This is a genomic window from Microbacterium sp. PF5, from assembly GCF_004794315.1.
Taxonomy (GTDB): Bacteria; Actinomycetota; Actinomycetes; order Actinomycetales; family Microbacteriaceae; genus Microbacterium; species Microbacterium sufflavum.
On the sequence record NZ_SSDQ01000110.1, the window covers coordinates 1 to 45,310 of the forward strand.

Genomic DNA, 45,310 nt, shown 5'->3' on the forward strand with positions numbered 1-45,310 from the left:
CGGGCGCGCGAAGGGCGTCGGCTCGTCGACACTGCGCAGCCGCTTCATCCTGCGCAACGCCATGCTGCCGGTGATCACCACGATCGGTCTGCAGACGGGACTGCTGATCTCGGGGGCGGTGCTCACCGAGACGGTGTTCGCGTTCCCCGGCATCGGCTCGTTCCTGGCGCGGGCCATCTTCACGCGGGACTTCCCGGTGCTCCAGGGCTTCATCATCTTCATCGCGATCGCGTACGCGCTGATCAACCTGGCGGTGGACGTCTCCTACAGCTTCATCGACCCGAGAGTGAGGGTGCAGTGATGTCTCTCCTCATCGTCCGAAAGGAGGCGGTCGCATGAGCATCGCCCTCCCACCCGCACAGGGACCCTCCGCCGAGAGCGGGGGAAGCATCGACACCGTCGCGATCGCGCAGGCCGATCTGAAGAACGGCGGCGGCTTCTGGAGCGACGTGTTCCGTCGACTCCGCCGCAACCCGACCGCATGGATCGGCGCGGTCATCGTGCTCGTCTTCCTGGCAATCGCCCTGCTGGCACCGGTGATCGCCCCGTATCCGGAGACCGCGCTCCCCGGCGCGAAGTTCATCACCCCGACGCACATCCCCGGACCGGGCGAGCTGCCGGAGTTCCCGCTCGGGCTCGACCGCTTCGGCGGCGACGTGCTCTCGAAGCTGATCTGGGGCGCGCAGGCGTCGCTGCTCATCGGTGTCGTCTCGACCGCGATGGGGCTCGTCGGCGGCATGCTGCTCGGGCTCATCGCCGGCACGTTCGGCGGCTGGGTCGACACGGTCATCATGCGCGTGGTCGACATCATCCTGTCCGTGCCGAACCTGCTGCTGGCGGTGTCGATCGCGGCGATCCTCGGCCAGACGCCGTTCGCGGTCATGATCGCGATCGGTGCCTCGCAGGTGCCGATCTTCGCGCGGCTGCTGCGGGCGTCGATGCTGCAGCAGCGCTCCAGCGACTACGTGCTCTCGGCGCAGACGCTGGGCCTCGGCCGCGGCCGGATCACGATGTCGCACGTGCTCCCCAACGCGATCGGCCCCGTGATCGTGCAGGGCACGCTGACGCTGGCGACCGCGGTGATCGACGCGGCGGCGCTGTCGTTCCTCGGGCTCGGCGGCGGCCGCCCCGAGACCGCCGAGTGGGGGCGCATGCTCACCTACGCCCAGGCGGAGCTGGCGATCGCGCCGTGGCTGGCGTTCCTGCCCGGCATCTGCATCGCGGTCACCGCGCTCGGCTTCACCCTGCTGGGCGAGGCGCTGCGCGAGGCCATGGACCCGAGGACGAGGGCACGATGAACACGCGAGACGAGGGCGCCGCGCGCGCCGCGAGGGAGAACCGCATGTCGGACGAGCCGCTGCTGTCGGTCGAGGGACTGGCGGTCGACTTCGCCACCATGGACGGCGTCGTGCACGCGGTCGAGGGCGTCGACCTGGAGATCCGACCGGGCGAGACGGTCGCGATCGTGGGTGAGTCCGGGTCGGGCAAGTCCACCACCGCGATGGCCATCATCGGGCTGCTCGCCGGGGGCGGGAAGGTCGCGGCGGGCAGTATCCGCCTGGACGGCCGCGAGATCGCGCACGCCTCGGAGAACGAGCTGCGCACGATCCGGGGGCGCGACATCGGCCTGGTCCCGCAGGACCCCATGTCGAACCTCAACCCGGTCGCCAAGATCGGCACGCAGGTCGCAGAGACGCTGCTCGCGCACGGCCTGGCCACGCGGCAGAACGTGCAGGGGAAGGTCGTCGAGGCGCTCACGGCCGCGGGCCTGCCCGACCCGGAGCGCCGCGCCAAGCAGTATCCGCACGAGTTCTCCGGCGGTATGCGCCAGCGCGCGCTGATCGCGATCGGGCTGGCGTGCAAGCCGCGGCTGCTGATCGCCGACGAGCCCACCAGCGCGCTCGACGTCACGGTGCAGCAGACCATCCTCGACCAGATCGGCGAGATGACGCGCGAGCTCGGCACGGCGGTGCTGCTCATCACGCACGACCTCGGTCTCGCGGCCGAGCGGGCGGAGCGGGTCGTGGTGATGCACCGCGGCAAGGTGGTCGAGCAGGGGCCGGCGCGGCAGATCCTGGAGGACCCGCAGCACCCGTACACGCAGTCGCTCGTGAAGGCGGCGCCCTCGGTCGCGGTCGCCCGGCTGCGGCCGGAGGCGTTCGTGCGCGACACGTCCGCCGCCGAGCAGCCCGCGGAGGAGAAGCCGCGCGACCACATCGTCGAGATCGAGAACCTCACGAAGGTGTATCCGGTGCGGGGCAAGCACGAGGACTTCGTGGCCGTCGATGACGTGTCGCTGGCGATCCCGCGCGGCGAGACGGTCGCGATCGTCGGGGAGTCCGGCTCGGGCAAGACGACGACCGCCCGCATGCTGCTCAAGCTGATCGAGCCCACCAGCGGACTCATCCGCTACGAGGGCAAGGACGTCGCATCGCTGAATCGTGCGGAGACGAAGGAGTTCCGGCAGCGCGTGCAGCCGATCTTCCAGGACCCGTACTCGAGCCTGAACCCGATGTTCACGATCGAGCGTTTGATCGCCGAGCCCCTGGAGTTCTATCGGCGGGGGAGTGGCGCCGACCGTCGCAAGCGCGTGCGGCAGCTGCTCGACGACGTGGCGCTGCCGCAGTCGATGCTGCGCCGCTACCCGTCGGAGCTGTCGGGCGGTCAGCGGCAGCGCGTCGCGATCGCCCGGGCGCTCGCGCTCTCGCCCGACCTCATCGTGTGCGACGAGCCGGTGTCGGCGCTCGACGTGCTGGTGCAGGACCAGATCCTGCGGCTGCTCGGCGACCTGCAGCGGGAGTACGGCCTGAGCTACCTGTTCATCTCGCACGACCTCGCGGTGGTGCGGCTCATCAGCGATTACGTGTGCGTGATGAAGGACGGGAAGCTGGTCGAGGCGGCGACGTCGGAGGAGATCTTCACGAATCCGCGCGACCCCTACACGCGGCGCCTGCTCGCCTCGATCCCGGGCAACGAGCTCGGCATCGCGTCCTGAGGCGGGGGAGCGAGCGCCAATACCGCAGGTTCTGAGATTGGTCAAGGACTGTGCTTGCCATGTCGCGGAATCGTGGGTATAGTTGGTAGTTGCGCTCGCTCCTCCCTGCCCTCATATGGTGGTCGGCATCCGTTGAGCTCTCGAGCGCGAACTCCACCTGACGACAAAGGAATCGAGAAGCCCTGCGGGGCTCACGGAGGTTATTCCCTTGGCTGCTGCTCCCAACGCATCCACATCCACCACCACCAAGAACGGACGCGGAGCTTCCCGTCTTTCGTTCGCCAAGATCTCCGACACGCTGACGGTCCCCGACCTTCTCGCTCTGCAGACCGAGTCCTTCGGTTGGCTCGTCGGCAACGACGCCTGGAAGGCGCGCGTGGCCGAGGCGAAGGCCGCCGGTCGCACCGACGTGAACGAGAACAGCGGTCTGGGCGAGATCTTCGAGGAGATCTCCCCGATCGAGGACCTCGGCGAGACGATGCAGCTGTCGTTCACGAACCCGTACCTGGAGCCGGAGAAGTACTCCATCGAGGAGTGCAAGGAGCGTGGCAAGACCTACGCCGCGCCGCTGTACGTCGAGGCCGAGTTCATGAACCACCTCACGGGTGAGATCAAGACGCAGACGGTCTTCATGGGCGACTTCCCCCTGCAGACCGACAAGGGCACGTTCATCATCAACGGCTCCGAGCGCGTCGTCGTTTCGCAGCTCGTCCGCTCGCCCGGTGTCTACTTCGACAAGACGCCCGACAAGACCTCCGACAAGGACATCGTCTCGGCGCGCGTCATCCCGAGCCGCGGTGCCTGGCTCGAGTTCGAGATCGACAAGCGCGACCAGGTGGGCGTGCGCGTCGACCGCAAGCGCAAGCAGTCCGTCACGGTCTTCCTCAAGGCGCTGGGCATGACCAGCGAGGAGATCCTGGCCGAGTTCGCCGGCTACACCTCCATCGAGGAGACGCTCGCGAAGGACACGATCGTCACCAAGGAAGACGCGCTGCGCGACATCTACCGCAAGCTGCGTCCGGGCGAGCAGGTGGCCGCCGAGGCTGCCCGCGCGCTGCTCGACAACTTCTACTTCAACCCGAAGCGCTACGACCTCGCCAAGGTCGGCCGGTACAAGATCAACCACAAGCTGGGTCTCGACACCCCGCTGACGGAGTCGGTGCTGACGGTGCAGGACATCGTCGCGACCATCAAGTACCTGGTGCGTCTGCACGCCGGCACCGAGGAGACCTTCGAGGGCATCCGCGGCGGCAAGAAGACGGAGATCCGTCTCGCGACCGACGACATCGACAACTTCGGCAACCGTCGCATCCGCGCGGTCGGCGAGCTGATCCAGAACCAGGTCCGCACGGGTCTGTCCCGCATGGAGCGCGTCGTCCGCGAGCGCATGACCACGCAGGACATCGAGGCCATCACGCCGCAGACGCTGATCAACGTGCGCCCCGTCGTCGCCGCGATCAAGGAGTTCTTCGGAACCTCGCAGCTGTCGCAGTTCATGGACCAGAACAACCCGCTCGCGGGTCTGACCAACAAGCGCCGCCTCTCGGCCCTCGGCCCCGGTGGTCTGAGCCGCGACCGCGCCGGCGTCGAGGTCCGTGACGTCCACCCCTCGCACTACGGCCGCATGTGCCCGATCGAGACCCCGGAAGGCCCGAACATCGGCCTGATCGGTGCGCTCGCGACCTTCGCGCGCATCAACTCGTTCGGCTTCATCGAGACCCCGTACCGCAAGGTCGTCGACGGTGTCGTGACCGAGCAGATCGACTACCTCACGGCGTCCGAGGAGGTCGACTTCAACATCGCGCAGGCCAACGCGCCGCTCGATGCGAAGGGTCGCTTCCGCGAGAGCCACGTGCTCGCGCGCCCCAAGGGCGGTAGCGGTGAGGTCGACCTGTTCCTGCCGGAGGAGATCGGCTACATCGACGTCTCGCCGCGCCAGATGGTGTCGGTCGCGACCTCGCTCGTGCCCTTCCTCGAGCACGACGACGCGCAGCGCGCGCTCATGGGCGCCAACATGCAGCGCCAGGCCGTGCCGCTGCTGCGCAGCGACTCGCCGCTCGTCGGCACCGGTATGGAGGGTTACACCGCCATCGACGCGGGTGACGTGATCACCGCCGAGAAGGCCGGTGTCGTCTCCGAGGTCTCCGCCGACCGCGTCGTGGTCATGCTCGACGAGGGCGGCACGCAGGAGTACCACCTGCGCAAGTTCGACCGCTCGAACCAGGGCACCTCCTACAACCAGAAGGTCGTCGTGTCGGCCGGTGAGCGCGTCGAGGTCGGCGAGGTCATCGCCGACGGCCCCGCCACCGAGAACGGCGAGCTGGCCCTCGGCAAGAACCTCCTCGTCGCGTTCATGACGTGGGAGGGCTACAACTTCGAGGACGCCATCATCCTGAGCCAGGACCTGGTGAAGGACGACACCCTCTCGTCGATCCACATCGAGGAGTACGAGGTCGACGCCCGCGACACCAAGCTCGGCAAGGAGGAGATCACCCGTGACCTCCCCAACGTCAGCCCCGAGCTGCTGAAGGATCTCGACGAGCGCGGCATCATCCGCATCGGTGCCGAGGTCCGCCCCGGCGACATCCTCGTCGGCAAGGTCACGCCGAAGGGTGAGACCGAGCTGTCGGCCGAGGAGCGCCTGCTCCGCGCGATCTTCAACGAGAAGAGCCGCGAGGTCCGCGACACGTCGCTGAAGGTGCCGCACGGTGAGCAGGGCACGATCATCGCCGTCAAGGAGTTCAACGCCGAGGACGGCGACGACGAGCTCGGCTCCGGCGTGAACCGCCGCGTCGTGGTCTACATCGCCCAGAAGCGCAAGATCACCGAGGGTGACAAGCTCGCCGGCCGTCACGGCAACAAGGGTGTCATCGCGAAGATCCTGCCCGTCGAGGACATGCCGTTCCTCTCGGACGGCACGCCGGTCGACATCGTCCTCAACCCGCTGGGCATCCCGGGTCGAATGAACTTCGGCCAGGTGCTCGAGACCCACCTCGGGTGGATCGCGAAGCAGGGCTGGAAGGTCGAGGGCACCCCGGAGTGGGCCGCCAAGCTGCCGGAGCAGGCCTTCGAGGCCGCCCCCGGCACCAAGGTCGCGACCCCGGTGTTCGACGGCGCCAGCGAGGAGGAGATCGCCGGTCTGCTCGACTCGACGCTCCCGACGCGTGACGGCCTGCGCCTGATCGACTCGAGCGGCAAGACGCAGCTGTTCGACGGCCGCTCCGGCGAGCCGTTCCCGGCGCCGATCTCCGTGGGCTACATGTACATCCTGAAGCTCCACCACCTGGTGGACGACAAGATCCACGCCCGCTCCACCGGTCCGTACTCGATGATCACCCAGCAGCCGCTCGGTGGTAAGGCGCAGTTCGGTGGACAGCGCTTCGGTGAGATGGAGGTGTGGGCCCTCGAGGCCTACGGCGCCGCGTACGCCCTCCAGGAGCTCCTCACGATCAAGTCCGACGACATCCTCGGCCGCGTCAAGGTGTACGAGGCGATCGTCAAGGGCGAGAACATCCAGGAGCCCGGCATCCCGGAGTCGTTCAAGGTGCTCATGAAGGAGATGCAGTCGCTCTGCCTGAACGTCGAGGTCCTCTCGGCCGACGGCACGCTGGTCAACCTCCGTGACACCGACGACGAGGCGTTCCGCGCCGCAGAGGAACTCGGTATCAACATCTCCAGCCGCTTCGAGGCCGCCTCGATCGACGAGATCTAATCCTTCGGGAGCCGGGGACCGCCGTGTCCCCGGCTCACCGAAGCAGACTTCTCAAACAGAATTTCCGACACAGGAGAACTAGTGCTCGAGTCCACAACCTTCGATGAGCTTCGCATCGGCCTGGCGACCGCAGACCACATCCGCGCGTGGTCCTACGGCGAGGTCAAGAAGCCCGAAACCATCAACTACCGCACCCTCAAGCCGGAGAAGGACGGTCTCTTCGGAGAGCAGATCTTCGGCCCGTCCCGTGACTGGGAGTGCGCCTGCGGCAAGTACAAGCGCGTCCGCTTCAAGGGCATCGTCTGTGAGCGCTGTGGCGTGGAGGTCACCAAGAGCTCCGTCCGCCGTGAGCGCATGGGTCACATCGAGCTCGCCGCTCCCGTCACCCACATCTGGTACTTCAAGGGCGTGCCCTCGCGCCTCGGCTACCTGCTCGACATGGCGCCGAAGGACCTCGAGAAGGTCATCTACTTCGCCGCCTACATGGTCATCTCGGTCGACGAGGATGCTCGTCACCGCGACCTGGGCACGCAGGAGAACAACATCCGCCTCGAGCTGAAGACGCTCGGCGACCGCCGCGACGCCAAGATCGCGGAGCGCCTGGCCAAGCTGGAGGAGGAGCTCGCGGCTCTCGAGGCCGAGGGTGCCAAGGCCGACGCCAAGAAGAAGGTCAAGGACGCCGCCGAGAAGGAGATGTCGCTCATCCGCAAGGGTGCCGACGAGGCGATCCTGAAGCTGGAGCGCGTGTGGGAGGACTTCCGCACGCTCGAGGTCGGTGCCCTGCGCCCGGAGGACGACGTCTTCCACGAGCTGCAGGACCGCTTCGGCCAGTACTTCGAGGCCTACATGGGTGCCGAGGCGATCCAGCGTCGCCTGGCCGCGTTCGACCTGACCGCCGAGGCCGAGAGCCTGCACCTGCAGATCTCGGAGGGCAAGGGCCAGCGCAAGATCCGTGCGATCAAGCGCCTCAAGGTCGTCAACTCGTTCCTCGAGACCGGCATGAGCCCGGCCGCGATGGTGCTCGACGTCGTTCCGGTGATCCCGCCGGAGCTGCGTCCGATGGTGCAGCTCGACGGTGGCCGCTTCGCGACCTCCGACCTGAACGACCTGTACCGCCGCGTGATCAACCGCAACAACCGTCTCCGTCGCCTGATCGACCTCGGCGCCCCCGAGATCATCGTCAACAACGAGAAGCGGATGCTGCAGGAGGCCGTCGACGCGCTGTTCGACAACGGCCGCCGTGGTCGCCCCGTCACCGGTACCGGCAACCGTGCCCTCAAGTCCCTGAGCGACATGCTCAAGGGAAAGCAGGGTCGTTTCCGTCAGAACCTGCTCGGCAAGCGTGTCGACTACTCGGGCCGTTCGGTCATCGTGGTCGGCCCGCAGCTCAAGCTGCACCAGTGCGGTCTGCCCAAGCAGATGGCGCTCGAGCTCTTCAAGCCGTTCGTCATCAAGCGCCTGATCGACCTGGGTCACTCGCAGAACATCAAGGCCGCGAAGCGCGCCGTCGAGCGCACCCGTCCCGAGGTCTGGGACGTGCTCGAGGAGATCATCCGCGAGCGTCCGGTGCTGCTCAACCGTGCACCCACCCTGCACCGTCTGGGCATCCAGGCGTTCGAGCCGCAGCTCGTGGAGGGCAAGGCCATCCAGCTGCACCCGCTCGTCTGCGCGGCGTTCAACGCCGACTTCGACGGTGACCAGATGGCCGTGCACCTGCCGCTGTCGGTCGAGGCTCAGGCCGAGGCCCGCGTGCTGATGCTCGCGTCGAACAACATCCTCAAGCCGTCCGACGGCCGTCCGGTGACCCTGCCCTCGCAGGACATGATCATCGGTCTGCACCACCTGACCACGGTCAAGGCCGGTGCCAAGGGCGAGGGCCGTGCGTTCGGCTCCGTCGGTGAGGCGCAGCTCGCGTACGACGAGGGCACGCTCGACCTGCAGGCGAAGGTCCGCATCCGCATCCCGGGTCTGGCCTTCCTGGAGGGCGAGGCTCCCGAGGGCTACGAGAAGCACGGTCTGGTCGACGCGTCGCTCGGTCAGGCGATCTTCAACGACGCGCTGCCGAAGGGCTACCCCTTCGTCCGCGAGCAGGCCGACAAGGGCAAGCTGTCGCAGATCGTCAACAAGCTGGCCGAGGAGTACCCCAAGGTCGAGACGGCCGCCACGCTGGACCGCATCAAGGATGCCGGTTTCTACTGGGCGACCCGTTCGGGTGTCACCGTCGCGCTGAGCGACATCCTGACCCCGCCGAACAAGGCGGAGATCGTCGCGGGCTACGAGAAGCAGGCCGCGAAGGTCCAGTCCCAGTACGAGAAGGGCCTCACGACCGACGCCGAGCGTCGTCAGGAGCTCATCAAGATCTGGACCGAGGCGACCGACGAGGTGCAGGCCGCGATGAAGGCGCACTTCCCGGAGGACAACACCATCAACCGCATGGTGTCCTCGGGCGCCCGTGGTAACTGGCTGCAGATCCGGAACATCGCCGGTATGCGTGGTCTGGTGAACAACCCCAAGGGTGAGATCATCCCGCGTCCGATCATCTCCTCGTACCGCGAGGGTCTGTCGGTGGCGGAGTACTTCATCGCGACGCACGGTACCCGTAAGGGTCTGGCCGACACCGCTCTGCGTACCGCCGACTCGGGTTACCTGACCCGTCGTCTGGTGGACGTCTCGCAGGACGTCATCATCCGCGAAGAGGACTGTGGCACGTCGAAGGGCCTCGAGCTCCCGATCGCCGCGCCGAACTCGCAGGATGAGCTGGTGCGCGACGCGAACGTCGAGAACTCGGTGTTCGCCCGGACGCTGGCCTCCGACGTCGTGAACGCGGCGGGCGAGGTCCTCGCCTCGGCCGGCGACGACGTGGGCGACGTGCTCATCGACAAGCTGGTCGCTGCGGGTGTCGAGACCATCAAGGTCCGCTCGGTCCTGACCTGCGACTCCGCCGTCGGCGTCTGCGCGCAGTGCTACGGCCGTTCGCTCGCGACCGGCAAGACGGTCGACATCGGTGAGGCCGTCGGCATCATCGCGGCCCAGTCGATCGGTGAGCCCGGTACCCAGCTGACGATGCGTACCTTCCACACCGGTGGTTCCGCGTCGGCCGACGACATCACGCAGGGTCTGCCCCGTGTGCAGGAGCTGTTCGAGGCCCGTACCCCCAAGGGTGCGTCGCCGATCGCCGAGGCCGACGGCCGCATCACGATCGACGAGACCGACAAGGCCAAGAAGGTCATCCTGACGCCCGACAACGGCGACGAGCCCGTCGTCTACCCGGTGCTGAAGCGTGCGACGCTCCTCGTCGAGGACGGCCAGCACGTCTCGGTCGGTCAGCCCCTGCAGGTCGGCACGCTCGACCCCAAGGAGGTCATGCGCGTCATGGGTGCCCGCGAGGTGCAGAAGTACCTCGTCGGCGGCGTGCAGGGCGTGTACCGCTCGCAGGGTGTGCCGATCCACGACAAGCACATCGAGGTCATCGTCCGCCAGATGCTCCGCAAGGTCACCGTCGTCGACCACGCCGACACGACCCTGCTGCCGGGTGAGATGGTCGACCTGAAGCGCTACCAGCAGATCAACCGCGAGGCCGTGGCCGAGGGCAAGCGCCCCGCGTCGGGTCGCCCGGAGCTGATGGGTATCACGAAGGCGTCGCTCGCGACCGAGTCGTGGCTGTCCGCCGCGTCCTTCCAGGAGACGACCCGCGTGCTCACGCAGGCCGCCATGGAGGGCAAGCGCGACCCGCTGGTCGGTCTCAAGGAGAACGTCATCATCGGTAAGCTCATCCCCGCCGGAACCGGTCTCTCGAAGTACCGCGACGTCACGGTCGAGGCCACCGAGGAAGCCAAGAGCGAGCGCTACCCGAACCGGATCTTCGCATCCGACGGCGCGTACGCGGACGGCGACTTCGGCTACGTCGACTTCGACGCGTTCTCGACGGACGACATCACCCCCGGTACCTACAACTGAGGTGTGACTGAGTGAACGAAGGCCCCGGGCATCGCCCGGGGCCTTCGTCGTCCCTCGCCGCGTTCGGGCGCGCAGTTCGGCAGCGCTCCGGAGCGCGGGCGGGCGCGGTAGGGTCGGCGAGTGAGCACTGAGACTTCCCCCGGCGGCTCGGCCGTCGTCATCGGAGACGCCCTGATCGACGAGATCCGGGATGACAGCGGCGTCCGCGAGTTCGTCGGCGGAGCCGCCCTGAACGTGGCGGTGGGTCTGCGGCGGCTCGGAATCCCCACGACGCTCATCGCGATGGTGGGAGAAGACGTCGCAGGCGCGCACATCCGCGAGTATGTGGCGGACCACGGCGTGCGCCTGATCGCGAGCGCGGCGCCGCACGGGTCGTCGCGCGCCGTCGTGACCCGGGCCGCGAACGGCGAGCCGAGCTACGTCTTCAACCGTGCCGCCCAGGAGCGCACGATCCGCTACTCGGACGAGGCGGTGGCCGCGATCGCGGACGCCGACCTCGCGGTCGTCAGCTGCTTCCCGTTCGACGCTCCCGCCGAGGTCGACGCGCTCGTAGCCGCCCTGGATGGTGCGCGCCTCGCGATCGATCCGAACCCGCGCACGGGCATGCTGAGCGACCGCGACGAGTTCGTGCGCGGGTTCGAGCGTCTGGCCGCGCAGGCCGAGGTCGTGAAGGTCGGCGCCGACGACGCGGCGGTGCTCTACGACGGCGACCTCGACGCGCTGCGCTCCCGTCTCCGGGGGCTCGGCGTGCGCGCGGTGCTGGCCACCGCGGGGGCGGACGGCGCGGTGCTCGAGTCCGACGCCGGCATCTCGACGGCCCCGATCTCCGCGCTGCCCGGGCGCCTCGTCGACACCGTGGGGGCGGGCGATGCGACGCTCGCCGCCGTCGCCGCCGGTCTGGTCGCCGCTGCTCCGCAGGCCGCAGGGGAGTGGGATGCCCTGCTGCGACGGGCCATGGACATCGCGGCCGCGACGTGCAGGGCCGAGGGCGGCTTGCTGCGCACGCCCGAGTCGCTCGCCGAGTCCGACCGCGGGGTGCACGGCAGCTGACGCCTCGATTTCTCGACCCCGCATCGTGCGGGTATGATGGATCTTCGTGCCCCCGGTTGGCTGTTGAAGTCGGACGGGTGCGCTCTGGCGAGTTACCCAAGTGGCCAAAGGGATCTGACTGTAAATCAGCCGTCTTCGACTTCGGGGGTTCGAATCCCTCACTCGCCACCACGGGGTGTTCTCGGTTCTAGAGCTCTTATGTTCTCGGATCTAAACACCTACGAAGAAGGCCTGCCGGACGACTGGCAGGCCTTCTTCGTTCTCCCACTACGCGTGTCGCCACACTCACGTCGGGTGGATAGTCGCCTTCGCCGCGACCAGCACACCTTCCTTCGGCACCGCCGCCAACACATCATCCTCCTCGCACCCGTACATGTCTGCGTCGAGGAAGTCGAGCGGCAGGACTGCGGGCGTCAGACTTTGCCGAGAACGGTGTTCGGCCTGTTCTGGCGGGAGAGCCGCGCGAAGGCGTGACGGCGCGTTGCCTGGCGAGCAGCGGTGAGGGTGCGAACGCGCGATGACGATAGGTTGTCGGCATGAGTGATGACCCCACGGACGGCGGCGACACGGAACCGGACGGCGACGCGGGCGAGGAGGTCGCAGCCGAAGAAACAGTCGCGCCGGCGGACGATGAGACCGTGGCGCCAGTCGAGCGCGATTCCGAACGACGGTACACGCTCGGGAGCAGCGTGGGGCAGGACCTTGCTCGCTCCTACGCGCGGTTCGGCGCGAACGAAGCCATCGCCAACAACGCCGATCTGTCCCGCATCATCGCCTCCCTGAACGAGAACATTCGCGCGAGTGTCTTGAAGCAAGCCAACATCGGCGCGATGATCTCGTCGGTGGTGAATGCGAACAACATCCAACTGGAGCAGATCGCGCGCACCGCTGCACTGTTCACCAGTCAGGTGATGGGTGATGCCCGTTCCGTCGCCTCTCTCTACCCGGCACTGCAGTTGCATCGAGGCTCGCGCCCCTCCACGGCTCCGCGCGAATCCCGTTCCGCATTCGCGTTCTTCGACACGCACGCGGTTGTCATCGACAGCGTGAGCACGCTACTCAAAGCCCTCTACAAAGTGCAGCAGAAGCAGCACGAGCACCGGCTGGTGTGGCGAGGGCAGCAGGATGCATCCTGGGAGGTGCACTCGTCTTTGTACCGTCAGCTCGCTGAGAAAGGCGCTGTCGACGAGGACCGTATCGTCGCAGCGGAGATCGAGGAACTCCGGCAGGCTGAACGTTGGGGCCAGGACCTCACACGCCCTCTCAACTTTTTCGCTGAATTGCAACACCACGGCGCTCCCACTCGCCTTATCGACGTATCAACGGATCCGGAGATGGCGTGCTGGTTCGCTGTGGAGGAGCACCCGGAGCACGATGGCGCTGATGGGCTCGTTCTGGCGTGGGGTCGTTCGCCTCGGGTGGGCAGGCATGTCGCCGCCCCGAACGAGAACCTGCCCGCGTTGTTCGGTGACACACCTTTCTGGCATGCGTGGGAGGACAACGAGCATCGCCGCCCTGCGGACTGGGGGACGGGCACGCGTACGTGGACATGGTTCCCGCCCGCGCTCAGCGACCGGATGCGCGCCCAGCGGGCGGGGTTCCTTCTGGAAGCAGGTCCCATCCTCACCAGTGACGTCGTGGAGGTGTTCACTGACGTGCTCGAGAAGGATTGGCGGGCGTCGGAGATCGCCCGTGCGACGTCCATCGTCGGTCTGCCGTCACGTCACGATGTGCTGACGAAACCGAACAAGGCGAACCTCGTGCCGGTGTTCGCATTCCGGATTCTCGCGGACGCGAAAGAACCGATCCGCACGTACCTGGAAGGCAAAGGGCTTCATTACTCCAGCGTCTACCCCGATTTCGGCGGCCTCGTCCAGCATCTGCGCGGCCCGTACGGGCCCCGCTAACGGTTTATCGAGGAGCGCGTCGGCTGCACGCATCCCGATGATTCGCGCTCACCGGATAGTGATGCCGAGCTCAAGCAAGTACGGCAGCGCCACGAAGGCGTAGAGGTCGCGGACGATGTCGGCGGCAGCGGATCCATCCCCGTCGCTGACGTGGCCCGCGATCTCCCGCAGTGCGTCAGCAATCATCGCGGGATTCCGATGCCGACCCACGTGACGGCGGCCGAACGCCAGAATCGCTGTCGCCCGCTGATGCTCCTGTGTGATGTGGCGGTTCTGGGAGAACCCCACGAGCATGTTGAGGAGTTTCCAACTTTCGACCACCGTATCGAACTGGTCGGTGTCGTCATGCTCCCAGCGAGTGCTGATGGCGCTCGTCGCGTTTAAGAACTGCGCCCGCTGGACCGCCGTCGCACGCATCACACCGAGTTCCGTCCCCGTGATGCTTGTGCCCGATGCGCGGGCGAGTGCTGCGATGGTTGCCACGTGTGGAGGTTCGGCGTGTACCTATATGAGTTTCAGGTCCACCAGGAACGTGGCTGGTGGATCGTTGAAGCGTGCGATGTGGCCGCACGCACACGTGTAGGGACCCTCGCAGACGTGGAGCCGGCAGCACGTGCCCTCATCGCGGCGGCGTTGAGGCGCGCGCCCGATGAGTTCCGCGTCGACATCCAAGTGCATCGATCCGGCGCTCGTGGGCCTGTGCGTGCCCGGTGGTCTGGAACCAGAAGCCTCGTGGCGGGTCGCTGACGCGACCCGCGATCCAGCCTGTCGCGGCGGCGGCACTGCGTACGCCACCCCGGCTGAGTGCACGTATCGGCAAGCCATGTACTGCGGGCGTCTCGCGCAATCGCGTAGAGCTGAGGGCATGAGAATGGGCAGCGACTCGAAGTATGGGGATTTCACTGGTCTGGGGAGTTTGTGAAGGACAAGTCGCTGCCCAGAAGAGAGAGTATGGAACTTTCGACTCGTGTACTGATGTATCAGTCGCTGCGCCGCGCGCGATGACGACGGCTGGGCGGTTGAATAGAACGGGCGTGGCGCCACGGAGGTGCCGCCGACCGGAGAGCTGGGGGATATGACTGAAGTGCGCAACGTCGCGGTGCTGGTGGGTAATGGGCTGTCCATCGCGTTCAACCCCGCTTTGAACCTCCGCGCAATCACCACAGAGATGGTCGAACGGATGAAGGCCGCCTCGGATGAGGGTGACGACGTGGTGACCGCGATGAAAGAGATCGCAGAACGAGCGCTTCCCGCCGGTGTCACCAGCGAGGACGACTTCGAGGTCCTCGTCGGAGCCTTCGGCGCCGAGAACCGCACGATGGGGTACCTTGAGCGACTCGCTGCTCTCACGCAGCCACAAGACGACGAGCTCCAGGCCGCGATCCAGCTCGTGGCGAACTTCGCGGCTCGAGTGCGCGACACGGGCCTGTCGCACGTGCTCCAGGTCATCTTCGAGAACTCGCATGCGTACGCCGACGACGCGGAACATCTGCATTCTTTCGTGACTGCCGTCACATCGAGCTTCGATGGCCGGGTGTCATTGTCGAATCTGAACTACGACACGTTGCTGCTGTCGGCGGTGCTCACGGTCTGCAACATGGCGGAAGTCGCAGACCTTGCTGACGGTCGCACGAAGGTGAGCATCGTGGACGGAGATGGCGACACTGTTGCCCGCGTTCCTCTTCTGCGGGAAACGCGACACGACTTTTCACCCAAGCACAGGGTTCTCCTGCTGCACCTCCATGGCTCCATCACCTATTGGGCGGGTCAGGAAGGCACGGTCTACGCGAAGCTCAGCCGTGACCACTTGGAGGACCTGGAGCAGTGGCAGGCTGTGCGGGATGGGACCACCGGCCTCCGCCCTGTCGTGGTGCTGGCAAACCAGCGAGACAAGTCCGCGCACGTGCAGGAGTTCCCGTTCAGTCTTGCGTACGAGATGTTCGTGGACTCGCTCGCCACCTCCAACCACTGGCTGATTGTCGGCTATTCGTTCCGCGATGAACCCGTCAACGCCAAGCTCCAAGCGGAGTTCAATGACCGTGCCCGCGAAGAGAAGCCGCGCGTCCTTGTGGTGACGCACGGCGACGACCTGGCCGTCCACGTCGTTGAGCGTGCTTTCGGGTGGGGAAAAGAAGACGGATCGTCAGTGGACTGGCTGACGGTCGTGCGCACGGGCGCGAACGGAGTGGAGAACACGGCGGAGTGGGCTGAGTTCATCGCCTGACGCCGTCGCTGGACGCTTATCGCGGGCATGGCGGCCCAAGACCAGATCGCTTACTCGTAGCTGCGGTGCACATGCCACCCGCTCGTTGTGTGGAAGACGTCGAAGACGACGGCGCGACCGTCATCATCGGTCCCTTGAAATCTCCACCCCTCCGCCTCACCGTGTTCGCGCGGTCCTGTCCATGCGAGCCGGGTGGGAGTGTCGGTGACCGTCCATCGGCGGCCCGCGAAGACCATTCGCACGGGCGTCTCGTTGACCATCCATACGGTTGCAGATACGTGCGGGGCCTCGGTTCTCATGTCAAGAAGAATAGAACATATCTTCGAACCTTGCTAGCCTTGCTGCGCGGGCCAAGAAGGAGAGCCGGTATGGGCACAAGCAAACGCCTGGCGCAGCACTACGATATGCGCGCGCAGCACCAGGCAATCCTCGCTGCCGCCCGAGCCGGCCCTCTACAGCCTTTAACCGAGCGTGAGCTTGCTCTCCGCGAGCATCCCCTCACGATCTATCCGCAGCCGTATCGGATGGCGCAGGTCTGGGTGCGGTTCGGCCCCGAAGCGGTCCGGGTCGACGCAAAGCTCCTTCGCTCCACCCCGCTTGCCGCTGGCGTGGAGTTTCGGACCGGCGAACGCACATTTCGTTGCTGGGTATGGGGAAACGCTGTCTCCATCGAAGACTGACCTATGTCCGGGCTCTCCCGCCCACGCCCCCGCACCATGGCGTGGGCAATTGCGCCACCGCCGATGTCGACGATGCGGTGGATCAACTGATGCGCTGTACTCCGTCAATGCGATACCCATCGCCGTCCCGGGTAACGTCGTTCGCGGATGCGGAGAACCCCAGGTCCCTCAACCGACTGATGACCTGCGTCGTGAACGGAAGATGCTCGGTGATTGTGTGGTCATACGTGAGGTTGTCGCGGAGCACGGTATCGCCCTCGAATACCGTCAGCTTCCAGGCGAGCTCGTTCCCTCCTGTTCCGTGCATGTTGCGCGTGAACGTTGCGTGAAGATCCATCGTGGCCCTGCTCTCTCGCCCGGGTGGGCGTCCTTCTCTACTATCGCGCGCTCGGGATGGCAGCGACGATGGACTTTCTCGGCCACTGTTCTCGACAGCAGGAGAGCGTGCTCGTGACGCCGTTTCCTGACACAGTGGGGGCATGACGAAGGATGGCGAGTTCTCCCGGACCACCCGCAAGGTTATGGCGAGGCAGGCAGGAGAGAGATGTAGCGCGCCGTGGTGTGACCGCAGCACTGCGGGAGCATCGAAAAGTCGAAAGAGTGGCGTGTCCGACAAAGGTGAGGCGGCTCACATCTATGGGCGTACCTCTCGTGCTGCGCGCTGGAACAGCAACATGAGTCCCAAGGAGCTGTCGGACATCGACAACGGCATCTGGCTGTGTCGCTCCGACGCAAAGCTCGTCGACGACGATGACATCGTCTACACCGTTGAGCTGCTCCGCGGCTGGCGTGAAGCCCATCTCGCCGACAACGTCCGAAAGCAAGACCTCGATCCCCGAATCTCCCGACGGCTGTTCCCGACAACGACCACGGTGAACCTGCTCGACATCCCCGAGGAGGGGATCGCGTCAGTCGCGTCTCGCTTCATTCAGGGGGTGGCCGCCGCCGAGGCGTGGGGTGATGATGTGGCGGCACCCACCGCATCACTCATTGCCGAGCTGGTGAAAAACGCCGGCGACCATGCGGGCGCCCCGGACGCCACGCTGACAGCGACCAGGCACGCCATCGTCGTGACGTACACCGAGCCGGCAGCAGCACCATTTGGCAGAGACGACCTGGAACAGTCCGACCACGGTCGCGGCGGTCAAGGGCGACTGGCGCTATGGACGAAACGCTTTGGTACCCGCTTCAGGTTGAGTTCGCGCCACGCAGAGGGTCGGCGGACATGGACCGTCCGAAACCTGTCCGTCGCGCCGGACGTCTTCGCGGCCTGCACAATATCCACGAACGACAGACAGCTTTCGGCACCGCGACTGCAGGGGTGCGCTGAGATCCACCTCGTTGTCGAACGCGTGATGTCGATGAGCGATGCCCCTGGCGTGCTTGCTGCAGTGGACCAATGGGCGTCGCGTCTGCCTGTGCTCGTCACCAGCGAACGCGAGTATGACATCCAGGAGATAGAGGACTGGATCACGCACCGACGGCTCACGCAGTACGAGTACGAGCGGTGGCCCCACGCCATCTACCTCCGTCATGCGAACGTCGGTGAGCTACCGCAGCCACTCGAACCTGCGGGGCAGTGAACACGCGGTCGACCGAACCGTTCGCTGTGCTGACTGCCCTGCCGGTCGTCACTCCTGTGACAGTGAACGTCGGGGATGTGCAAACGCGTGTCTGACGAGATGGTCGTACCCACGCCCGGGCAGCCGGTGCGACGGAGAGCCACATTGACCGGCGTCGTGGGGAGGGCCGACGGGCGTGGTGTTCCTGAACTGACCAGCGCGACCCTCCAATTCGAGGACGGCACAACGATTGACACGGTCCCCCCGCCTATCGAGGGCGTCACTCGCGGCGCGGAACACGTCCCGGTCGCGTTCGAGTACGCGGAGTTCGACCGGTGCCCGATCTGCTTGACCCCCGACCCGGATAGCAGAGAGCACGTCCCTCCTCACTCCCTCGGCGGGTCCGTCCTCACGGCCACCTGCGAACGCTGCAACAACGAATTCGGTAGCCGCTACGAACCCCACGCCCTGGCCTGGTATGAGAACGCTCTCGGCAACGCGCGGGTGTCCGGCAGCACCGTCCCCGGGAAAAGGCACGCGGGAACTTACCTCTTCAGGCTCGGTTCGGATGGGAGTATCGTGCTGTTCCAACAGGGGAAGTACGACAAGGCCGTCCTCGATATCCTCAGCAACGGCGATGCCGAGATCACATATGACCCGGTGGATGTGGAACGCGCGAAGCTCGCGTTCGTGAAGTCCGCCTACCTCGCCGCGTGTGTTCTCGTGCAACGCATCCCTGATGGCCCGAAAGCCACCACGGTTCGAGAAGAACTTCTCGCTGCCCGCGAGCACCCCCGGGATGCCCCGTTCATATCGGGGCCCGCGGTTCGGGCACTGAAGATCGGCCGGAACAACGGCGACGCTCATCCGGGAGAGATACGGCTGATGGTCATCCACGCCGACGAAGGTCGTGAACTCGGCGTCTCCTTCAATCGCAGGATCATCGTCGATTGGCCACTCGATCCGCTGTACTTTCAGGTGAGCGCGCCGAGGCTGCCCGTTATCACGTAGGCATCCGTCGCGGTCCTCATGGTTGAAGTTCGGACTCAAGGCATCCAAGTTCGACCATCGTCGACGACAACAGGCGAAACGGTTTCGCGCGAGCCACCTGATTCTGCAGATGAGCGACATCGGTGGTGTTCCATTCCTCCTGCGACGTCGCGAGGACGATCTTGTCTGCGCGGAGAACTCGGGCTATGCGGAGGAGCTTGTCGGTCTGTCGTCCGCGACTGCCCTGTGGGAACTGCCCGGACACCTTCGCTTCTACGAGCACAACAGCATCGTCCACGCTGGCAATCACGTCGACCTCCGCCACGCGGGTTCCGGAGTCGAGCTCGTAGAACTCCAGCTCGGGGGCATCAGCGTAGGACCTGCTCTCGTGGCGCAACTGCGAGGCCGCGAGCAGAGGGATGTCGCCATGGTCGCGCAGGAGATCTCGGAACGGAGCGTAAAGGTCGTAGAACCAGCCGGGTTCTCGTCCTTCCCGCCACCGTGCCGAGGTGAGAGTGTTCGATGCGGCACACTGCGGGCACTCAAACTGTTGAGCGACGCGGTCCGCATCGACGAACGACGGCCTCCCGCACTCCTCGCACCCGAGAACTAGCCCGCGCCGGAGGAGGCGTGCTCTCGAGAGGTCGTCTACGATCTCGACGGTTGCCTCGTCGGAGCCCAGTAGAGCGCTCATCTTGTCAAAAGACAGGTACGGGTCTAAGCCAATCACAGCGCGTCCGCCCTCGCGCTCTTTAGGCACCGTCTCATCTGGGATGAAGGCGCGAAGAAGAGGAAGGGTAGCCGCTCTCACAAGCGTGAGGAGTTGATCCCGCGAGCCGAGGCGGCGGCTGACCAGTTCGGCTTGACGGCCAGCAGCGGAGAGCCGAACGCCCAGCCCTTCCGCGCGAGCCATTCCTTCGACCCAGGCTCGCATGGAGAGTGCGCGAAGGCGCGGCCGTCCGAGCCGGCCCGGGAGCACTGTCCCGCTTGACACGAACCCCAGGGAAGCAGGGTCGAATGAGTAGCCGTTCCGACTCGCTCGCACTGTCACTTCGGGAAAGGCGGTGTTGCGCAGGGCGAGGATCGCAGACGCGGGAATGTCTCGACCATGGGGAACGCGGGTCCCGCCTATCGACACATCCACGTACCAGTACGGCACTCTTCCCGCATCGGGGGCATGCATGAGAACGCTGGGGATCGGCGTTTCGACACCGCTCATCGCCTCGCGCGTGCCATCGTCCATGACTTCCATGGGGAGGACGATGGAAGCGCCCGCATGCTCCTCGAGAAGTTGCTCCATGGAGCCGCGCTCAACTTCTGGCGGCCGGATCTGTACTGTCTCGGACTCGGCGACCATTTGGCGATGACTACCAAATCGCTCGTATTCGTATTCGGGCGCCTGCAGGGCAGTGGCAGCAGCGGCGACCGCCTCTTCGTCGAGCGACGCGCTCGAGATCGTGAGAAACTCGGAGTCGCGTTCCACCTGTGTCGTCAGCAACCACATCGATGAGCGGAAGGTCCGCAGCAGCTCCGGGTCGTCCAGCACCGCCGAGGTGACCCAGAAGCCACGACCTAGGATCCGGTCGTACGCGAGAGCGAGAGAGAAATCTGAGCCTGTGTCTCCGACGACCACTGCCGCGCCGTCGCGGAGGTAGTTGCGGGACGCCCGCATCAACCCGGGGAAAGATGTGAACATAGTTCTTGGGTGGTGACCGGGACGCGTCGCACTCCCGCTCGGGACGTGGAGGAGCGAAGTTGGGGCATCTCTTTCCCGTGCGAGGATCCATTTCATGACGTCCGGGCCAGGTTCGGGGCGAGCGCCGTCGTCCTCACGCACCACGCCGGTGGCCGTTGCAGCGAAGAGAGCGAGATCGCTCCTCCATGACGAGGATGCGGCAAGGACCGGGGCCTCGAGGGGTGGGGTGGGTGAAATGGCTGGCGGGAAACGAGCGTTCCGGTTCACCGCTCCGAGTGACCAGAGGGATTCGTGCTGACGACCGGGCCTATCGCGCCGAGAAAGGCTGCGTCGCATCGGCGAGCACCACGAAGCGGCGACCTTGCGGGCGTAACGGCTCATGGGGTGCGAGGTCTTGTCATGCAGGTTTCGGATGCGTTCGGCCCGTTCCTCGTCCGAATGGTCGGCGCCGACATCCACCGTCCCGGGGTACCACGACTCGAAGATGGTGAGTGGGACGTCCAGCGTTACCACGTGGTCGGGGTCGTGAGCGCGGATGATATCGGCGAACTGAGGTGAGGGCTCTCCGCTGTCGGGGTCGTGGGGGACGAGGATGAATCCGCCGCCGCCCCAGTACTCCGAGAAAACCTCCAGCGCGTACATGACCCAGTCGCGCCAGCGGTCATCTTCGGGGAAGACCACTGCAACGCGGGGCGGGCGAAGTGCCAGCACTGCAGGGGCGAAGGTGACTTCGGATGTCGTCATGTCTGTATTCAAACGCATCGTCCAGCCGGAGGAGTAGCCATAACGTCGACGGACGACCAGTGTCGAAGCGCTGAGGTTGCTATGAACGGAGCGCTGTACTCCGCGTGAACTCTAGATCTTCTCGGTCGTCTCGATTGAACTCGCGCGAGCCTCGGTTCCAGTCGACCTGGTTGCCCCCGCAGGGAGACCGAACACCTGCCGCGAGCTTGTGCTGACACCAGCAGATCACGCTGGCTCTTCGTCGTCTCCCTGAATTCCCGGCGCGAGCCCTGCCATCCTCGTTGCTTCGTCAAGCGCAGGATCGAACTCCCATTCGGAGTCGAGGGTCAAGAACATGTCGAACACGGCATCACTCCCCGCGATGGCTCCGAAGCAGTAGACGGCGTCGGCTCGGGATGCATAGCGTCGCAGAGTCGCGTATCCGGTGAAGCGGGCTTTGATGGCGTTTGTCTTTGCTCCAGGCGGGAAACTCATCACGATGAAGATGAGTGGCTTGCCAGCGATGCCAGCAGTTTCGAAGAACATCGAGTGAGGCTCGCTATCGGAGGCAGAGAGATCGCGAAGCCGGCGTGTTTCGTGAGAGATCCGTTTTCGCTCCGCCGGAGCTAGTTCTAGGAGGCCCAGCGAGGCTCCCATCCATCCAAACGGTCGATACTCATCAAGGCGAGACAAGATCTCGTCGGTCTCGACATCGATCTCTTGCTGGGGTCTCGGAGCGGGTGTCTCGCGGAAACCGTCCTCATAGAACACCCACGCGTCGAGGTCGTCGGTGAGGCTCTGCACGAGGGTCATGGTGTCCAGCGATCCCTCGGGGAATAGCCCGAACGTGAGGTAGTGCATCACGTAGTCCAGCTCATCGATGGCCTGGATGTTGTTGAAGGTGCTTGCACGTCTCCTACGCGAGAGGAACTGAGCGAACTCTGCCGGCCTGGTGAGAAGTCGTGTCGTGACCTCCAGGTCATGAACGTTCACAACCCAAGGGGAAGGCGCCTCTGCGGGTATCAGGCCGCTCTCTACGAGCTCTGACGTGATGGTGGCGATGTAATTCAGATCTTCGAGCGTGAGGGCGATGGTGAAGATCTGTCGGACGTTGCCGAGATCCAGATCCCAGTTCTTTCTAACGACACTGCTCGGCTGGTCGGCGTTCATTGAGGACACAACATGGATCTTGGTGTTGCCGGCATCGATGAACTCGCGAAGTCGCTCGGCTTGTTGGGCCGCCTTCGAGATGATGGGCCCAAGCTCTTTCCACAGCCTGGCGGGTGCCCCACCGCGAGCATAGGGAGTTAGCCGATTGCTCTTTGCCTCAACGATGATCGCCACCTCGCCGAGGATGAGTAGCCCGTCGGTCTCGAATCGTTGCCTGTCGGCGCCGACGTACGTGACGTTGACCAGCGCAGTCTCCGGCCGGAGCGCGCGCACCAGTGCACTCATGCCGCGCTCTTCAAGCAGCTGGCCGCGATGTTTGATGTAGGCCTGGTCGGTTGGTTCGGACGTCAGAGCTGCCTCGAAGAGTTCGCGCATATTGAAGATGAGGGACGTGGGCTGGATGAGCATATAGATTCGGTCGCCACTCTCGTTGGCGCGGGCGAGAAATGGTCGGGTGCGCATGGGGTTATTGCCGTTGAGGAAGTCAGCGACGGCCCCTGAATTGTCCGCGTCCAAGTCGATGCTCATCAGAGAGAGCATCGCGTCGAGCTCTTCTTCCGGCACACCGGTTGCGGTCCTCATCTCATCCGGGGAGAGGGCTACCAGATCGGACAGCTCGTCGAAGGTGCGACGTCCGACCGCCTGTAGAAGCGCATCATCGAATCCTCCAGCGTGACTGTGAAAGACACTCGCAAGCTCCGCGGAGGATGCGAGGGCCTCGGCAAGCTCTTCCCTTGCGGTCTCGGCACGCTCGGCAAGTCGTTGTGGAATGTACGAATGGAACGCGTCATAGACCGCGAACATTGTCTCGGGGCCAAAGCCGACGCGCGCCATGAGCGAATCGTGGAGATCGGGGGTGAATAGCTCATTGAGTAGCTCACGCTCCTTCTGATGGAAACGCGGAAGGCGCAGGTAGATCTCACGAGTGACGGCGGCCAGGGTGAGGCGAGGAACTACCGTCGAGTCCTGTCGTTTCACCTGAGCCTGTTCGAAAAGCACACGAAGCGTGGCTGTGTGAAGTACCCGCGGCACGAGCTTGTCGACGAGGCCGAGCAGGCGAGCAGGCGACGGATGAACCGCGGAGCGGTTTTTTCGCTCCGCGAACAGCAGTGCGGTGAGCTCCGGCTTCGACAAGAGTCGAGTGCCATCGGAGCCGTCGCCCGGCTCATTACTTATAGGGGCTTCTGACAAGAACATGTTCCCCACGACGTCGAAAGCGTCGGCGTCTCGAATTGCTCGGCGTAGTCGCCATAACAGGTATGCCTGTCGTCTACGCAAAAGCCAGGCCGCCGGCCGCTTTGAGTAGCGGGCGAGCCGGGCCAGTCCGAGCAGTGCGGGGTTCAACGAGCGTTCCGGTAGCTCTCGGGCAACGGTGGCGTCGCGTCGGCCGATGCGAACTCATGGTCAGTGCGCGAGCATGTAGATGCCGGATCGATGGAGCAAGAGGTCATGGGTGTACTTCACCACACGCCGCGGACAGCGTGCGCCGGCCGACTTCCTGGGGTGTCGGGCTGATGCACGCGCGCTTCACGATTCCTCTGGGCGCCAATAGAAGAAACGTCCAGATCAGGATCACAAAAAAGTGATTGCATGCAAGATGCGGGAGGAATAGCGATCTCGCGCCAGAGGATTCGGCCGCGTACATGGGGAGTATGACCCCTGAAGACTCAAGGCATCTGAGAGATCCGAGAACACCCCACCACGGAAGCCCCCGCTCGTCGGGGGCTTCTTCCGTTTCGGCGCGCGTCTCACGAACCCGTGACACCGAGGCCCTCCGTCCGCCACACTGAGTGCCATGGGATCAGCGTTGACCACCATCGGACTGCCCGTCGCGCTCGGCATCATCATGCTGGGTCTGGGCCTCAGCCTCACCCTCGGCGACTTCGCCCGGGTGCTCAAGCAGCCGAGGGCGGTGATCGTCGCGCTGCTGTGTCAGCTGGTGCTCCTGCCGGCCGTCTGCTTCGGGCTCGTGCTGCTGTTCCAGCTGCCGCCGGTGCTGGCGGTGGGCATGATGATGCTCGCCGCGTCGCCGGGCGGCACCACGGCGAACCTGTACAGCCACCTGTTCCGCGGCGACATCGCCCTCAACATCTCGCTCACGGCGGTGAACTCGGTGATCGCGGTGATCACGCTGCCGATCATCACGAACCTCGCGATCGCCTACTTCCGCCCGTTCGATGACACGCTGGGGCTGCAGTGGTCGAAGGCCCTCGAGGTGTTCGCGATCGTGCTGCTGCCCGTCGCGCTCGGCATGCTGATCCGGCGGTTCTGGCCACGGTTCGCCGCGAGCATGGACAAGCCGGTGCGCATCGCCTCGGTCGTCATCCTGATCGTCGTGATCGCGGGCGCCGTGGCCTCGAACTGGACGCTCCTGGTCGACAACGTGGCGCGTCTGGCTCTCATCACCGTGCTGTTCTGCCTGGTCAGCCTCGCGGTCGGATTCCTCATCCCGCGGATGCTGCGGGTGGGCAAGCGTCAGGCGATCGCGACGTCGTTCGAGATCGGCATCCACAACGCGACCCTGGCGATCGTGATCGCGCAGTCCGTGCTCGGCTCGGTGGAGCTGAGCCTCCCCGCAGCCGTCTACGGGGTGCTGATGTTCTTCATCGCGTTCGGCTTCGGGTTCCTCATCCGCGAGCGCAGCGGTGCCTCCGCCGCACGCACCGCGCCCGCCGTCGAGGGCGTTTCCTAGACTGGAGTGATGCGAGCCCTCACCGAAGCCGACGTCCGGGCCTCGTTCGTGAACGCGGACGCGGACGAGCTGCGCGTCATGGAGATGCCGCACGACTTCCTCCTGGTCGACTGGGACTACCTCGACTTCTTCGCCTGGCGCGACCCGAGCGCGGGCAAGCGCGGCTACGTCCTGATCCAGCGCGAGGGACGCGTGGTCGGTGTCGTGCTGCGGGCGTCGGAGCCCGGTCGAGGGCGCTCCGGCATGTGCAACATCTGCCACACGATGCAGCCGGGCAACCAGGTCGCGCTGTTCTCCGCGCGACGGGCGGGCGAGGCCGGCGCTCGCGGCGACTCCTTCGGTACGTACATCTGCGCGGACCTCTCCTGTCACGAGAACGTGCGACTCGCGCATCCGCTCGCGCCGAACGAGATCCGCGCGGCGGGTCAGGCCGACTTCCGCCTCGATGGTACGCGCCGCCGGATGGAGGGGTTCGTCTCCCGCGTGTGGGAGCAGGGCTGAGTCCGGCTAGCCTGGATCCACACGTCCTGTGCTCGAGGGAGACGCCATGAGTGAAGCCATCCTGTTCGCGGTCGACGAGGGGATGGCGCGGCTGACGCTGAACCGTCCGGCTCGCCTCAACGCCTTCAACGCCGATCTGGCCCACGCCTGGCGTGACGCGACGGCCGAGGCCACCTCGCGGAGCGACGTGAAGGCGATCCTCCTCGACGCGGCGGGGCCGGCGTTCTGCGCGGGCGGCGACGTGATCGACATGGCGACCACGATGGGCGCCTCCGGTGCCGAGATCACGGCGCTCGCCGAGGTGATCAACGCGGGCATCCGCTCGCTGACCGAGTCGAGCATCCCGGTGGTCGCCGCCGCCCACGGCACGACGGCGGGTGGCGGGCTCGGCATCCTGCTCGCGACCGACTACGCCGTGGTCGGGGCACGATCGAAGCTCGGGAGCCTGTACGCCAACATCGGTCTCACGCCCGACCTGTCGGTGTCGGCGCAGCTGGCCCGTGCGATCGGTCAGCGCAGAGCGCTGCAGCTCGTGCTGCAGGATCGGTTGCTGACGGCGGCCGAGGCGCTGGAGTGGGGACTGGTGGCCGAGGTCGTGGAGGGCGAGGACGCGGCTGCGGAGGCGGAGGCCGTGCGCTCGCGCGCCGAGGAGGTCGCGCGCTTCTGGCTGGCCGGGGCCGCGGATGCCTATGGCCAGGCCAAGCGGCTGGTGCGGTCGCAGCCCGAGCGCACCTTCGTCGAGCAGCTGTCGGAGGAGGCGCGCTCGATCGGTGCCGCGCTCGAGACTCCCGATGCGCAGGCGCGGGTCGCCGCGTTCGCTGCGGCATCGGCGCGCAAGACGGCCTGACTCTTCCTCCCCAACCACCGGTTTTCGTCGCGTCCGTCCGCACGGCGCGAAGATCCCCGAACCGGGACCGGCGCGCGTGGGAGGATGTGGACATCGATCGCCACTCGACGAGAGGACCCCCATGTCCCATCCGGACATCAGCACGCCGCCGCAGGCTGAGAAGAAGAACATGTCGCTACTCATCCGAGGCTCGATCTGGGTGGCGATCGGCGCGCTGATCGCGGCCGCGCTCGTGTGCGTGGTGTGGGTGCTGATCGGCGACCAGAACGGCCTGATCGGTCGTGCCTTCCTCACGATCCTGCTCCTGGCCGCGTTCGCCGGCATCGCGATCCTGGAGGCCGGGCTCGCCCCCAACCGCCCGGACTGGCTCCAGCTCGCGAGCATGGTCAGCTGGGTCGTGGCGCTCCTGGTGGGGCTCGTGAAGATCTGGCTCCCGGAAGACGGCATCTACTTCGGGGCGGAGCGCTTCTTCCAACTCCTGCTCGTGATCGGAGTGCTCCAGCTCGCCCTGCTGCACGTGCGTCTGTTCACGAAGGCGGCGCAGCGCCACGTCACCACCTTCACGCGCGTCATCTTCATCGTGACGGTCGTGTTCCTCGGTGCGCTCGTGGCGATGCTCGTGTTCTTCCTCGCGTTCCCGAACACGTTCGACTATAGCGAGCTGTACTGGCGCATCGTGGTCGCCCTCACGATCCTGGTCGCGGTGGGCACCACGCTCATCCCCCTGCTGAACGCGCTCTTCGCGCCGAGGAAGGCCGCCACGCCGACGCCGCAGAACCCGGCTCCCGCGTGGCCCACGTTCGCCGACGGCCGCACCCCGCTCCCCGCCCTGCCCGACGGCTCGCCCGACTGGAACGCGTACTACACCGGCTACCCGACGGCTCCGCAGCAGGCTCTCCCGCAGCCGCAGACCACGGCGTTCCCCGTGGTTCCCGAGGCCGCGGTCGCGCAGCCCGCGGCTCCGGCTGCGCCCTCCGCACCCCCGGCGGCCCAGCCCGGCCCTCCGGTACCGGACGCACCGGTGCCGCCCCGACCCGCCGCGCCGGAGCCCCCCGCGCCGCATCAGGGCGAACCTCCCGCGTTCCCGCCGCCCCCTCCCGCGCCGGGGAACCGGGCGTCGTGACAGTGTCACAGGAGCAGGAGCTCGGCGCGCTCGCCGCGCAGGTCGCTCGGGAGGCGGGGGAGCTCGCCAGGACACGCCGACAGCAGGGGGTCACCCTGGCCGCGACCAAGTCGACACTGGCCGACATCGTGACCGAGGCCGACCGCGAGGTCGAGGCGCTCATCCGCGACCGTCTGCTGACGGCGCGGCCGCACGACGGCTTCCTCGGCGAGGAGTCCGGTACGGCGGCGGGCGACAGCGGGATCACCTGGGTGGTCGACCCCATCGACGGCACCGTCAACTACGCCTACGGCATCCCGGCCTACAACGTCAGCATCGCGGCCGTCCAGGGAGAGCCCGACCCGAGCCGGTGGGAGGCGCTCGCCGCTGCCGTGCACGCACCGGCCGTGGGGGAGACCTTCACCGCCGCTCGAGGTCACGGAGCCTGGCTCGACGGCAGGCGCCTCGAGGTCACGCAGGAGACACCGGCCGGCGCGCTCCTCGCCACCGGGTTCGGCTACGACCCCGCGACCCACGACGGCGACCTCGCGACCGTGCGCCGGGTGATGCCCATCGCGCGGGACCTCCGGCGGATGGGGTCGGCCGCACTCGACCTCGCGTACGTCGCCGCTGGTCGACTCGACGGCTACTTCGAGCGCGGACTGGCCCCCTGGGACCTCGCGGCGGGCGCGCTCCTGGTGAGCGAGGCGGGGGGCATCGTGACGCGCGTCGACACCGACTCCCCTCGGCCGCTGCTGATCGCCGGAGGACCAGCCGTGCACGCGCGGCTCACCGAGATCCTGTGCTGAGAAACCTGAACTGATACATGGCATTCCCAGGGTGATCGGGGTAGTGTTTACCCGATCGTTACTTTCACCACCCGAAGGTGAAAGCTGTCATTGCGCCCCCGAGCAACACGAACGACCGAGAGACTAGTTTTGCCCTTCGAGAATCCCCAGGCTGCCGCTGCGCCCACGCGTCGCTCCAGCCGTCATCGCACTGCGGCCACCGAGGCCCCGGCGACCGGGACGACGGCACCCCTCGCTCACGCGGAGACCGTGGTCGCGCTCGCCGCCGTCGCGCCCCTCTCCCGTCGCGCCGCACGTCAGCGGCCGAACGACGTCCCGCCGGTGCCTCAGGCTCCCGCCGAACCGTTCATCGCCGCGACGCCCGCGCCCGCCGTGGCCGACGTCCCCGCCGTGCCCCTCGCGGCGACGCACGAGGCACCCGCCGAGGCCGCAGGCGCCGAGGTCATCCCGCCGGCCTCCGAGCCGTTCGTGGCCGAAGCCGACGCCGAGGGAGACGCGTTCGAGCGTGCCTCGCGCGCCTTCCGCAGCACCGGCATCGTGCGCACCGTCCCTGCTGCGGCCGCGAGTGCCCGGTCGTTCGCCAGCGCCGCCGACGCGCAGGGTGCGGCGGCCGAACACGTCGCATCGCGTCCCCGCCGTCTCCGGCGCTTCGTGACGGTCGGCGCGACCGTCGGTGTCATGGGTCTGGCCGGACTGCTCGCGGTCTCCATGACGCTGCCCGCCGAGGCCGTCGCCGCCGCGCGCGGAGGGTCGATGGCCTCGGCCTCCCTCGTCACCGCTGCCGCCGCCGACGCCGCGGGGTCGGCGAAGGACGAGATCCAGGCCTTCGTCGCGCCCTCCGACGTGCAGAACGCACCGCTCACCCGCAACGACGACTACAGCACGGTCTCCCTCGTCGAGGTCGCGGCCGAGCAGGGCATCAACTACTCGGGCGAGGTCTTCACGAACGACCCCGACGCCGCGATCCAGTGGCCGTTCATGGTCGGCGTCGGCATGTCGTACGGCTATGGCATGCGCAGCGGACGCCTGCACGAGGGCATCGACTTCACCCCCGGCAACGGCGCGCCCATCCAGGCGATCGCCGACGGCGTGGTGCGCACCGCCACGGAGCAGGGCGGCGCCTACGGGGTCACGGTCTACATCGACCACGTGATCGACGGCCAGACCATCACCAGCCACTATGCGCACATGCAGTACGGCTCGCTCCAGGTGAAGGCGGGCGACCGGGTCACCGTCGGCACCGTCATCGGCAAGACCGGGAACACGGGCCGCTCCTACGGCGCGCACCTCCACTTCGAGCTCATCGTCAACGGCACGACGATCGACCCGATGCCGTGGCTCCGTGCCAACGCCGGACGCACGTCGTACTGACCGGCCTGATTTCATGAGGACGCCACAGTGATGGTATTCTCGTGTGGTTGCCCCGCGAGGGGCAGCACGCCCCGATAGCTCAGTGGCAGAGCACTTCCATGGTAAGGAAGGGGTCGTCAGTTCAATCCTGACTCGGGGCTCGGAGTTCGCATCTGCGATGCGGATGCCGTGCGGCAGGGTAGCTCAGTTGGTGAGAGCGCACGACTCATAATCGTGAGGTCGCGGGTTCAAGCCCCGCTCCTGCTACAGCTCGAAACCCCCGGATACGTCCGGGGGTTTCGTCGTATCCGCGGACTAGAGTGAGAGCCGTTCCGCGCGCTCGCGCGGACGAGCGAGGCGGGCTCCCCGGAAAGAGGACCGCCGTGCCGACCCCCGCTCCCTCCGCGACCGCTGTCTACTGCCATGCGCATCGGGCGGTGATGGTCGCCGTGACGGACAGGGCGGGCGTCTCGCTCGGACTGGAGGACATCGCGGGCCCCGTCTCCTGGGACGAGCTCATCGCCGCGGGCTACGGCCTCGCGGTCGCGGCGGGCGCACTGTCCGGTGCGGTGGCCGGGCTCCGCTGCCGGGGAGTCTCCGTCGCCGACGTGCTCGGCGCGTCGATCGAGGACCCCCACCACACGATCGCTCGCGCCGACCTGCGCCGCGCGGCCGCCTGGCTCGCCGACGGGCTTGCCCGCGACGAGGAGCAGCCGCTCGACGACATGACCGCCGAGGTGATCGGCACCGACGTGCTGTGGGACCCCCACGCCCACGCGGACGACGACCGCATCGCCGCGGTCGTGTTCGCGATCGTCACCGTCAGTGCACAGGCCGTCGGGGAGCGGAGCTGAGCCTGCGGCGCGTTCTGCCCGCGCTGGCTCGGCTGATCCCGCACAGGCCGCCGGGGGAGCGGAGCTGAGCCTGCGGCGCGTTCTGCCCCCGCTGGCTCGTCTAATCCCGCACAGGCCGTCGGGGAGCAGAGCTGACCGTGACACCCGGCCCCGCGCGCGCCGGGCCGCCCGACGATGGCCAGCGCCTCTCGGCCGCACGGGCCATCCGGAACCCGGAGGTCATGTCAAGCCCCTGCGCTCGGGCCCGCCGGCACGGGAGACTGGCGCTCCACGAGGCCGAGGAACGGAGATCCCCATGTCAGACCCGAACAGCAACGCCGCCGACGATGGCCCCGAGGTGGACGCCGTCGGTGTGGACGCCGACATCGTCACCAACGATCACGACCCCGAGCCCGACGACCTTCCGGCCAGCGAAGACGACGACGACCTCGACGTCGCCGACCTCCCCTGACCGGTCACCGGTCCGCGGTCGACGGGTCGGACCCCTCCGGCCCGTCGACCGCGGTGGTCGTCCGTCCGCCGGCGCGCTGAGCGGCCTCCAGCCGCTCCGCCTCCTCGCCACTGATGGCTTCGCCGCGTGCCACGAGTCCCGCCTGGTCGGACAGGGGGATCTGCTTGAGGAACAGCGACAGCAGCAGCGCGAGCGCCACGAACGGCACCAGGTACCAGAACACCGGGGCGAGCGCATCGGCGTACGCGGTCACGATCCCGTCGCGCACCTCGTCGGGCAGCGCGCTGAGCGTTGCGGGGTCGATGGTCGACGCGGCCTGCGACGCCTGATCCGGCGAGGCACCGGCTCCGGCGAACACGCCGAGCAGGTTCTCCGTCAGCCGCGTCGTGAAGATCGTGCCGAAGACGGCCACTCCGAGGGATGCCCCCACCTCCCGGAAGTAGTTGTTGGTGCTCGTCGCGGTGCCGATCTCGCCCGCGGGCACGGCGTTCTGGACCACCAGCACCACGACCTGCATGATGAGCCCGAGGCCCGCGCCGAACACGAACAGGAAGACGCAGATCAGCCAGATGGGCGTCTCGGCCGACAGCGTGGTCATCGCGACCATCGAGAGGCCCGTCACGATCGTGCCGACGATCGGGTAGACCTTGTACTTCCCGGTCTTCGAGATCGCGATGCCCGAGAAGATGGACGTGCCCATCAGGCCCACCATCATCGGGATCATCAGCAGCCCGGAGGCCGCGGCCGACGTGCCGGACGACATCTGCAGGAACGTGGGCACGAAGCCGATCGCCGCGAACATGCCGATCCCGAGCACCAGTCCGATGGCCGTCGCGTTCACGAAGATCGGGTTGCGGAACAGGCTCAGCGGGATGATCGGGTCCTGCGCCCTGGACTCGGTGATGACGAACGCGGTCGCGGCGACCACGAGGCCGGCGCCCCACGCCCAGGTCGCCAGCGAATCCCACCCGAACTCCTTGTCGCCGCCGAAGTCGGTGAAGAAGATCAGGCACGTCGTCGCGAGGGAGAGGAAGATCACGCCGAGCACGTCGATGCGCTTCTCGGCCTTCTTGCTGGGCAGCTGCAGCGCGACCAGCGCGATCACGAACGCCGCGATCCCGACCGGGATGTTGATGTAGAACGCCCACTGCCACGTCATGTGGTCGACGAAGAACCCGCCGAGCAGCGGACCGGCCACGGCGGAGAGCCCGAACACGGCACCGAGCGGACCCATGTACTTGCCGCGCTCGTTGGCGGGCACGATGTCGGCGATGATCGCCTGCGACAGGATCATCAGTCCGCCGCCGCCGAGGCCCTGCAGCGCCCGGAACACGACGAACATCCAGAAGTCGGTCGCCAGGGCGCAGCCCACCGACGCGAGCGTGAAGAGCGCGATCGCGACGAGGAACAGGCTGCGACGACCGAGCACGTCGCCGAACTTGCCGTAGATCGGCATCACGATGGTGGTGGCCAGCAGGTACGCGGTCGTGATCCACACCTGGTGGTCGACGCCGCCGAGCTGGCCCACGATGGTCGGCATCGCGGTCGACACGATGGTCTGATCGAGGCTCGCGAGCAGCATGCCGGCGATCAGGGCGCTGAAGATGATCCAGATGCGACGCTTCGTGAGCAGGAAGGGCGCGTCGGCGGTGGCGGTGGCGGACATTCAGTGGGCTTTCTGTGCGGGGGAGTACAGGTCGCGCGCGAGCCGGAGACGGCGTCGGATCAGCTCGGCGAACGGCTCGGTGGAGTGGTGGTGCAGGAGCTGTTCCATGCACAGGCGCACGAGGGCACCGACGGACTGCACGAGCACCTGCGCGCGCAGCTCGGCGTCCTCGACGCCCTCGAGCCGGCGGGTGATCAGGGCGACGTCGCGCCGCTCGTGCTTCTCCTGCTGCTCGAACGCGGCCTTGAGCAGTCGCGGTTCGTGCTCGATCACGGCGAACAGCTCGGCGGCATGCTCGACGGGGTCGAACAGGGAGAAGCGGGCGACGGTGAGCTCGACGAAGTCGTCGAGCAGGTCGCCGTCGGCGTTCGCGAAAGCGTCCTCCAGCTCCTCCTGGCGGGAGTCGATTACGGTGATGCCGAAGACCGCGTTCTCCTTGCTCTCGAAGTAGTTGAAGAACGTGCGGCGAGACACCCCGGCCTCGGTGCACAGCTCCTCGATCGTGAAGCCGGCGAAGCCCCGTTCGACCGTCCAGCGCCGCGCCACCGAGGTGAGCGCGAGAGACGTCTCGCGCTTGCGCTGCTCCCTCGTCGATTCTGCACTTGCATCCATAGAGTGCAACTTTGCACTTTCAACCTTGGAGTGCACTGTGAGAGTGCGTTTCTCTGCCCGCCCGGAAAAACCCTCGACGAATTCGTGACATCCGAGGTGCCTCATGCGTCTTAGTGGTGTCGTAAGAACACGGCCCGCGCCTGACGGTGCGGACACACGGATGAAGGAGCTCGAGATGGCGAACGTGACGGGGGGCAGCCAGCCCAAGGCTCAGGTCGTACCGACGGCGCAGGCCGCAGCGGTGGGGAAGACCACGATCGAGGACGCGGTCGTCGCGAAGATCGCGGGTATCGCGGCCCGTGAGGTCAGCGGCGTCTATGCGCTCGGCGGCGGGGCGGCCCGCATGATGGGCGCGATCCGAGACGTGCTGAACACGACCGACCTCTCGCAGGGCGTGAGCGTGGAGGTCGGCGAGACGCAGGTGGCCGTCGACGTCACGATCGTCGCGGAGTACCCGGTGTCGCTGCAGAAGGTGGCCGACGACGTGCGCACGGCCATCCACCGGGCCATGGTCGACCTGGTCGGCATGGACGTCGCCGAGATCAACGTGAGCGTCAACGACGTGCACATCCCCTCGGACGACGACGCCGACGCCGAGGAGGCGCGAGTCCAGTGAACGCCTCGGTGATCGGCGGAGCTGCGGCCGCGGTCCTCGCACTGACCTGGATCGTGCTGGGCTTCTGGGCGTTCCTGCTCGTGCTCCTCGCGATGCTCGTCGGCGCGGCGGCCGGGCGCATCGCCGACGGTCGCCTGGACGTGCGGGCGCTCGCCGAGGTGGTCCGCGGACGGCGGTCGTCCTCGTGAGCGTCGAGCGGGCAGGGGCGTCGTCGGGTGTGGCGGGGGCCACGTCCGTCGAGGCCCGCGCCCTGCACCGGATCGCCCTCGGCATCGCCAGGGATGCCGCGGGCGTGGGGCTCGACGACATCGCGGTGGAGCTGGGCGACCAGCGCGGCGACCTGCGCGTCACGGTGGTCGTGCCCGTCGTGCTGGCGCGCTCCGACGGCACGACCCTCGCCGACCACGGCGAGGTGCTGCGCGAGACCCTCGTGCGTCGGCTCGGGGAGCTGGCGTCGCGACGGGTGGGCGCGGTCGACGTGCGGTTCACCGGCGTGCGGCGTGCGCTCGAGCGGAGGGTCGCATGAGCGCGCCCGCCGCCACGCGCCGACTGCTGCGCCGGGAGACACGGGCGTCGCGGACCGCTCCGGCGACCGTGCTCGCCGCTCTCCTGGCGATCGTGCTGCTCGGGCTCCTGGGGTGCGGGGTCGCCGCGGCCCTCGACCCCGGGTTCCGCGCGGATGCGGCGGGGCTGCTGGCGGGCGTCGCCCAGGCGCTGTCCGCCCCTGGTGTCGCGATCGGTGCGGGCATCGCGCTGGTCGCGCTCGCCGCGGTGCTGCTGGCGCTGGCGGTCGTCCCGGGGCGTCGCGCCCGACGCGCCCGTCTGACCGGCCGCACCGCGCTCGTGGTGGACGACGGCGTGCTCGCGGACGCGATCGCCGACGGGGTGGCCAGGCGCACGGGCGTTCCGCGACCGCGCGTCGCGGTCACGGTGGGGCGCAGAGCCGCCACGGTCCGCCTGACCCCGACCAGCGGGGTGCCCGTGGACCGTGACGCGGCGCGGACCGCTGTGGTGCGCGTGCTGGACGAGGTGGGCTTCGCCCTGACGCCGCGTGTGCTCGTGGCGACGGAAGGAGTGGTCGGATGAGGCTCTCGGGATCCGTGGGGAACCGGGTGGTGCTGCTCGGCGGCGGCCTCGTGCTGCTCGCGGCGGGCGCGGCACTCGTGGCGACCGGGCTGGAGTCGGCGCGGCTGCTGCCCGCGGGGGCGGCGGGGGCCGTCTCGGCGGTCGAGCGGGCGTCCGCCGATGCATCGGCCGCGACGGTCGACCTCGGGAGCATCGGGGAGTTCCCGCTCGCGGCCGTGTCAGCCGCGGCCGCGGCCCTGGTCGTGGTCGTCCTGCTGATCGCGTTCCTGCTCACGCGGGGCCGCGGTCGCGTGCGCGAGGTGCTCGCGGTGCCGGGTCCTCGGGGGACGACCCGGGTGGACCGCGGTGTGGCCGACGGCGTGCTGGCGGAGACGCTCGCGGCTCGGGCCGACGTGGTGTCGGCGCGGACGGTCGCGCGTCGGGCGGGCCGTCGCACCGCCCTCGGGCTCGTCGTGACGCCGCGGAAGGGGGCGGCTCTGGGGGCCGTCGTCGCCGCGGCCGAGGCGGCCGTCGCGGAGTGGGACCGGTTGCTGGGCGTGGAGGTGCCGGTGGTCGTGCACGTCGCGGACCGCGGGTGGCGCGAGCTGTTCCGGTCGAGGCAGAGGATGCGCCGGTCGCTGGCCGGCGCGGGCGAGGCGGGGCACCGGTCCCGCACCGCCCGGACGTCGTCGACCCCGAGAGCCGGGGTCGCGTGAGGAAAGGAGCCGCCATGAGCGGAGAGAACAAGATCAAGGCCGCCGCCGAGAAGATCGCCGGCAAGGCGAAGGAGGTCGTCGGCGAGGTCACCGACAACGACCGGCTCGTCGCCGAGGGCAAGGCCGAGCAGGCGAAGGGCGATGTGCGGAACGCCGCCGAGGATGTCAAGGACGCGTTCAAGAAGTGATCCCGCTCGCGCAGGGGGCGCCCCCGGTCGGGGCGCTCCCTGCGGCCGAGCCGTGCGCACGGATCCGATCCGTCGCCGCACGCGCTCCGAACCTGCAGGGGAAGCGGAACGAAGGGTGGGGGAATGGCAGCGGATGGCTCTCGCGGCCCGCTGGAACAGGCCGGGGATCACATCGTCGCGGGTCGCGCCATGGACGGCGATGTCGAGGCGTTCGCGGTGCTGGTGCGGAGGTACACGCCGATGATGCGCGCGTACACGCAGCGCATGCTGAACGGCTCGGCCGAAGTGGACGACACCGTGCAGGAGGCGTTCGTGACCGCGTGGCAGCGGTTCGGCGAGCTCGACGACCCCGGCAAGGTCAAGAGCTGGCTGATGCGCATCGTGAGTCGCAAGGCCGTGGACCGGCTCCGGCGCCACCGCCCGGTGGTCGATGTGACCGAGATCGACCGGCCGGCACCCCTGCATGCCTCGCCGTCGGCGGTGGTGGAGGTGCGCGAGGGCGTCGCGGCACTGGGAGCCGCGCTGCGGGAGCTCCCGGAGGCGCAGCGCGAATGCTGGGTGCTGCGCGAGATGGGCGGGTACAGCTACGACGAGATCGCCGCGGAGCTCGGCGTCCCCGTCAGCACGGTGCGCGGGCTGCTGGCCCGTGCGCGCGGATTCCTGATCACCCGGATGGAGGCGTGGCGATGAACGACGACCACGAGAACCCGGACCTGCGCGGTCTCGGATTGGAGCCCGACGACCTCGACGGGCACACGATCGAGGAGCTCGCCGACTACCTCGAGGCGGGGCGTCAGCCGCGCGTGGCCTCGATCGAGGAATCGCCGGGGTGCCAGCTCGCCCTCGACGCGCTCGAGCGGCTGCACGGACTGGGCGACGCGCTGATGGCGGCCGACACCGCGGCGGAGCCCGCGGTGGAGGAGGGGTGGATCGACCGGATCCTGAGCGGGATCGCGATGGACGCCAGGGCGGGACGCCGCATCCCGTTCGCCTCCGACGACCCTGCGGTGGAGCTGGCGATCACCGAGGGTGCGGTGCGCGGTCTCGTGCGGGCGGCCGAGGAGGCGGTCCCCGGCGTGCTCGTCGGGCGATGCCGCCTGGAGGGCGACGTCACGACGCCGGGTGCTCCCGTGCGCGTGGCGATCGACGCGAGCGTGTTGCACGGCGAGCCGATCCGCGGGCTGGCCGACCGGCTCCGTACCGAGGTGGACGCGCGGCTGCGTCGGCACACCGAGCTCACCATCGCCGCGATCGACGTGACCGTCAAGGACATCAGGGAGGTGTCGTGATGACGCAGGATCCGACGATCGACGGCGAGGGCCGTCGCGAGCTGGCCGCCCGGATCGAACAGGTCCTGCGCGCGCAGGACGGGGTCCGCGGCGTCTACCGCTCCGGCTCGCTCATCTCGAACCTGCTGAGGGCGGGGGCTGCGGCGCTGGGCGCGACGCGCGACGCCGAGCCGATCGTGTCGGTGGCCGCGGGGGCGCGCGGGGCCGCGGTCGAGGCGTCGATCGGGGTGGATGCGGGCGCGGCGTCCGGAGAGGTCCTCCGGGAGGCGCGGGCCGCGGTGGAGGCCGTGCTCGCGGAGCAGGGGTACCAGCGCGAGAGCATCACGCTCGTGGTGGCCTACGTGCAGGTCGCCCGTGCCGCGGGGGAGCCCGTCGAGGTGGAGCCCCGCTGACCGTGGGGTCGGCGGGGCTCCGGCCGGCTCACGCGATCGCGCGCAGTCCCTCGACGAGCGGCGTGGTCGGACGGCCGATCAGCCGCGCGAGCGTGCCGTCGGTCTCGGCCAGTGCGCCCCCGCGGATGCCGGCGTCGAGGGCGACGACGAAGCCCGCGGTGCCCTCGTCGAGCCCGGCCTCGCGCAGCGCCGCGAGCTGCTGGTCCGCCGTGAGCGACACGAAGGTCACCTCGCGTCCGGTGACCTCGGCGATCGCGGCGGCCAGCTCCGTGTAGTCCCACGCGACGTCGCCGCCGAGCTCGTACACGGCGCCCGTGTGACCGGCGTCGAGCGCGACCACGGCGGCGGCCTCGGCGTAGTCGGCGCGGTTGGCAGAGGCCACGCGACCCTCGCCGGTGCCGGAGGCGAGCACGCCCGTCTCGGCTGCGCGCGCGAGGTCGGCGGTGTAGTTCTCCGTGTACCAGTTGTTGCGCAGGATCACGGCCGGGACGCCGGAGGCCGCGATCAGCTCCTCCGTGGCCTTGTGCTCCGGCGCGAGCACCAGGTCGCTCGTGGTGGCCTTCGGGGCGCTGGTGTAGACGAGCTTCGAGACGCCGGCGGCTGCGGCCGCGTCGATCACCGCCCGGTGCTGCTCGACGCGGCGGCCGACCTCGGAGCCGGACACGAGCACGACCGTGTCGATGCCGTCGAGGGCCGCGGCGACGGAGGCCGGGTCGTCGTAGTCGAGGGGCACGACGCGCACGCCGAGGTCGGCCGCCCTGGCCACGTCGCGCGCTCCGGCGACGATCGACTGGGGGTCGGCGCCGCGGGCGAGGAGGGCGGCGATGATGAGGCGGCCGAGGTGTCCGGTGGCTCCGGTGACGAGGATGGTCATGAGGGCGGTCCTTCCATTGGTGAACACCTGCCCCAACCGGCGCGAGGCACCCGCGCATTCCATCCGACCGGTACCCACTTTGACGTAAGGTACCTACATGTCGGTGAGTTTTGCGGAAATCCGGGAGTCTTCGCCCACGGTGTTCGACCAGGGCTGCGGCACGCGCGTGGTGCTGGACCACATCATGAGCAAGTGGGGCGTGCTGGTGCTGTCGTGCCTGTCGGACGGCACGCGGCGCTGGGGCGAGCTGCGGCGGGAGGTCGACGGCATCAGCGAGAAGATGCTCGCGACCACGCTGCGCACGCTGTCGGCGGATGGGCTGGTGCACCGGGAATCCCTGCCCACGGTGCCCCCGCACGTGGAGTACAGCCTCACCCCGCTGGGGCGTGACCTGATGGAGCGGATGCTGCCCCTGATGGAGTGGGTCGCCACGCACGCCGACGGGATGCTCGGTCGCGAATGAATCCACGGATTCCGTCGTGAGATGAAGTTGTGTGAGTGGAATCCGTTGCTCGAAGAAAAGGATTGACGGTATACCGCAGCTCGTCGTACTGTCTGAGCATGGCAACGACGCCCATCCACCTGGAACGACCCGACGGCAAGGGGCTGGCCGCTGGCACCCTCGGCCTGTGGGGATCCACCGTCATCGGTCTCGCCTCCACGGCGCCGGTCTACTCCCTCGTCGCGACGCTCGGCTTCGTCGTGCTCGCGGTCGGGGCGCAGGCACCGATCGCGTTCGTGATCGCCTTCGTCCCGATGCTCCTGATCGCCTTCGCCTACCGCGAGCTCAACAACGCCGTGCCCGACTGCGGCACCACCTTCACCTGGGGCACGAAAGCGTTCGGCCCCTGGGTGGGCTGGATGGGCGGCTGGGGTGTCGCGGTGGCCGGGATGGTCGTGCTCGCGAACCTCGCCCAGATCGCCTCGGTGTACTTCTGGTCCCTGATCGGGTTCGAGCTGGAGAACAACGACTGGCGGATCATCCTCGTCGCGGTGCTCTTCATCGCCGCGATGACCTGGGTCAGCTGGCGCGGCGTCGAGATCGGCGAGCGCATCCAGAACATCCTGCTGGCCGTGCAGTACCTGGCCCTCGCGATCTTCGTGGTGGCCGCGCTGTGGCAGTTCTTCACCGGCGACGCCCCCGACGCCACGCCGTTCTCGTGGGAGTGGCTGAACCCGTTCGGCTTCACGGACTGGTCGGGCTTCACCGAGGCCATCCTGCTCGCCCTCTTCATCTACTGGGGCTGGGACACGTGCCTCGCGCTGAACGAGGAGACCAAGGACCCCAAGCGCATTCCCGGGCGGGCGGCCGTGCTGACCTGCGTGATCCTGCTGGTGACCTACGTCGCCGTCACGATCGCGGCGATGATGTACGCGGGTCTCGGCGAGGACGGCACGGGGCTCGGCAACGAGGCCAACGCCGACGACTTCTTCCTCGCGATCAAGGACGGCCTGCTGGGCCCGTTCGGCTGGGTGCTGGTGGTCTCCGTCATCATCTCGGCGATCTCGTCGACGCAGACGACGATCCTGCCCACCGCGCGCGGCACGCTCGCGATGGGCGTGTACCGCGCGCTCCCCGCGAAGTTCAAGGAGGTGCACCCGGTCTACAAGACCCCGTCGTTCTCGACCATCGTGATGGGCGTGGTCGCCTCCGCGTACTACGTGGGCATGACGCTCATCAGCGACAATATCCTGCAGGACTCGATCCTGTCGCTGGGCCTCGCCATCGCGTTCTACTACGCCATCACCGGGTTCGCGTGCGTCTGGTACTTCCGCGCCGACCTGCGCACCTCGACACGCGACCTCTTCTTCAAGGGGATCTTCCCGCTCGTCGGGGCGCTGCTGCTCACCGGCGCGTTCGTGCAGTCCGCGATCGACATGTGGGACGTGGACTACGGCTACACGGTGCTGTTCGGCATCGGCGGCACGTTCGTGATCGGCATCGGCTCGCTCGCGATCGGCCTGGTGCTGATGCTCCTGTGGTACCTGTTCCCGCGGTCGAAGCGCTTCTTCCGCGGCGAGAGCCTGAACCGCGACACCGAGGTGATGGTGCCGGACGAGCCCGGCGTCTCCATCCGCTCGGTCGACGGCGGCATCTGAGGCGGCGGGTGCGCGCGGGGCTGTCCTAGGCTGGCCTCGTGCGCATCCGGCTCGACATCGCCTACGACGGCACCCACTTCCGCGGCTGGGCGACACAGCACACGCTCCGCACCGTTCAGGGCACGTTGGAGGCGGCGCTCGCCCGCATCGTGGGCTCCGACGTGCGGTTCGTGGTCGCCGGCCGCACCGACGCCGGCGTGCACGCGAGCGGACAGGTCGCACACGTCGATCTCGACGAGCGGCAGTGGTCGCGCATCGAGGCCAGGCACGGACGGGCGGCGCAGGATCCGGCGGGCTCGATCGCGGGACGCATGCGGGGTGTGCTCGGCGCCTACTCCGACGTCACCGTCACCCGGTCGACGGCGGCGCCCGAGGGTTTCGACGCGCGCTTCTCAGCCGTGTGGCGCCGCTACCGGTACCGTCTCGCCGACGGTCTGGCCGGCTACGACCCGCTGCGTCGCGCCGACACCACGAGCATCCGCGGACGGCTGGACGAGCGCGCGATGGACGAGGCCGCGCGCACGCTGATCGGCCTGCACGACTTCGCGGCGTACTGCAAGCCCCGCGAGGAGGCCACCACCATCCGCACCCTGCTCGACTACCGGTGGGAGCGCGACGCGGACGGCGTGCTGGTGGCCGAGGTGAAGGCGGACGCGTTCTGCCACAGCATGGTGCGCGCCCTCGTCGGCGCGTGCGCGGCCGTGGGGGAGGGTCGCCTGGACGTGTCCGACCTGGTGGTGCTGCGCGACGCTCTCACCAGGACCAGCGAGTTCAAGGTGCTCGCGGCCCGGGGCCTGACGCTGACCGAGGTCGGGTATCCGGCGGACGAGCTGCTCGCCGCACGGGCCGAACAGACCAGGGCCCGCCGTGACCGCGAGTCGGACTGATCGCCGGATACGGATCCCGGGCACAGCAGGGGCGGGTAGCGTGGGCACGGTCATGAAGGTCATCTCGTACAACCTGCGCAAACACCGGGCGGCCGGGGAGCTCGCGACACTCGTCGCCGAACACGACCCCGACATCCTCTGCCTGCAGGAGTGCGACGTGCCGGCGCTGCCCGACCGGATCGGGGGCCTCGTGCTCGCCGACGCCACCCAGGGCAACCGCCTCGGACTCGCGCTGTTCTACCGCGAGAGCACCTACCACCTGCAGGGCATCCGCACCCTCGGGCTGAAGAAGTCGCTGCACGACCGCATCGCGAAGCCCGCGCACGAGCGGGTGCTCGGCGCACGGCTGCGCGACATCGACGACGGCGACGAGTTCATCGTCGCGTCGTTCCACGCCGCACCGCTGACGGCGCTGAACTCGCTGCGGCGCCACCAGATCCGCGCGGCCCTGACCGAGCTCGCGAGCCTCGGGGACGGCCTTCCGCAGCTCATGGTCGGCGACTACAACTACCCCGTGTTCAAGGAGAACCTGGGGCAGGCCGTGCGCGACCACGGCTATGCGCTGTCGCTCAGCGACGACCACACCTACACGCGCTACCGCGTCTTCCGCGGTCACTACGACTTCGCGACCTCGACCGGATTCGAGATCGAGCGCATCACGACCCTGCCGCAGCGGTCGAGCGACCACCGTCCGATCCTGGTGACGGTGAAGACCGACTGACCGGGCGCGGGCCCGCGGCTGGTTTGGTCGGAGGGGGTCGGGTGGCGTATGCTGACTCTTTGGTGCCCTTCCCGTACTGCGAGGAAGACGCACATCCGAACGTGAGCCCTCCACTGGCGTGTTCGTCCCTGTCGGGAGGAACCACCCCGGAGTGGGATTCACGAACACCTCCGTTCGACAAGAAAGCAGCACTATCGTGACGCGCACTTACACCCCCAAGGCTGGCGAAGTCCAGCGCGACTGGGTCGTCATCGACGCCACCGACGTCGTTCTCGGCCGCCTGGCCTCGCACGCGGCGACGCTCCTGCGTGGCAAGCACAAGCCGACCTTCGCCAACCACATCGACTCGGGTGACTTCGTCATCATCGTGAACGCCGACAAGGTCGCGCTCACCGGTCAGAAGCTCCAGAAGAAGATCGCCTACCGTCACTCGGGCTACCCGGGTGGTCTGAAGGCCGTCAGCTACTCCGAGCTGCTCGAGAAGAACCCGGTCCGCGCCGTGGAGAAGGCCATCCGCGGCATGCTCCCGAAGAACAGCCTGGGCCGCCAGCAGCTGTCGAAGCTGAAGGTGTACGTCGGTGCCGAGCACCCGCACGCCGCGCAGCAGCCCCAGCCGTACACCCTCGACCAGGTCGCCCAGTAAGCGCCGTAACGACTAAGGACATACTCGTGGCTGACATCCAGGACACCACCGAAAACCTCCAGAACTTCTCGACGTCGACCCCCGAGACCGAGGCAGTCGAGGCGGCTCCCCGCCCCGTGCTCAGCGTCCCGGGCGCCGCTGTCGGCCGTCGCAAGCAGGCCATCGCCCGCGTGCGTCTGGTCCCCGGCTCGGGCACCATCACGGTCAACGGCCGCACGCTCGAGGACTACTTCCCGAACAAGCTGCACCAGCAGCTGATCAACGACCCGTTCACCGCGCTGAACCTCGCCGGTGCCTACGACGTGATCGCCCGCATCTCGGGTGGTGGCGACTCCGGCCAGGCCGGCGCGCTGCGTCTCGGCATCGCTCGTGCCCTCAACGGCATCGACGCGGAGAACAACCGTCCGACCCTGAAGAAGGCCGGCTTCCTCTCGCGCGACGCTCGCGTCAAGGAGCGCAAGAAGGCCGGACTCAAGAAGGCCCGTAAGGCGCCTCAGTACTCGAAGCGTTAAGGTCCACTGCTCCGATGCCGATCTTTGGCACGGACGGCGTGCGAGGACTCGCCAATGGCATCCTCACCGCCGACCTGGCGCTCACCCTGGCCCAGGCGACTGCTGTCGTCCTGGGCCAGGGCCGTACGGCGGAGGCTCGCAAGGCCGAAGGCAAGCGACTCACCGCCGTGGTCGCCCGTGACCCCCGGGTCTCGGGGCACTTCCTCACCGCCGCCGTCTCCGCGGGCCTCGCGTCCTCCGGCGTCGACGTGCTCGAGGCCGGGGTCATCCCGACCCCCGCACTCGCGTTCCTCGTGGCCGACCGCGACGCCGACTTCGGCGTGATGATCTCGGCGTCGCACAACGCGGCGCCCGACAACGGCATCAAGATCTTCGCCCGCGGCGGCCGCAAGCTCCCCGACATCGTCGAGCAGCGCATCGAAGAGGCCATGCACGGCGAGAAGCTGCGCCCCACCGGCGCAGGCGTCGGTCGCATCGACCGCTTCTCCGACGCCGAAGACCGCTACGTCGTGCACCTGCTCGGCTCGCTGCCGCACCGCCTGGAGGGCATCCACGTGGTGCTCGACTGCGCGCACGGCGCCGCCTCCGGCGTGTCGCCCGAGACGTTCCGCGACGCGGGGGCCGAGGTGACCGTCATCGGCGCCGACCCCGACGGCTGGAACATCAATGACGGCGTCGGCTCCACGCACCTCGAGAACCTCGCTGAGGCCGTGGTGCGGCTCGGCGCCGACGTGGGTATCGCGCACGACGGGGACGCCGACCGGTGCCTCGCGGTCGACGCGAACGGCACCATCGTCGACGGCGACCAGATCATGGCGATCCTCGCGCTGTCGATGAAGGAGCGCGGCGTCCTCACCGACGACACGCTCGTCGCCACGGTCATGAGCAACCTCGGCCTGCACGTCGCGATGCGCGAGCACGGCGTGACCGTGCGCCAGACCGCGGTCGGCGACCGCTACGTGCTCGAGGACATGAACGAGGGCGGCTACGCGCTCGGCGGCGAGCAGTCCGGCCACGTGATCATGAGCGAGTTCGCCACCACCGGCGACGGCCTGCTCACGGGTCTGCACCTGGTGTCCGAGATGGCGCGACAGGGGAAGTCCCTCGCCGAGCTCGCCTCCGTGATGACGGTCTACCCGCAGGTGCTGATCAACGTGCGCGACGTCGACAAGGATCGTGTCGCCGACGACGAGGTCGTGCAGCAGGCGGTGCGCGACGTCGAAGCCGAGCTGGGCGACACCGGGCGCGTGCTGCTGCGCAAGTCCGGGACGGAGCCGCTCGTGCGGGTCATGGTCGAGGCGGCCGATTCGGAGTCGGCCCGCGCCTACGCGGAGCGCCTCGCCGCCGTGGTGCAGGAGCGCCTCGCGCTCTGACGCTCTCCCGTGAGACGGCCGGTCGCTTCTGCGGCCGGCCGTTCGCGTCTCCGCCCCGGCGGGGTCAGGGCGCGGCGCAGATGCGGAAGTAGCCGCTGTCGGCGAGCGTCTCCGTGGCGCAGGCTCCGCCCGTGAGGCGCAGCTCGTGCGCCATCGCCGGAGCGTCGGCGAGCCCGAGGTGCGCGCCCGTGAGCACGATCGGCGCGACCGCCGCCCCCCACGGGTCGGCGGCGAGCCACCGCACGTCGTTGTCCGCCACCCAGGTGGCGAGCGGCGCGACCGCGGCCCGCTGGCCCTCCAGGGTCACATCGCGGGGCGTGAAGCACGACACCACATGCGCGACCGCTCCCGCCGCGACGACCGCGGCGAGCACCGCCGCGCCCA

Annotated in this window: 43 protein-coding genes and 3 tRNA genes; 38 read left to right on the forward strand and 8 right to left on the reverse strand. The window is 67.9% G+C overall.

What is annotated here, in order from left to right; all coding sequences use genetic code 11:
- The 8 genes from DW297_RS09230 to DW297_RS09265 all read left to right on the forward strand — a co-directional run.
- Positions 1-301, forward strand: a 301-nt coding sequence (locus tag DW297_RS09230) for an ABC transporter permease subunit (protein WP_136031616.1), incomplete at its 5' end; no start/stop codon positions are given.
- A gap of 34 nt (positions 302-335) precedes the next feature.
- Positions 336-1,298, forward strand: a complete 963-nt coding sequence (locus DW297_RS09235; protein WP_136031619.1) for an ABC transporter permease — start codon at positions 336-338, stop codon at positions 1,296-1,298.
- Complete coding sequence (locus DW297_RS09240; protein ID WP_136031621.1) at positions 1,295-2,995, forward strand: ABC transporter ATP-binding protein; 1,701 nt, start codon at positions 1,295-1,297, stop codon at positions 2,993-2,995. Before DW297_RS09235 ends, DW297_RS09240 begins: the two co-directional genes overlap by 4 nt.
- A 208-nt stretch (positions 2,996-3,203) precedes the next feature.
- A complete protein-coding gene (gene rpoB, locus DW297_RS09245; RefSeq protein WP_136031622.1) occupies positions 3,204-6,707 on the forward strand; it encodes a DNA-directed RNA polymerase subunit beta in 3,504 nt (1,167 codons plus the stop codon).
- A gap of 81 nt (positions 6,708-6,788) precedes the next feature.
- Positions 6,789-10,664, forward strand: coding sequence for a DNA-directed RNA polymerase subunit beta' (gene rpoC / locus DW297_RS09250; RefSeq protein ID WP_136031625.1), 3,876 nt, complete (start codon positions 6,789-6,791; stop codon positions 10,662-10,664).
- A 120-nt stretch (positions 10,665-10,784) separates the two neighbouring features.
- Positions 10,785-11,714 (forward strand): PfkB family carbohydrate kinase, encoded by a 930-nt coding sequence (locus DW297_RS09255; protein ID WP_136031627.1) that lies wholly within the window; start codon positions 10,785-10,787, stop codon positions 11,712-11,714.
- 86 nt (positions 11,715-11,800) lie between these two features.
- A tRNA-Tyr gene (locus tag DW297_RS09260) sits at positions 11,801-11,885 on the forward strand.
- Between the two features lie 365 nt (positions 11,886-12,250).
- Entirely contained in the window at positions 12,251-13,621 is a 1,371-nt protein-coding gene (locus DW297_RS09265; protein WP_136031629.1) for an FRG domain-containing protein, read from the forward strand.
- Between the two features lie 48 nt (positions 13,622-13,669).
- Here DW297_RS09265 and DW297_RS09270 read toward each other — a convergent pair whose 3' ends face one another.
- Complete coding sequence (locus DW297_RS09270; protein ID WP_136031631.1) at positions 13,670-14,104, reverse strand: hypothetical protein; 435 nt, start codon at positions 14,102-14,104, stop codon at positions 13,670-13,672.
- 592 nt (positions 14,105-14,696) lie between these two features.
- Here DW297_RS09270 and DW297_RS09275 point away from each other — a divergent pair.
- Both DW297_RS09275 and DW297_RS09285 read left to right on the forward strand, forming a co-directional pair.
- Positions 14,697-15,845: an SIR2 family protein gene (locus DW297_RS09275; protein ID WP_136031633.1), complete on the forward strand. Its 1,149-nt coding sequence runs from the start codon at positions 14,697-14,699 to the stop codon at positions 15,843-15,845.
- Positions 15,846-16,213: 368 nt separating this feature from the next.
- On the forward strand, positions 16,214-16,525 hold the full coding sequence (locus DW297_RS09285) for a hypothetical protein (RefSeq protein ID WP_240744572.1): 312 nt from the start codon (positions 16,214-16,216) through the stop codon (positions 16,523-16,525).
- Between the two features lie 82 nt (positions 16,526-16,607).
- On the opposite strand, the gene DW297_RS09290 is transcribed toward DW297_RS09285, so the two are convergent.
- Entirely contained in the window at positions 16,608-16,862 is a 255-nt protein-coding gene (locus DW297_RS09290; protein ID WP_136031637.1) for a hypothetical protein, read from the reverse strand.
- Positions 16,863-17,130: 268 nt separating this feature from the next.
- On the opposite strand from DW297_RS09290, the gene DW297_RS09295 reads away from it, so the two are divergent.
- Both DW297_RS09295 and DW297_RS09300 read left to right on the forward strand, forming a co-directional pair.
- Entirely contained in the window at positions 17,131-18,108 is a 978-nt protein-coding gene (locus DW297_RS09295) for a hypothetical protein (RefSeq protein ID WP_136031639.1), read from the forward strand.
- A 144-nt stretch (positions 18,109-18,252) separates the two neighbouring features.
- Positions 18,253-19,098, forward strand: a complete 846-nt coding sequence (locus DW297_RS09300) for an HNH endonuclease (RefSeq protein WP_168442826.1) — start codon at positions 18,253-18,255, stop codon at positions 19,096-19,098.
- Between the two features lie 16 nt (positions 19,099-19,114).
- Here DW297_RS09300 and DW297_RS09305 read toward each other — a convergent pair whose 3' ends face one another.
- Together DW297_RS09305 and DW297_RS18905 are read right to left on the reverse strand one after the other, a co-directional pair.
- Positions 19,115-21,517 (reverse strand): hypothetical protein, encoded by a 2,403-nt coding sequence (locus tag DW297_RS09305; protein ID WP_136031643.1) that lies wholly within the window; start codon positions 21,515-21,517, stop codon positions 19,115-19,117.
- Between the two features lie 225 nt (positions 21,518-21,742).
- Positions 21,743-23,872 (reverse strand): hypothetical protein, encoded by a 2,130-nt coding sequence (locus tag DW297_RS18905; RefSeq protein WP_168442827.1) that lies wholly within the window; start codon positions 23,870-23,872, stop codon positions 21,743-21,745.
- A 601-nt stretch (positions 23,873-24,473) separates the two neighbouring features.
- Here DW297_RS18905 and DW297_RS09315 point away from each other — a divergent pair.
- The 10 genes from DW297_RS09315 (at position 24,474) to DW297_RS18910 (ending at position 31,272) form a co-directional block, all read left to right on the forward strand.
- A complete protein-coding gene (locus tag DW297_RS09315; RefSeq protein WP_240744573.1) occupies positions 24,474-25,358 on the forward strand; it encodes a bile acid:sodium symporter family protein in 885 nt (294 codons plus the stop codon).
- A gap of 9 nt (positions 25,359-25,367) precedes the next feature.
- Positions 25,368-25,859 (forward strand): FBP domain-containing protein, encoded by a 492-nt coding sequence (locus tag DW297_RS09320; RefSeq protein WP_136031647.1) that lies wholly within the window; start codon positions 25,368-25,370, stop codon positions 25,857-25,859.
- Between the two features lie 46 nt (positions 25,860-25,905).
- Complete coding sequence (locus tag DW297_RS09325; RefSeq protein WP_136031649.1) at positions 25,906-26,706, forward strand: enoyl-CoA hydratase/isomerase family protein; 801 nt, start codon at positions 25,906-25,908, stop codon at positions 26,704-26,706.
- Positions 26,707-26,875: 169 nt separating this feature from the next.
- Positions 26,876-27,829 (forward strand): hypothetical protein, encoded by a 954-nt coding sequence (locus DW297_RS09330; RefSeq protein ID WP_205828262.1) that lies wholly within the window; start codon positions 26,876-26,878, stop codon positions 27,827-27,829.
- A 2-nt stretch (positions 27,830-27,831) separates the two neighbouring features.
- Complete coding sequence (locus tag DW297_RS09335) at positions 27,832-28,617, forward strand: inositol monophosphatase family protein (protein ID WP_136031696.1); 786 nt, start codon at positions 27,832-27,834, stop codon at positions 28,615-28,617.
- A 129-nt stretch (positions 28,618-28,746) separates the two neighbouring features.
- Positions 28,747-29,988 carry a M23 family metallopeptidase gene (locus DW297_RS09340; protein WP_136031651.1) on the forward strand — a complete coding sequence of 414 codons (1,242 nt, stop codon included), beginning with the start codon at positions 28,747-28,749 and terminating at the stop codon, positions 29,986-29,988.
- 68 nt (positions 29,989-30,056) lie between these two features.
- A tRNA-Thr gene (locus DW297_RS09345) sits at positions 30,057-30,128 on the forward strand.
- Positions 30,129-30,160: 32 nt separating this feature from the next.
- Positions 30,161-30,234, forward strand: a tRNA-Met gene (locus DW297_RS09350).
- 116 nt (positions 30,235-30,350) lie between these two features.
- Positions 30,351-30,821, forward strand: coding sequence for a hypothetical protein (locus DW297_RS09355; RefSeq protein WP_136031653.1), 471 nt, complete (start codon positions 30,351-30,353; stop codon positions 30,819-30,821).
- 295 nt (positions 30,822-31,116) lie between these two features.
- Positions 31,117-31,272 (forward strand): hypothetical protein, encoded by a 156-nt coding sequence (locus tag DW297_RS18910; protein WP_168442828.1) that lies wholly within the window; start codon positions 31,117-31,119, stop codon positions 31,270-31,272.
- Between the two features lie 4 nt (positions 31,273-31,276).
- On the opposite strand, the gene DW297_RS09360 is transcribed toward DW297_RS18910, so the two are convergent.
- Positions 31,277-32,938, reverse strand: coding sequence for an MDR family MFS transporter (locus DW297_RS09360; RefSeq protein ID WP_136031655.1), 1,662 nt, complete (start codon positions 32,936-32,938; stop codon positions 31,277-31,279).
- Positions 32,939-33,550: a TetR/AcrR family transcriptional regulator gene (locus DW297_RS09365; RefSeq protein ID WP_136031657.1), complete on the reverse strand. Its 612-nt coding sequence runs from the start codon at positions 33,548-33,550 to the stop codon at positions 32,939-32,941.
- A 175-nt stretch (positions 33,551-33,725) separates the two neighbouring features.
- On the opposite strand from DW297_RS09365, the gene DW297_RS09370 reads away from it, so the two are divergent.
- From DW297_RS09370 to DW297_RS09410, 9 genes are all read left to right on the forward strand, one after another.
- On the forward strand, positions 33,726-34,166 hold the full coding sequence (locus DW297_RS09370; protein ID WP_240744574.1) for an Asp23/Gls24 family envelope stress response protein: 441 nt from the start codon (positions 33,726-33,728) through the stop codon (positions 34,164-34,166).
- Positions 34,163-34,354, forward strand: a complete 192-nt coding sequence (locus DW297_RS09375; protein WP_136031662.1) for a DUF2273 domain-containing protein — start codon at positions 34,163-34,165, stop codon at positions 34,352-34,354. The genes DW297_RS09370 and DW297_RS09375 overlap by 4 nt, the downstream gene beginning before the upstream one ends.
- Complete coding sequence (locus tag DW297_RS09380; protein WP_136031664.1) at positions 34,351-34,692, forward strand: hypothetical protein; 342 nt, start codon at positions 34,351-34,353, stop codon at positions 34,690-34,692. The genes DW297_RS09375 and DW297_RS09380 overlap by 4 nt, the downstream gene beginning before the upstream one ends.
- Positions 34,689-35,252 (forward strand): hypothetical protein, encoded by a 564-nt coding sequence (locus tag DW297_RS09385; RefSeq protein ID WP_136031665.1) that lies wholly within the window; start codon positions 34,689-34,691, stop codon positions 35,250-35,252. Before DW297_RS09380 ends, DW297_RS09385 begins: the two co-directional genes overlap by 4 nt.
- Entirely contained in the window at positions 35,249-35,947 is a 699-nt protein-coding gene (locus DW297_RS09390; RefSeq protein WP_136031667.1) for a hypothetical protein, read from the forward strand. The genes DW297_RS09385 and DW297_RS09390 overlap by 4 nt, the downstream gene beginning before the upstream one ends.
- A 14-nt stretch (positions 35,948-35,961) precedes the next feature.
- Positions 35,962-36,135, forward strand: coding sequence for a CsbD family protein (locus DW297_RS09395; protein WP_136031698.1), 174 nt, complete (start codon positions 35,962-35,964; stop codon positions 36,133-36,135).
- A gap of 123 nt (positions 36,136-36,258) precedes the next feature.
- Positions 36,259-36,825 (forward strand): RNA polymerase sigma factor, encoded by a 567-nt coding sequence (locus DW297_RS09400; protein WP_136031669.1) that lies wholly within the window; start codon positions 36,259-36,261, stop codon positions 36,823-36,825.
- On the forward strand, positions 36,822-37,424 hold the full coding sequence (locus DW297_RS09405; protein ID WP_136031671.1) for a hypothetical protein: 603 nt from the start codon (positions 36,822-36,824) through the stop codon (positions 37,422-37,424). The genes DW297_RS09400 and DW297_RS09405 overlap by 4 nt, the downstream gene beginning before the upstream one ends.
- Positions 37,424-37,816, forward strand: coding sequence for a hypothetical protein (locus DW297_RS09410; RefSeq protein WP_136031673.1), 393 nt, complete (start codon positions 37,424-37,426; stop codon positions 37,814-37,816). The genes DW297_RS09405 and DW297_RS09410 overlap by 1 nt, the downstream gene beginning before the upstream one ends.
- 28 nt (positions 37,817-37,844) lie before the next feature.
- Here the strand turns inward: DW297_RS09410 and DW297_RS09415 are convergent, their stop codons facing one another.
- Entirely contained in the window at positions 37,845-38,690 is an 846-nt protein-coding gene (locus tag DW297_RS09415) for an SDR family oxidoreductase (protein ID WP_136031675.1), read from the reverse strand.
- Between the two features lie 97 nt (positions 38,691-38,787).
- On the opposite strand from DW297_RS09415, the gene DW297_RS09420 reads away from it, so the two are divergent.
- The 7 genes from DW297_RS09420 (at position 38,788) to glmM (ending at position 44,926) form a co-directional block, all read left to right on the forward strand.
- Entirely contained in the window at positions 38,788-39,153 is a 366-nt protein-coding gene (locus DW297_RS09420; RefSeq protein ID WP_136031678.1) for a winged helix-turn-helix transcriptional regulator, read from the forward strand.
- Positions 39,154-39,251: 98 nt separating this feature from the next.
- Positions 39,252-40,790 carry an APC family permease gene (locus DW297_RS09425; RefSeq protein ID WP_136031680.1) on the forward strand — a complete coding sequence of 513 codons (1,539 nt, stop codon included), beginning with the start codon at positions 39,252-39,254 and terminating at the stop codon, positions 40,788-40,790.
- Between the two features lie 38 nt (positions 40,791-40,828).
- On the forward strand, positions 40,829-41,677 hold the full coding sequence (locus tag DW297_RS09430; RefSeq protein ID WP_136031682.1) for a tRNA pseudouridine synthase A: 849 nt from the start codon (positions 40,829-40,831) through the stop codon (positions 41,675-41,677).
- A gap of 52 nt (positions 41,678-41,729) precedes the next feature.
- On the forward strand, positions 41,730-42,398 hold the full coding sequence (locus DW297_RS09435) for an endonuclease/exonuclease/phosphatase family protein (protein ID WP_136031683.1): 669 nt from the start codon (positions 41,730-41,732) through the stop codon (positions 42,396-42,398).
- 196 nt (positions 42,399-42,594) lie between these two features.
- Positions 42,595-43,041, forward strand: a complete 447-nt coding sequence (rplM, locus tag DW297_RS09440) for a 50S ribosomal protein L13 (RefSeq protein ID WP_136031685.1) — start codon at positions 42,595-42,597, stop codon at positions 43,039-43,041.
- Positions 43,042-43,067: 26 nt separating this feature from the next.
- Positions 43,068-43,553, forward strand: coding sequence for a 30S ribosomal protein S9 (gene rpsI, locus DW297_RS09445; protein ID WP_136031687.1), 486 nt, complete (start codon positions 43,068-43,070; stop codon positions 43,551-43,553).
- Positions 43,554-43,567: 14 nt separating this feature from the next.
- On the forward strand, positions 43,568-44,926 hold the full coding sequence (gene glmM / locus DW297_RS09450; RefSeq protein WP_136031689.1) for a phosphoglucosamine mutase: 1,359 nt from the start codon (positions 43,568-43,570) through the stop codon (positions 44,924-44,926).
- Positions 44,927-44,990: 64 nt separating this feature from the next.
- Here glmM and DW297_RS18915 read toward each other — a convergent pair.
- On the reverse strand, positions 44,991-45,310 hold a 320-nt coding region (locus DW297_RS18915; protein ID WP_168442829.1), incomplete at its 5' end, for a hypothetical protein.

Coding starts and splice junctions, on each gene's coding strand:
- DW297_RS09235 (WP_136031619.1), top strand. CDS start 336: ATGAGCATCGCCCTCCCACCCGCACAGGGACCCTCCGCCGAGAGCGGG.
- DW297_RS09240 (WP_136031621.1), top strand. CDS start 1,295: ATGAACACGCGAGACGAGGGCGCCGCGCGCGCCGCGAGGGAGAACCGC.
- DW297_RS09265 (WP_136031629.1), top strand. CDS start 12,251: ATGAGTGATGACCCCACGGACGGCGGCGACACGGAACCGGACGGCGAC.
- DW297_RS09275 (WP_136031633.1), top strand. CDS start 14,697: ATGACTGAAGTGCGCAACGTCGCGGTGCTGGTGGGTAATGGGCTGTCC.
- DW297_RS09285 (WP_240744572.1), top strand. CDS start 16,214: ATGGGCACAAGCAAACGCCTGGCGCAGCACTACGATATGCGCGCGCAG.
- DW297_RS09290 (WP_136031637.1), bottom strand. CDS start 16,862: ATGGATCTTCACGCAACGTTCACGCGCAACATGCACGGAACAGGAGGG.
- DW297_RS09305 (WP_136031643.1), bottom strand. CDS start 21,517: ATGACGACATCCGAAGTCACCTTCGCCCCTGCAGTGCTGGCACTTCGC.
- DW297_RS09320 (WP_136031647.1), top strand. CDS start 25,368: ATGCGAGCCCTCACCGAAGCCGACGTCCGGGCCTCGTTCGTGAACGCG.
- DW297_RS09325 (WP_136031649.1), top strand. CDS start 25,906: ATGAGTGAAGCCATCCTGTTCGCGGTCGACGAGGGGATGGCGCGGCTG.
- DW297_RS09330 (WP_205828262.1), top strand. CDS start 26,876: ATGTCGCTACTCATCCGAGGCTCGATCTGGGTGGCGATCGGCGCGCTG.
- DW297_RS18910 (WP_168442828.1), top strand. CDS start 31,117: ATGTCAGACCCGAACAGCAACGCCGCCGACGATGGCCCCGAGGTGGAC.
- DW297_RS09360 (WP_136031655.1), bottom strand. CDS start 32,938: ATGTCCGCCACCGCCACCGCCGACGCGCCCTTCCTGCTCACGAAGCGT.
- DW297_RS09365 (WP_136031657.1), bottom strand. CDS start 33,550: ATGGATGCAAGTGCAGAATCGACGAGGGAGCAGCGCAAGCGCGAGACG.
- DW297_RS09370 (WP_240744574.1), top strand. CDS start 33,726: ATGGCGAACGTGACGGGGGGCAGCCAGCCCAAGGCTCAGGTCGTACCG.
- DW297_RS09385 (WP_136031665.1), top strand. CDS start 34,689: ATGAGCGCGCCCGCCGCCACGCGCCGACTGCTGCGCCGGGAGACACGG.
- DW297_RS09390 (WP_136031667.1), top strand. CDS start 35,249: ATGAGGCTCTCGGGATCCGTGGGGAACCGGGTGGTGCTGCTCGGCGGC.
- DW297_RS09395 (WP_136031698.1), top strand. CDS start 35,962: ATGAGCGGAGAGAACAAGATCAAGGCCGCCGCCGAGAAGATCGCCGGC.
- DW297_RS09400 (WP_136031669.1), top strand. CDS start 36,259: ATGGCAGCGGATGGCTCTCGCGGCCCGCTGGAACAGGCCGGGGATCAC.
- DW297_RS09405 (WP_136031671.1), top strand. CDS start 36,822: ATGAACGACGACCACGAGAACCCGGACCTGCGCGGTCTCGGATTGGAG.
- DW297_RS09410 (WP_136031673.1), top strand. CDS start 37,424: ATGACGCAGGATCCGACGATCGACGGCGAGGGCCGTCGCGAGCTGGCC.
- DW297_RS09415 (WP_136031675.1), bottom strand. CDS start 38,690: ATGACCATCCTCGTCACCGGAGCCACCGGACACCTCGGCCGCCTCATC.
- DW297_RS09420 (WP_136031678.1), top strand. CDS start 38,788: ATGTCGGTGAGTTTTGCGGAAATCCGGGAGTCTTCGCCCACGGTGTTC.
- DW297_RS09425 (WP_136031680.1), top strand. CDS start 39,252: ATGGCAACGACGCCCATCCACCTGGAACGACCCGACGGCAAGGGGCTG.
- DW297_RS09435 (WP_136031683.1), top strand. CDS start 41,730: ATGAAGGTCATCTCGTACAACCTGCGCAAACACCGGGCGGCCGGGGAG.
- glmM (WP_136031689.1), top strand. CDS start 43,568: ATGCCGATCTTTGGCACGGACGGCGTGCGAGGACTCGCCAATGGCATC.